General features: G+C 29.2%; 47 protein-coding genes, 6 tRNA genes, 1 rRNA gene and 1 other annotated feature (1 of these 55 running past the window's edge). Of the genes, 45 read left to right on the forward strand and 9 right to left on the reverse strand.

Annotated elements, in window-relative coordinates:
- The 13 genes from rrf to H9661_RS05700 form a co-directional block, all read left to right on the forward strand.
- A 5S ribosomal RNA gene (rrf, locus tag H9661_RS20060) occupies window positions 1-73 on the forward strand; the annotation flags it as partial.
- Between the two features lie 6 nt (window positions 74-79).
- Window positions 80-156: transfer RNA gene (locus tag H9661_RS05645), tRNA-Ile, on the forward strand.
- A 4-nt stretch (window positions 157-160) separates the two neighbouring features.
- Window positions 161-236, forward strand: a tRNA-Ala gene (locus H9661_RS05650).
- Window positions 237-446: 210 nt separating this feature from the next.
- Complete coding sequence (locus H9661_RS05655; protein WP_143317781.1) at window positions 447-944, forward strand: HD domain-containing protein; 498 nt, start codon at window positions 447-449, stop codon at window positions 942-944.
- A 23-nt stretch (window positions 945-967) separates the two neighbouring features.
- The gene (locus H9661_RS05660; RefSeq protein ID WP_143317782.1) at window positions 968-1,477 is read left to right on the forward strand and encodes a transcription repressor NadR; all 510 of its coding nucleotides are present in this window, start codon (window positions 968-970) and stop codon (window positions 1,475-1,477) included.
- Between the two features lie 30 nt (window positions 1,478-1,507).
- Window positions 1,508-2,917 (forward strand): NAD(P)/FAD-dependent oxidoreductase, encoded by a 1,410-nt coding sequence (locus H9661_RS05665; RefSeq protein ID WP_191767914.1) that lies wholly within the window; start codon window positions 1,508-1,510, stop codon window positions 2,915-2,917.
- A 24-nt stretch (window positions 2,918-2,941) separates the two neighbouring features.
- Complete coding sequence (locus tag H9661_RS05670; protein WP_143317784.1) at window positions 2,942-3,172, forward strand: DUF1667 domain-containing protein; 231 nt, start codon at window positions 2,942-2,944, stop codon at window positions 3,170-3,172.
- A 61-nt stretch (window positions 3,173-3,233) separates the two neighbouring features.
- Window positions 3,234-3,432: a binding site (T-box leader), on the forward strand.
- A 56-nt stretch (window positions 3,433-3,488) separates the two neighbouring features.
- Entirely contained in the window at window positions 3,489-4,766 is a 1,278-nt protein-coding gene (gene serS, locus H9661_RS05675) for a serine--tRNA ligase (protein ID WP_191767915.1), read from the forward strand.
- A 173-nt stretch (window positions 4,767-4,939) separates the two neighbouring features.
- Window positions 4,940-5,812, forward strand: coding sequence for a Rossmann-like and DUF2520 domain-containing protein (locus H9661_RS05680; RefSeq protein ID WP_479927596.1), 873 nt, complete (start codon window positions 4,940-4,942; stop codon window positions 5,810-5,812).
- Between the two features lie 3 nt (window positions 5,813-5,815).
- Window positions 5,816-6,643, forward strand: coding sequence for a 3-methyl-2-oxobutanoate hydroxymethyltransferase (gene panB, locus H9661_RS05685; RefSeq protein WP_143317786.1), 828 nt, complete (start codon window positions 5,816-5,818; stop codon window positions 6,641-6,643).
- Window positions 6,644-6,654: 11 nt separating this feature from the next.
- Window positions 6,655-7,500, forward strand: coding sequence for a pantoate--beta-alanine ligase (gene panC, locus H9661_RS05690; RefSeq protein WP_143317787.1), 846 nt, complete (start codon window positions 6,655-6,657; stop codon window positions 7,498-7,500).
- 14 nt (window positions 7,501-7,514) lie between these two features.
- The gene (gene panD / locus H9661_RS05695; protein WP_143317788.1) at window positions 7,515-7,904 is read left to right on the forward strand and encodes an aspartate 1-decarboxylase; all 390 of its coding nucleotides are present in this window, start codon (window positions 7,515-7,517) and stop codon (window positions 7,902-7,904) included.
- A gap of 133 nt (window positions 7,905-8,037) precedes the next feature.
- Window positions 8,038-8,128 (forward strand) — tRNA-Ser (locus tag H9661_RS05700).
- A gap of 35 nt (window positions 8,129-8,163) precedes the next feature.
- Here the strand turns inward: H9661_RS05700 and H9661_RS05705 are convergent.
- Complete coding sequence (locus H9661_RS05705) at window positions 8,164-8,970, reverse strand: HAD family hydrolase (RefSeq protein ID WP_191767916.1); 807 nt, start codon at window positions 8,968-8,970, stop codon at window positions 8,164-8,166.
- 131 nt (window positions 8,971-9,101) lie between these two features.
- On the opposite strand from H9661_RS05705, the gene H9661_RS05710 reads away from it, so the two are divergent.
- The 4 genes from H9661_RS05710 to addA all read left to right on the forward strand — a co-directional run bounded on the left by H9661_RS05710 (window position 9,102) and on the right by addA (window position 16,567).
- A tRNA-Ser gene (locus H9661_RS05710) sits at window positions 9,102-9,192 on the forward strand.
- Window positions 9,193-9,202: 10 nt separating this feature from the next.
- A tRNA-Ser gene (locus tag H9661_RS05715) sits at window positions 9,203-9,293 on the forward strand.
- 151 nt (window positions 9,294-9,444) lie between these two features.
- A complete protein-coding gene (gene addB, locus H9661_RS05720; RefSeq protein ID WP_191767917.1) occupies window positions 9,445-12,876 on the forward strand; it encodes a helicase-exonuclease AddAB subunit AddB in 3,432 nt (1,143 codons plus the stop codon).
- Window positions 12,863-16,567, forward strand: coding sequence for a helicase-exonuclease AddAB subunit AddA (addA, locus tag H9661_RS05725; protein WP_191767918.1), 3,705 nt, complete (start codon window positions 12,863-12,865; stop codon window positions 16,565-16,567). Before addB ends, addA begins: the two co-directional genes overlap by 14 nt.
- Before the next feature lie 121 nt (window positions 16,568-16,688).
- Here the strand turns inward: addA and H9661_RS05730 are convergent, their stop codons facing one another.
- Complete coding sequence (locus H9661_RS05730; protein ID WP_191767919.1) at window positions 16,689-17,846, reverse strand: L,D-transpeptidase; 1,158 nt, start codon at window positions 17,844-17,846, stop codon at window positions 16,689-16,691.
- 165 nt (window positions 17,847-18,011) lie between these two features.
- Between H9661_RS05730 and H9661_RS05735 the strand changes: the two genes are divergently transcribed.
- The 6 genes from H9661_RS05735 (at window position 18,012) to H9661_RS05760 (ending at window position 25,604) form a co-directional block, all read left to right on the forward strand.
- The gene (locus tag H9661_RS05735; protein WP_143317793.1) at window positions 18,012-18,809 is read left to right on the forward strand and encodes a DUF1189 family protein; all 798 of its coding nucleotides are present in this window, start codon (window positions 18,012-18,014) and stop codon (window positions 18,807-18,809) included.
- Between the two features lie 64 nt (window positions 18,810-18,873).
- Window positions 18,874-20,079: an exonuclease SbcCD subunit D gene (locus tag H9661_RS05740; RefSeq protein WP_191767920.1), complete on the forward strand. Its 1,206-nt coding sequence runs from the start codon at window positions 18,874-18,876 to the stop codon at window positions 20,077-20,079.
- The gene (locus tag H9661_RS05745; protein ID WP_143317795.1) at window positions 20,080-23,202 is read left to right on the forward strand and encodes an AAA family ATPase; all 3,123 of its coding nucleotides are present in this window, start codon (window positions 20,080-20,082) and stop codon (window positions 23,200-23,202) included.
- 153 nt (window positions 23,203-23,355) lie between these two features.
- Window positions 23,356-24,225: a sensor histidine kinase gene (locus tag H9661_RS05750; RefSeq protein ID WP_143317796.1), complete on the forward strand. Its 870-nt coding sequence runs from the start codon at window positions 23,356-23,358 to the stop codon at window positions 24,223-24,225.
- A gap of 73 nt (window positions 24,226-24,298) precedes the next feature.
- A tRNA-Arg gene (locus H9661_RS05755) sits at window positions 24,299-24,373 on the forward strand.
- A gap of 97 nt (window positions 24,374-24,470) precedes the next feature.
- Window positions 24,471-25,604: a Card1-like endonuclease domain-containing protein gene (locus H9661_RS05760; RefSeq protein ID WP_185966854.1), complete on the forward strand. Its 1,134-nt coding sequence runs from the start codon at window positions 24,471-24,473 to the stop codon at window positions 25,602-25,604.
- A gap of 21 nt (window positions 25,605-25,625) precedes the next feature.
- Here H9661_RS05760 and H9661_RS05765 read toward each other — a convergent pair whose 3' ends face one another.
- Window positions 25,626-26,513, reverse strand: a complete 888-nt coding sequence (locus tag H9661_RS05765; RefSeq protein WP_191767921.1) for a phosphatidylserine decarboxylase — start codon at window positions 26,511-26,513, stop codon at window positions 25,626-25,628.
- 276 nt (window positions 26,514-26,789) lie between these two features.
- Here H9661_RS05765 and H9661_RS05770 point away from each other — a divergent pair, with 276 nt between their 5' ends.
- Window positions 26,790-28,514 carry a ferredoxin hydrogenase gene (locus H9661_RS05770; RefSeq protein WP_191767922.1) on the forward strand — a complete coding sequence of 575 codons (1,725 nt, stop codon included), beginning with the start codon at window positions 26,790-26,792 and terminating at the stop codon, window positions 28,512-28,514.
- A gap of 274 nt (window positions 28,515-28,788) precedes the next feature.
- Here the strand turns inward: H9661_RS05770 and H9661_RS05775 are convergent, their stop codons facing one another.
- Window positions 28,789-30,384 (reverse strand): ABC-F family ATP-binding cassette domain-containing protein, encoded by a 1,596-nt coding sequence (locus H9661_RS05775; protein ID WP_143317800.1) that lies wholly within the window; start codon window positions 30,382-30,384, stop codon window positions 28,789-28,791.
- 200 nt (window positions 30,385-30,584) lie between these two features.
- Between H9661_RS05775 and ybaK the strand changes: the two genes are divergently transcribed.
- On the forward strand, window positions 30,585-31,055 hold the full coding sequence (ybaK, locus tag H9661_RS05780) for a Cys-tRNA(Pro) deacylase (protein ID WP_143317801.1): 471 nt from the start codon (window positions 30,585-30,587) through the stop codon (window positions 31,053-31,055).
- Between the two features lie 345 nt (window positions 31,056-31,400).
- Here ybaK and trhA read toward each other — a convergent pair whose 3' ends face one another.
- On the reverse strand, window positions 31,401-32,048 hold the full coding sequence (gene trhA / locus H9661_RS05785) for a PAQR family membrane homeostasis protein TrhA (RefSeq protein WP_143317802.1): 648 nt from the start codon (window positions 32,046-32,048) through the stop codon (window positions 31,401-31,403).
- A 256-nt stretch (window positions 32,049-32,304) separates the two neighbouring features.
- Between trhA and H9661_RS05790 the strand changes: the two genes are divergently transcribed.
- The 12 genes from H9661_RS05790 to H9661_RS05845 all read left to right on the forward strand — a co-directional run bounded on the left by H9661_RS05790 (window position 32,305) and on the right by H9661_RS05845 (window position 45,025).
- The gene (locus tag H9661_RS05790) at window positions 32,305-32,841 is read left to right on the forward strand and encodes a DUF1836 domain-containing protein (RefSeq protein WP_243129637.1); all 537 of its coding nucleotides are present in this window, start codon (window positions 32,305-32,307) and stop codon (window positions 32,839-32,841) included.
- Window positions 32,842-34,533 carry an ABC-ATPase domain-containing protein gene (locus H9661_RS05795; RefSeq protein WP_191767923.1) on the forward strand — a complete coding sequence of 564 codons (1,692 nt, stop codon included), beginning with the start codon at window positions 32,842-32,844 and terminating at the stop codon, window positions 34,531-34,533.
- 17 nt (window positions 34,534-34,550) lie between these two features.
- Window positions 34,551-35,324 carry a nitrilase-related carbon-nitrogen hydrolase gene (locus tag H9661_RS05800; protein ID WP_143317805.1) on the forward strand — a complete coding sequence of 258 codons (774 nt, stop codon included), beginning with the start codon at window positions 34,551-34,553 and terminating at the stop codon, window positions 35,322-35,324.
- Window positions 35,325-35,741: 417 nt separating this feature from the next.
- Window positions 35,742-36,605, forward strand: a complete 864-nt coding sequence (locus H9661_RS05805) for a Cof-type HAD-IIB family hydrolase (protein ID WP_143317806.1) — start codon at window positions 35,742-35,744, stop codon at window positions 36,603-36,605.
- A 272-nt stretch (window positions 36,606-36,877) separates the two neighbouring features.
- A complete protein-coding gene (locus H9661_RS05810; protein WP_143317807.1) occupies window positions 36,878-38,287 on the forward strand; it encodes a glycoside hydrolase family 1 protein in 1,410 nt (469 codons plus the stop codon).
- Window positions 38,288-38,563: 276 nt separating this feature from the next.
- Entirely contained in the window at window positions 38,564-39,643 is a 1,080-nt protein-coding gene (locus H9661_RS05815; protein WP_191767924.1) for an AI-2E family transporter, read from the forward strand.
- A 43-nt stretch (window positions 39,644-39,686) separates the two neighbouring features.
- Window positions 39,687-40,508: a glutamate 5-kinase gene (proB, locus tag H9661_RS05820; protein WP_143317809.1), complete on the forward strand. Its 822-nt coding sequence runs from the start codon at window positions 39,687-39,689 to the stop codon at window positions 40,506-40,508.
- Entirely contained in the window at window positions 40,505-41,749 is a 1,245-nt protein-coding gene (locus tag H9661_RS05825; RefSeq protein WP_143317810.1) for a glutamate-5-semialdehyde dehydrogenase, read from the forward strand. Before proB ends, H9661_RS05825 begins: the two co-directional genes overlap by 4 nt.
- Before the next feature lie 15 nt (window positions 41,750-41,764).
- Window positions 41,765-42,712, forward strand: coding sequence for an alpha/beta hydrolase (locus H9661_RS05830; RefSeq protein WP_191767925.1), 948 nt, complete (start codon window positions 41,765-41,767; stop codon window positions 42,710-42,712).
- Between the two features lie 122 nt (window positions 42,713-42,834).
- Window positions 42,835-43,620, forward strand: a complete 786-nt coding sequence (locus tag H9661_RS05835; protein WP_191767926.1) for an SDR family NAD(P)-dependent oxidoreductase — start codon at window positions 42,835-42,837, stop codon at window positions 43,618-43,620.
- A 12-nt stretch (window positions 43,621-43,632) separates the two neighbouring features.
- A complete protein-coding gene (locus H9661_RS05840) occupies window positions 43,633-44,445 on the forward strand; it encodes an HAD family hydrolase (RefSeq protein WP_191767927.1) in 813 nt (270 codons plus the stop codon).
- Between the two features lie 58 nt (window positions 44,446-44,503).
- Entirely contained in the window at window positions 44,504-45,025 is a 522-nt protein-coding gene (locus H9661_RS05845) for a putative ABC transporter permease (RefSeq protein ID WP_191767928.1), read from the forward strand.
- Window positions 45,026-45,074: 49 nt separating this feature from the next.
- On the opposite strand, the gene H9661_RS05850 is transcribed toward H9661_RS05845, so the two are convergent.
- On the reverse strand, window positions 45,075-45,803 hold the full coding sequence (locus H9661_RS05850) for a phosphatase (RefSeq protein WP_191767929.1): 729 nt from the start codon (window positions 45,801-45,803) through the stop codon (window positions 45,075-45,077).
- Between the two features lie 436 nt (window positions 45,804-46,239).
- Here H9661_RS05850 and carA point away from each other — a divergent pair, with 436 nt between their 5' ends.
- From carA to H9661_RS05865, 3 genes are all read left to right on the forward strand, one after another.
- Window positions 46,240-47,289: a glutamine-hydrolyzing carbamoyl-phosphate synthase small subunit gene (carA, locus tag H9661_RS05855; RefSeq protein WP_143317816.1), complete on the forward strand. Its 1,050-nt coding sequence runs from the start codon at window positions 46,240-46,242 to the stop codon at window positions 47,287-47,289.
- Between the two features lie 12 nt (window positions 47,290-47,301).
- A complete protein-coding gene (carB, locus tag H9661_RS05860; protein ID WP_143317817.1) occupies window positions 47,302-50,505 on the forward strand; it encodes a carbamoyl-phosphate synthase large subunit in 3,204 nt (1,067 codons plus the stop codon).
- A gap of 124 nt (window positions 50,506-50,629) precedes the next feature.
- On the forward strand, window positions 50,630-50,896 hold the full coding sequence (locus H9661_RS05865; RefSeq protein WP_191767930.1) for a hypothetical protein: 267 nt from the start codon (window positions 50,630-50,632) through the stop codon (window positions 50,894-50,896).
- On the opposite strand, the gene H9661_RS05870 is transcribed toward H9661_RS05865, so the two are convergent.
- Window positions 50,879-51,706 carry an HD-GYP domain-containing protein gene (locus tag H9661_RS05870; protein WP_191767931.1) on the reverse strand — a complete coding sequence of 276 codons (828 nt, stop codon included), beginning with the start codon at window positions 51,704-51,706 and terminating at the stop codon, window positions 50,879-50,881. The genes H9661_RS05865 and H9661_RS05870 overlap by 18 nt on opposite strands.
- A gap of 227 nt (window positions 51,707-51,933) precedes the next feature.
- Between H9661_RS05870 and murI the strand changes: the two genes are divergently transcribed.
- Window positions 51,934-52,692: a glutamate racemase gene (gene murI / locus H9661_RS05875; RefSeq protein ID WP_143317839.1), complete on the forward strand. Its 759-nt coding sequence runs from the start codon at window positions 51,934-51,936 to the stop codon at window positions 52,690-52,692.
- 136 nt (window positions 52,693-52,828) lie between these two features.
- Window positions 52,829-53,101 (forward strand): STAS-like domain-containing protein, encoded by a 273-nt coding sequence (locus tag H9661_RS05880; protein ID WP_143317820.1) that lies wholly within the window; start codon window positions 52,829-52,831, stop codon window positions 53,099-53,101.
- Window positions 53,102-54,381: 1,280 nt separating this feature from the next.
- Here H9661_RS05880 and H9661_RS05885 read toward each other — a convergent pair.
- Both H9661_RS05885 and H9661_RS05890 read right to left on the reverse strand, forming a co-directional pair.
- A complete protein-coding gene (locus H9661_RS05885; protein ID WP_143317821.1) occupies window positions 54,382-55,029 on the reverse strand; it encodes an ATP-binding cassette domain-containing protein in 648 nt (215 codons plus the stop codon).
- Between the two features lie 214 nt (window positions 55,030-55,243).
- Window positions 55,244-55,381 (reverse strand): hypothetical protein, encoded by a 138-nt coding sequence (locus H9661_RS05890; protein ID WP_185966856.1) that lies wholly within the window; start codon window positions 55,379-55,381, stop codon window positions 55,244-55,246.
- A gap of 413 nt (window positions 55,382-55,794) precedes the next feature.
- Between H9661_RS05890 and H9661_RS05895 the strand changes: the two genes are divergently transcribed.
- The 3 genes from H9661_RS05895 to H9661_RS05905 all read left to right on the forward strand — a co-directional run.
- Window positions 55,795-56,610 carry a helix-turn-helix domain-containing protein gene (locus tag H9661_RS05895; RefSeq protein WP_143317822.1) on the forward strand — a complete coding sequence of 272 codons (816 nt, stop codon included), beginning with the start codon at window positions 55,795-55,797 and terminating at the stop codon, window positions 56,608-56,610.
- 191 nt (window positions 56,611-56,801) lie between these two features.
- Window positions 56,802-57,323 carry a peptidylprolyl isomerase gene (locus H9661_RS05900; protein WP_191767932.1) on the forward strand — a complete coding sequence of 174 codons (522 nt, stop codon included), beginning with the start codon at window positions 56,802-56,804 and terminating at the stop codon, window positions 57,321-57,323.
- A 14-nt stretch (window positions 57,324-57,337) separates the two neighbouring features.
- Window positions 57,338-57,671, forward strand: partial view of a DUF3783 domain-containing protein gene (locus tag H9661_RS05905; protein ID WP_143317824.1) — the 5' portion only. Its footprint extends 32 nt past the window's final position; the window shows 334 of its 366 coding nt (coding positions 1-334); it begins with the start codon at window positions 57,338-57,340; the stop codon falls past the right edge of the window.

Below are 57,671 nucleotides of genomic sequence, written 5' to 3' on the forward strand. Positions count from 1 at the left end.
CAGGAAAGTTAAGCTCTACAGCGCTGATGGTACTGCATGGGAGACTGTGTGGGAGAGTAAGACGTTGCCAGGTAAATTCGGATCTTTAGCTCAGTTGGTTAGAGCAACCGGCTCATAACCGGTAGGTCTGGGGTTCGAGTCCCTGAAGGTCCACCATTTTGGGGGTATAGCTCAGTTGGGAGAGCACCTGCCTTGCACGCAGGGGGTCAAGAGTTCGAATCTCTTTATCTCCACCATATAAAGAAGTTATGAATGATAAATTCATAACTTCTTTTTTTAGTTTACTTAGAATGGTAGATAACTTAATGAATATAGAAACTACACTTTTAACATTGAAACTTGAATGTTAATACTAAAGTAAATTTAGCAAGTATATAAAATTGATAATATATGTTCATAATGTTATTATTAATAATAGATAATTAGTATTAGGAGAGATCATTACTATGGTTATATATAGAGTTAAACAATTTATGTGGGCAATTGCATCTAAGTTTAAACCAATAGATATAAGTGTTATTAAGAAGTATTTAAATAACGATGAAGAAAATTTGTTTAATAAATTGAGTAAATCAGAAAAACATCATTCAATAAGAGTATGTAAAGATGCCTTAAGCAAATCCATCTTAAGGGATGTAGATAAGGAAAAACTAGCTAAAATAGCTTTACTACATGATGTTGGAAAATCGTTAGGAAACTTAAATATAATAGATAAATCATTAATTGTTATTCTTGATAAGATGACCAAAGGGAGATTAAAAAGATATAATTTTAGTAAAAAAATAGATATATATTATAACCATCCAAAAAAATCAGTTGAGTTGTTAAGAAATATACATAAGTATGATGATGAATTTATAGAGGCTATTAGAAAACATCATGGGAAAGATATAGGAACAAATGTATATTTGAAGATAGTAAAAGAATGTGATGATAGTAATTAGTTAATGAGGGAAGGTAATTAATTATGAATTCGAATGATAGAAGAGAGCAAATATTAAAAAACTTAATAGAAAGTAATAAGCCAATTAAAGGGACTGAATTAGCTATAAAATATAATGTAACAAGGCAAATTATTGTTAAGGATGTAGCGATACTAAGAGCAAAAGGCAATAAAATAATAGCAACCCCGGACGGATACATAATAGGTAGAGAAGAAAATAGGGTGAAGGAAATAATAGCAGTAGTACATGATGATAGTCGATTAGCAGAAGAACTTAATATTATAATAAAATATGGAGGGATTGTCGAGGATGTTATAGTTGAACATCCATTATACGGTGAAATTAAAGGGATGTTAATGATAAAAAACTTAAATGAATTAGATAAGTTCTTGGTAAAATACAGAAGCAATGAGGCCAAATTATTATCTTTACTAACAGATGGAATTCATATTCATACTATATCAACTGATACAAAAGAGAATATGAGTAATATTTTAAAAGAACTAAAAATGAATGGTTTTATTATAGAATAGCTAAATTTGACGTTTATGTGGAGGTATATTATGGATTATGATGTATTAATTTTAGGTGGAGGAATAATAGGGTGTTCAGTGGCTTATGAAATGTCAAAGTATAATTTAAATATAGCACTCATTGAAAAGGATTATGATATAGCAGATGATATATCATTTGTAAATACATCAGTAGTCTACGATGGATCAGAAACTTCAGATCCTGTGATGGCATCATTAGAAAACATAGGGAGTAGACTAATAGAAAAAGCCTGTTCTAAATTTAAAGTGCCATATAAAAAAATAGGCGCATTAAGAGTAACTGATAGTGAAATTGCCATTAAAGGGATAGAACAGATGTATGAAAGGGCTAAGAATAGAAAAATAAGCAATGTTGAATTAGTGGATGGAAAAGAAGCATTGGAGATAGACAACAATTTAAAAATAGCTGTAAAGAAGGCATTGTATTCGGAAAATGTTGCTATAATAGCTCCATATGATTTAGCAATAGCATATGCCGAAGTTGCTGCTGAGAATGGAGTTAACTTTAGATTTGAGGAAGAAGTAATAGAAATAAGTAACATTAATAAGGGATTCAAAGTGACCACAAATAAAAATAAATTTACTTGTAGAGTAGTAGTTGATACTATAGCGAATGAAATGTATGTTGACGGAAAAAGTATAAAGAAAAATGATATTATAGATGATAAAGAAGATTCAAAAAACATGAGTTATTATTTAATAGATGATAACATGGATAATCCTTTAGATAAAGTTGTAATAAAGGTATTAGACGAGAAAACATTTGTAATTAATATACCAAACTTATCTGGAGGATCTATTATAGGAATAAAGAATCCTAGAGCAGTAAATATAGATGATGGCATAGATTATGCCAATATGATAGTTCCTGGGATGGATAAAAGTAATGTAAATAATATATTTAGTGATACGTATAAGAAAGATTCTATGGTTATAGATGATAAGCATTTAAGCAATGGATATATAAGAGTAACAGGTACTCATTATGGGAAAATAACACTTGCACCTGCAATAGCACAAAGCATAAGTATATCCATAGCATATAATTTGAAAACTACTGAAAAAAAGGATTTCATAGATAAAAGAAGAGAAATATACAGATTTAGAGATATGAATAATGAAGAAAGAAATGAGTTAATATCAGTAGATAAGAGGTATGGAAATATAGTTTGTGTATGTAATGAAATAACTGAAGGAGAGATTATTGATTCAATAAGAAGACCTCTAGGAGCTAGAACAGTTCAAGGTATTAAAAGAAGAACAGGTGCAGCATTAGGAAATTGTCATGGATCATATTGTGTGAGGAAAATAATAAATATTTTAGCTAGAGAGATGGATAAAAGGCCAACCGATATAGTGGAGGATTCAAAGGATTCTAAGGTTTGGCTTAATAGGATAAAAGAATTTGATGAAGTATAAATACTTATAATAAGGGGGATATCTATATTGAAAGAAGTATTTACTAGTTTAGTTAGAATAAAGGGAGATAGTAAACATAGAGTTGTTTCTATAAAAAGTAGCGAAGCAGTTGACAGAGAACTATTTGTTCAGTTTTCCAAGGTATTGGGTAGAATATATGTAGGCACTCCAATATATATAGGAGATGTTATATGTAGAAATATACTTAATACTGGGGTCGATATAATATCTACTAAAAATATTGAAAAACAATAAAATGCCTTAGTAAAATATTGACAAGGACTAGAAAAGTGTTATATAGTTAATATAATAAAATAGTAAACCTTTGAAAAGGCTAGTAGTAATGATTTAATTTTAAGAGAGTTAGTGTTTGGTGCAAACTAATAATTTGTTATTATGAATCCACCTTGGAGGGTCTGTGATGAGCAGAACGGGAAATCGTTAAATTAATTAAGAGGATAGGATAAATTTATTCTATCAATTAGGGTGGCAACGCGGAGTCTTTCGTCCCTTTTTTAAGGGAAGGGGCTCTTTTTTTATATTTATTTTAGTAATTTGAGGAGGAAAAAGAATGTTAGACTTAAAAAGAATTAGAACTAATCCAGAAGGAATTAAAAAGGCATTAACAAATAGAGGAGAAGATTTTGATTCTTCAGTAATAGATGAAGTAATTTCTTTAGATGAAGAAAGAAGAAAAATACTAGTAAAAGTTGAAGAATTAAAAGGAAGAAGAAATCAAGTTTCAGCTGAAATACCTAAAAGGAAAAAGGCTGGAGAAGATGTTACATCTGTAATGGAAGAAATGAGAGAATTAGGTGATGAAATTAAGGCTTTTGATATAAAAGTGGCCGAAATTGACGAAAGAATAAAATATATCATGTTAAGAATACCTAATATTCCGAATCCAGAAGTTCCAGAAGGGGAAACAGATGAAGATAATGTTGAAATAAAAACTTGGGGAGAGATAACTAAGTTTAAGTTTGAACCAAAAGCACACTGGGATATAGGAACAGAATTAAATATTTTAGATTTTGAAAGAGGGGGCAAGGTAGCTGGTTCAAGATTTACTATTTATAAGGGTCTTGGAGCTAGACTTGAAAGGTCTATAATTAGCTATTTTCTAGATAAACATACAATAGAGAATGGATATACAGAAGTACTTCCTCCTTATATGGTTAATAGAGATAGTATGACAGGGACTGGACAATTACCAAAGTTTGAGGAAGATGCATTTAAGGTTGAGAATAATGGATATTTCTTAATTCCAACTGCAGAAGTTCCAGTGACTAATATGTATAGAAATGAAGTTTTAATAGGGGATGATCTTCCAATTAAGCATGCAGCTTATTCAGCTTGTTTTAGAGCAGAAGCAGGGTCTGCTGGAAGAGATACTAGAGGATTAATAAGACAACATCAATTTAATAAAGTTGAGTTAGTTAAGTTCTGTAAGCCAGAAGATAGTTATGAAGAACTTAATAAGCTTGTAGAAGATGCTGAATCAGTACTTCAAGGATTAGGACTACCTTATAGAATAGTTAGAATATGCAAAGGGGATTTAGGATTTACAGCAGCGTTAAAGTATGATATAGAAGTATGGATGCCTAGCTATGGTAGATATGTTGAAATTTCAAGTTGTTCTAATTTTGAAGACTTCCAAGCAAGAAGGGCAAATATTAAGTACAAAGAAACTCCAAAAGATAAACCACAGTTTGTACATACTCTAAACGGGTCAGGTGTGGCCATTGGAAGAACAGTTGCAGCTATATTAGAAAACTATCAACAAGAAGATGGAAGTGTTTTAGTTCCAGAGGTGTTAAAGTCATACTTAAGATGTGATGTAATAAAATAGTAATGATTAATTAGCCAGTTTTTATTATAAAAATAAAAGCTGGTTTTTTATATTGAAATACATATATAAATATGTTAAATTCTAAGAGTGGGTGGTATTTTTATAGAAAGCTACACCAGATAATGATTTGTTATTTTAGACAGCTCATATCCATATAGGAATGGGACTAGAAAGTGTCACACTCTAGTTTTGGAGGTGATAACATAAAGATAGGGTTTATAGGAGCAGGAAAAGTAGGATTTTCCTTAGGAAAGTATTTTAGTATAAATAACTTAATGGTTGTTGGGTACTATAGCAAAAATTCAGATTCTGCAAAAGAAGCAGCAAGATTTACAAGTACTAAGTTCTTTGAAAATATGGAAGAACTTATAGAAGAATGTGATACTATTTTCATTACGACTCCAGATGGAGTTATAGAAGAAATATGGGATAGCATAGATAAGTTGTCGATTAAAAATAAAATCATTTGCCACTGTAGTGGATCATTATCTTCAGGAGTATTTTCTAATATTGAAAGCCATAACGCATTTGGCTATTCAATCCATCCAATGTTCGCAATCAGCGATAAATATAATTCTCATAAAAGATTAAAAGAAGCATTTATAACAATTGAGGGGTCGGTTAAATATATCAATTTAGTTAATGATATGTTTGTCAGGTTAGGGAATAAGACTAAAATTATTACAAATAAAGATAAAGCAAGGTATCATCTAGCTTCCGTAGTTGCAAGTAATCATTTTATAGCTCTTGTGGAAGAGGCTGTTACTCTTTTAAGTGAATATGGATTTAATGAAAAGGAGGCTATTGAAGCATTGTATCCATTAATTAATAATAATGTCTCTAACATTCGATCTAAAGGTATAATTAATAGTTTGACAGGACCTGTTGAAAGAAATGATATAGGCACAATTGAGAAGCATATAAATCATTTAAATAATGAAGATAGAGAATTATATAAATTAATGTCAAAAAAATTGTTAAAAATAGCAATGATAAAAAATCAAGATAAGTGCTATGAAAAGATAGAAAATATGATTGGAGAATAGATTATGAAGAATACTAGTATAACGTTTAAGGAATCTAAACAAAGAAATGAAAAGATAACAATGTTAACAGCTTATGATTATTCAACAGCGAAGGTAATTGATGAAGCGGGAATTAATGGGATTTTAGTTGGAGATTCATTAGGAATGGTTTGTTTAGGATATGAGGATACTCTATCTGTAACAATGGAAGATATGATACATCATTCAAGAGCTGTTGCAAAAGGGACAAAGAACGCATTAGTAGTTACAGACATGCCTTTTATGTCTTATCAAGCCTCAGTTTATGATGCAGTTATTAATGCAGGTAGATTAATAAAAGAAGGACGAGCTCAAGCAGTAAAACTTGAGGGAGGAAAAGAAGTTGCAGAAAGCGTTAGAGCAATAGTTAATGCATCAATACCTGTTATGGGACATATAGGACTTACTCCACAGTCTGTAAATGCATTTGGAGGATTTAAGGTACAAGGAAAAAGTGAAGAGACAGCTAAGAAACTTTTAGAAGATGCAAAAGCTGTAGAAGAAGCAGGGGCTTTTGCTGTAGTACTAGAATGTGTGCCAGCAAAATTAACAAAGCTTATTTCTAGTCAATTATCTATACCAACTATAGGAATAGGTGCTGGAGTTCATTGTGATGGTCAGATATTAGTTTATCAAGACATGTTAGGTTTATTTTCTGATTTTACACCGAAGTTTGTTAAAAAATACTCAAACGTAGGTGAAGTAATGAAAAATGCTTTTAAAAGTTACGATCAAGAAGTCAAAGATGGAGTTTTTCCAGCAGAAATTCATAGTTTCAAAATAGATGAAGATGTTATAGAAAAGTTGTATTAGGGGTGAGAAGTATGAAGGTAGTAAGTACTATTAAAGAAGTTAGAGATGCTGTAAGAGAGTGGAGAAAAGAAGGTTTAACTGTAGGTTTTGTGCCAACAATGGGATATTTACATGAAGGACATAAGAGCCTTATCGATAAGGCAGTAGAAGAAAATGATAGGGTTGTAGTAAGTATTTTTGTTAATCCTACTCAATTTGGACCAAATGAAGACTTAGAAAGTTATCCTAGAGATTTAGAAAGGGATAGTAGCTTATGTTCTGATTCAGGAGTAAATGTTATTTTTACACCTCAAAGAGAAGAAATGTATCCAGAAGGGTTTTGTACATCAATTAACATGACAGGACTTACTGAGAACTTATGTGGAAAAAGTAGACCAGTGCATTTTGGTGGAGTTTGTACAGTTGTAACTAAATTATTTAATATAGTAGCTCCAGATAAAGCTTATTTTGGACAAAAAGATGCACAACAATTAGCCATTATAAAGAGAATGGTTAGTGATTTAAATTTAAATATTGAAGTTGTTGGTTGTCCAATAATAAGAGAAGAGGATGGATTAGCTAAGAGTTCTAGAAATACTTATTTAAGTAAAGAAGAAAGAAGAGCCGCTGTAATATTAAGTAAGTCATTAAAGTTAGGATTAGAAGCTATAAACTCAGGAGAAAGAAATAGTAGAAATATTATAGAGTTGATAAAGGGAAATATAGAGAGTGAGAAATTAGCAAAGATAGACTATGTTCAAATAGTCGATTTATTATCAATGAAGGATGTTGAAACTATAGAAAAGCCTGTGTTGGTAGCTATTGCTGTATATATTGGAAAAACTAGATTAATAGATAACTTTATTTTTGAAATATAGTGGGGGTTATAGAAATGAACGTAACAATGTTAAAAGGGAAAATACACAGAGCAAAGGTGGTACAAGCTGAACTAGATTATGTAGGAAGTATTACTGTAGATATGGATTTATTAGATGCAGCAGGAATTTTAGAATATGAAAAAGTCCAAATAGTAGATATAGATAATGGACAAAGGTTTGAAACATATACAATAGCAGGAGAAAGAGGTAGTGGTTTAATTTGCTTAAATGGAGCTGCGGCTAGATGTGTTCAAGTTGGAGACAGAATAATTATAATGGCTTATTGTGAAATGAATAATGAAGAGGCTAAAACTCATAAGCCACATGTTGTATTTGTTGACGATGAAAATAAGATAAATAAAATATCCAGATATGAAAAGCATGGAAAGTTAGAGGATAATTAATATTCTTAAATGGATTTTTCTAAATAGTTAAGCTTTATATTAGAATTATTTAGATAAAATCCATTTTAAATTTTATGGAATAAAAATATTGACAAATAGTATAAAATATTAGTATAATAGCAAAGTAAGTTATGGAGAGATGGTCGAGTTGGTTTAAGGCACCGGTCTTGAAAACCGGCGTACCTTCGCGGGTACCCAGGGTTCGAATCCCTGTCTCTCCGCCAAAAAACCTCAACAATTAATGTTGAGGTTTTTTTTATTATAAACTATTTAAAAATTTTGCTACGGAATCATCTAAATTGCTTTCAATTACTGAAGTTGAAATATTTTTAAGTTCATCAACAGCATTATTAACAGCATAACACTCATCCGAAATTCTGAACATTGGAATATCATTTAAGTTATCTCCAAAGGATATAAGCTTGTCAAAATAGAAATAGTTCTTTAAATAGTTTATTGCATTAGCTTTTGATGCAGAGCTATGATATATTTCAAGATTCATAATTTTTTTATCGTAAGTATCTCTATATTTAACTAAAGATAAGCCAGGAATATGTTGTATTCTAGAATAAAGAGAATTAATTTTATCTTCATAGTCCATAATAGTAAAGTAAAGTATATCTAGGTTTTCAGGAGGTGCTTTTTGTACAAAAGTTTTATAAATTGTGTTTTTTCTTTCTTCATAAAATTTTATTTGATAAGGGTGCTTTAAAATATTATGATACACGAAAATATGATCATCTTTTATTGAGTATATAAAGGCATTTAAATTTTCTTCTGCAATAATATTTTGTAATGTAGAAATTAATTTTCTTTCAATAGTCAAATAATAAAAATATTTATTAGTTTTAATATCATAGATAGTAGCCCCATTCATAGTTACTATAGGAAGGGTTATATTTATACCTTTTAATATATTAACAACAGTAGCAGGTGTACGTGCGGTAGCTATTGTAAAATTAATTCCTTTATTTAGAGCCCTATTTAAAATGTTCTTGCTATTATCTGAAACTAATGCTTCAGAGTTAAGTAAGGTTCCATCTAAATCTGAAATATATAAATTCATAATTACCTCCTTAAATTACTGATACTTTATTATATAATAGAAAAGTATTGTAGATAAGAATAATTTGAAAAAATATTAATAAATGTGTTGACATAAGGTTAGAATGTTGGTACAATAGCTAAGTAAGTTATGGAGAGATGGTCGAGTTGGTTTAAGGCACCGGTCTTGAAAACCGGCGTACCTTCACGGGTACCCAGGGTTCGAATCCCTGTCTCTCCGCCATAATTTATTTGGAGAATTACTCAAGTGGCTCAAGAGGCTCCCCTGCTAAGGGAGTAGGCCGGGAAACTGGTGCGAGGGTTCGAATCCCTTGTTCTCCGCCAAAAAGCATCTATATAAATAGGTGCTTTTTATTTTTAATAATTATGTATTATAAAATAGAAAAGTAGTAAAATAGAATTATAATTAGTTTAGAGTCCTTTAATAGGACTCTTTTATTTTTAGGAAAAAGTATAAGTTTTAGGAGTTAATGCTATGGGAATAAGGTTTATCTATGGAAGAGCAGGATGTGGGAAGAGTTATTTTTGCTTAAAGGAAATTAAAAAGAAAATAGAAAGCATAGAAGAAAATAAGTTAATATATATAGTTCCTGAACAATATACATTTCAGAGAGAAACATTGCTTCTTAGAAATGTTGGAGAGAAAGCTTTACTTAGGACAGAAGTTTTAAGCTTTAAAAGAATGGCTCAAAGAATTTTTGAACAATGTGGTGGCAGAGTTAACGATAGAATGAAAGATTCAGGTCGAAGTATGCTTATTCATAAAATTCTTCAGCAGTCAGATGAAAAGTTATTATATTTTAATAGAATATCTAAGGAACAAGGTTTTACAGATATAATATCAGATACTATAAGTGAGTTTAAAAAGTATAATATTACTCCAGAGATAATTAGAGATAATTTGAAAAATGTTGAAGATAGAGAACTTCATGATAAGTTAGAAGATTTATCAGTAATTTATGAAAGTTTTAATAGAAATATAGATGAAAACTTAATTGATGGAGATGATGAGGTAACAATATTAGCAGAAAAACTTAGAAGCTGTAATGTATATGAAGGAGCCGAAATATGGATAGATGAATTTACTACATTCACTCCACAGCAGATGGAGGTAATAAAAAGGTTGGCTAGCCAATGCAAAATTGTGAACATTACTCTATGCATGGATGAGTTAAATAAGGGAAATAGCAGCGAAATTACGGATATATTTAATGTTATTAAGTCAACCGAGCTAAGAATACTAAATATGATGAAGGAAAACAATATTGGATATCTTAAGCCAATTAATCTTAATGAAGAAGAGCCTTATAGATTTAGAAATAGCAAAGAACTTAGTCATTTGGAAAGATATTTTTTTACCTATCCATTTAAGGGATATATAAGTCCTATGGAGGATATAAGGCTTTACAAAGCTAATAACTCTTATGATGAGATAGAAACTGTTTCAAAAGAGATAATTAGGTTGGTTAGAGATGAAAACTATAGATATAGAGATATTTCTTTAGTGTGCAGAAATATAGATGAATACGAGAAAATTGCTAGTGTAATATTTAATGAGTATGAAATTCCATATTTCTTAGATAAAAAAATAGATATCTTAGATAACCCAATGGTTGTAATAATGTTATCAGCATTTGAAGTATATCTAAAAAATTGGTCTTATGAAAGTGTATTTAAATATCTAAAGAGTGGATTAACTGATATAGATAGAGAAGAGATAGATATACTAGAGAATTATGTGTTGGCTAATGGAATAAAAGGATTTAAGTGGACTGGTAATTTAAATTTTCATGAAGAATCAGAAGAAAATGAAATCATTGAAATTATGGAAAGGGTTAGAAGACCTCTTATAAAGTTTCATAAAGATATGGAAAAAAGTAAGAGTATAAGAGAGGTTTGCAAATCAGTATATGAATTTTTAGTTAGTTTAGATATCTTTAATAGAATAGAATCTTGGATAAAAGATTTTGAAGATAAGGGGATAAATAATAAAGTTAAGGAATATGAACAAGTTTCTGAAATTGTTTTAGATGTTTTAAATCAAGCTGTAGAAGTAATGGGGCAAGATAATTTGAGTATAGAAGAATTTTATAAAATAATAAATTCTGGGTTTGCGAGTAAAGAGATAGGAGTTATACCAGTAGCGTTAGATCAAGTAAATATCGGAGATATAGCTAGGATTAAAGGGAGAGAAGTAAAAGCTTTATTTATCGTGGGGGTAAATGATGGAGTTTTACCTGCTGCTAATAAAGAAGAGGGAATACTCTCAGATAGAGATAGAGATATATTAAAAGACATTGGAGTAGAATTATCATCAACTACTAAGTCAAAGGTGTTTGAAGAACAATTTATGGTGTATACTGCATTAACTTTAGCTAGTAACTATTTAATGATTAGTTATCCAATGGCTGATTTTGAAGGAAAATCTTTAAGACCATCTATAATAGTTCCTAAGATGAAGAGAATTTTTACAAAGTTAATTGAAGAAAGTGATTTATATAATTTAAGAGATAAGAAAGACAAGTATGCTAATGTTGTTGCCCCCATTCCGACATTTAACAATCTTATATTAGCCTTGAGAAAAAACTATGAAATGGAAGAAATTGAGGATTATTGGGATCAGGTATATGCTTGGTATAAAGATAAAGAGGAATTTGAAAATAAGTCAGGAAATATACTTAATGGGTTGGATTATAACAATGCAGCAGAAGTTATGTCTACAAGCAAGATAAAAGATTTATATAGTACAGATAGTGGAAGACTATTATTTAGTGTCTCTAGGCTTGAAATGTATGCAGAATGCCCGTTTTCCTATTTCGTTCAATATGGTCTTAAAGCAAAGGATAGAAAGGTATATGAGTTTTCAGCTCCTGATTTAGGTTCATTTATGCATGATATACTGGATGAATTTACTAAACGTGTAAAAGGTGAGAAGATATCGTGGTCCGAGTTAAATGCAGATAAGTGTAGAATTATAGTTGGTGAACTTGTTCAAGCAAAGCTAAAGGAGAATAGTAATTCTATATTAAATAGTAGTAAAAGATATAAGTATTTTACAGACAGATTTAAGAGAGTTATCACTAAGTCTGTATCAATAATAGCAGAACAAATGAGAAAAGGGCAATTTGAGATATTTAGTAATGAATTTGTGTTTGGAAGTTTTAATGATGGAGCTCCAATTAAAATAAGTTTACCTTCAGGAGAAGATGTGTTTTTAACTGGTAGAGTTGATAGAATAGATTCTTTAGACATGAATGGAAACACTTATATAAGAATAATAGATTACAAATCCGGAGCAAAGAAATTTGATTTAAATGAATTATATTATGGATTACAAATTCAACTTTTAGTGTATTTAGATGCAATAATTAAGAATTCTAAGTATATACTGAATAAGCAGGCTATTCCAGGGGCTATATTATATTTTAGGATAGATGATCCTATTATTAAAAGCAAAGGTGATCTTGAGGAAGATCAAGTAAGAGAGCAAGTGCTTCAAAAACTTAAAATGAATGGGTTATTACTTAAAGATGCTGAATTGGTTAGATCAATGGATAATGATATGGAGACTTATTCATTGGTTATTCCTGCTACATTTAAAAAGGATGGGGATTTTTCATCAAATAGTTCAGTGATTACAGAGGAGCAGTTTAGTATATTAAGGGATTATGTAAATGAGAAAATGATAGAATTATGTGAGGATATGTTAAGTGGAGTAATAAGAATAGAGCCTTGTAAGAACTTGACAACAGCATATTGTGATTATTGTGATTATTCTGCTATATGTCAGTTTGATACAAGTATAAAAGACAATAAATATAAGTTAGTCTTGAAAAAGAATGAAGATGAAGTCTGGAATATGATAAAAAGTACAGTAGAAGGAGGCTATGGTAATGGGGGAAACTAAATGGACTAAAGAGCAGTTAGATGCAATTGAAACTAGAAATTGCAACTTATTAGTAGCTGCAGCTGCTGGATCTGGAAAAACTGCAGTTTTAGTAGAAAGAATAATACAAATTATAACAAATGAAGAGAACCCTGTGGATATAGATAGATTATTAGTCGTTACTTTTACTAGTGCAGCAGCTTCAGAGATGCGAGAGAGGATAGCAGGTGCTATAACTAAGGCCTTAGAAAGAAAACCAAACTCAAAAAATCTTCAAAAACAATTAACTTTATTAAGTAGATCTAATATAACGACAATGCATTCATTTTGTCTAGATGTTATAAAGAATAATTTTCATGTAATAGACATAGATCCTGGATTTAGAGTACTAAATGAAACAGAAGGTGTTCTTTTAAAAGGTGAAGTAATAGATGAACTTTTTGAAGATAAGTATGAAGAAGAAGATAATGAATTTTTAACATTAGTTGAAGCATATAGCGGTTCAAGGGACGATAGAAAACTTAAAGATATAATATTAGATTTATATAGATTTTCAATGAGTGGACCTTGGCCAGAAGTATGGCTTAGAGAAAAAGCAGAAGATTTTAATGTTAAAGATAAAGAAGAACTTTCTAAAAGTAATTGGGTTGAGGTTCTTAAAGAAACTCTTAAAATTGAAGTTAATGGATTAATAAGTATGGTTTATAAGTCTATTCAGATATGTAATGATACAGTAGGTTTGGAGCCGTATTTGGAAAATTTAGAATCAGATAGATTAATATTAGAAGAAATTTATGAATCTTTAGATAAGGATTTAGATACTATTTATGATAAGTTATTTAATGTAAGTTTTTCAAAGCTTAAAACAATAAAAAAAGGTGCTATTGAGGATGATAGTATAAAAGAAACTGTTAAGTTAATTAGGAATGACATAAAGAAGAAGATTGGAAAAATAAGAGAAGATATATTTTCAGCGAATCCAGATGAAATGTTAAAAAGTGTACAGAGGTCATATACTTACATGAAAGAACTTACAAACCTTGTAATTGAGTTTCAAGAGAGATTCTCTAAGGCCAAAAAGAGTAAAGGAGCATTAGATTTTAATGATCTTGAACATTTATGTTTAAGAATATTAACTAATGAAGAGGTTAATGTTAAAGAGAATTTTAAAGATCATTTTGATGAAGTTTTAGTTGATGAGTATCAAGATTCAAATAATGTTCAAGAAGCTATTATTGATTTAGTATCAAGAAAAAACAGTGATAACCCTAATGTATTTATGGTTGGTGACGTTAAGCAAAGTATTTATAGATTTAGACAGGCAAAACCAGAGTTGTTTTTAGAAAAGTATAATACTTATTCTAAGAATGAAGGTAAAAATAGAAAAATACAATTATATAAGAATTTTAGAAGTAGATTTGAAGTAATTAGTGGAGTTAATTTTGTATTTAAAGAGCTAATGTCCAAGGTTGTTGGAGAATTAGATTACACAGATGAAGAGGCACTAAATTTAGGAGCTGATTATAAGTTGTTGGAGGAGACAGGGGTTACTGGAGGAGATGTTGAACTTCATGTGTTTGATAAATCTTCTTGTATTGATGAAAGTAGCAAAGAAGAGGTTGCAAGTGAGGAACTAGAAGAAGATGTTGGGGCAATTAATATAGAAGCTAGAATTGTAGCGAAAAGAATAAAGAAATTACTGTCTAGAAAAGAAAAGGAAACTTTTAAGGTATTAGATAAAGAAACAGGAGAATATAGACCAGTTACATATAAGGATATTGTTATACTCTTAAGAGCAACTAAGAATTGGTCAGAAATATTCTTAGATGAATTAGGAGCACAAGGTATTCCTGTATATTCAGATACTGGCTCAGGATATTTTGAATCAATAGAAATAAGAACTGTTATGTCGCTTTTAAAGGTTATTGATAATCCAATGCAAGATGTGCCTTTAATTGCATCATTAAGGTCACCTATATTAAATTTTACAGTAGAAGAGTTAGCCAATATAAGATTAATTAATAAAGAAGGCTATTTCTATGAAAATATAAAGTTAATATGTACTGATGAATATAAAGAAGATATTGTATTAAAAGAAAAGTGCTTACGTTTTATTAAAAAACTTAATGAATGGAGAGATAAGTCGGTATATATGCCGATAGATGAATTGATATGGTACTTGTATATGGATACTGCTTACTATGGGTATGTAGGAGCTATGCCTAATGGAGTATTAAGACAGGCAAATCTTAGGATACTATTTCAGAGGGCGGAAGTGTATGAAAAAACAAGTTTTAAAGGATTGTTTAACTTCATTAATTTCATAAACAGGCTTAGAAAATCATCAGGAGATATGGGAAGCGCAAAAATTTTAGGGGAAAATGAAGATGTAGTTAGGATTATGAGTATTCATAAGAGTAAGGGATTAGAATTTCCTATAGTATTTTTATCTGGATCTGGAAAACAGTTTAATTTAATGGACTTGAATAAGAATATACTATATCATGAAGAACTTGGATTAGGTCCTGAATTTATTGATCTGGAAAAGAGGGTAAGTTATAGCACTTTGCCAAAAGAAGCAATAAAGCAAAGGATTAGACTTGAAACTTTATCAGAAGAAATGAGAATATTATATGTAGCATTTACAAGAGCAAAGGAAAAGCTTATAATTACAGGCTCAGCATCAGATTTAGAGAAATGGGCAAAGAAATGTTGTAATGCAGCTAATTTAGATAAAGAGGTCATACAATCTTCAGAGGTCCTTAAAGGAAAATCATACTTAGAGTGGATTGGGATGGCATTAGCTAAACATAAAGATGGAGAAGTGATTAGAGATTTAGTAGGAATTTTAGGTATAGAAATAAAAGAAAGTCTATCATCTTGGAATATTAAGTTTTGGAGTAAATCAGAATTAGTTAATGAAAATACATTAGAAATCATAGATGAAACAAGAAAAGAAAATCTTTTTATAAATTCAACTTGTGAAATGATAGATGAAGAGATTGAAAGAAGGTTAGGGTTTAGATATAAATTTAAAGAAGCGACTAATATCAGAAGTAATTTTTCTGTATCAGATTTAAAAAAGAAGAATTTTGAAGAGTTGGATACTAACGAGGGTAGTGAATTTTTTAAAGATAAAATAGACATAATTCCTAAATTTCTTAAAGAGGAAAAAGGTATTACTTCTGCTGAAAAAGGAACTGCAATTCATTTTGTTATGCAGAGGATTGACTTCAATAGGGTTAATACAGTTGATGAAATAAAAGAGCAATTAAATGAATTATTAATCAATGACCTTTTAAGTGAGGCTGAACATAAGGCAATTAATCCTACAAAGATATTTAATTTTTTTAGAAGTAACTTAGGAAAAAGATTGTTGAAAGCTTTTAAAGATGGAAGTAAGGTGTATAAAGAGCTACCTTTTTACACTGAAATAAGTCCATTAGAAATAGATAATGAACTATCAAATAATATCGAGAAAGAAAAAGTAAGACTCCAAGGTGTTATAGATTGTTTCTTTTACGAAATGGATAATATAATTTTAGTAGATTATAAGACTGATTATGTACAAGAAGGAAATGAAGAGGATATGATAAAGAAATATTCTGTACAAATAAAGTATTATAAAGAAGCTCTAAAAAAAATAACAGGAAAAACAGTTTCAGAATCCTATTTATATTTATTTTATTTAGATAAAGAGATAAGTATTTAAAAGTAAGCAATTCACAGCATTTTATTTAAAGAGTGCTATGAATTGCTTACTTCTTAGCAATTGAAATTTTTATTTCCTGAGAAATAATCTACTAAGGTTAGATACTATTAAATGAAGGTAGTTATTGAATTATTACTTTACTTCCTCTAGGAATGTTATCAAATAACCATTTTGAATCTGATTCTCCAAGACGAACACAACCATGGGAGGCAGGTTTACCTAGGGTAAAGTCAACTATCTTGCTTTTATCTTCGTTATAAGGTAGTGAGTGGAATAAATAGTCTCCATTAAATTGAACCCAGTACTTTCCACCTTGTTTATAGCTGTTAGAGAAAAACCATTTACCTTTTTCTTTTATAGTGTAAGTTCCTTTAGGAGTTTCTTCTCCATTAATTCCAGTAGAACAACAAAAAGACTTAACTAAGTTCCAAGAATTTTTTTTGCCTTTATAAATGTTAGTCTTTTGATTGCTCAAATCAACTTGGATTAAGTAAGGTGTATTACTATCCAAAGAAAGTGTATTTATATTTGATATAGTTATATTAGCAACTTTTGAAGAGGTTGGTTGAGTTGCATTAGCATTGGAGTTTGAATAACTTTGATAAGCTTTAATCTCCTCAATTTTAGATACAATAGATTCATTATCACCAACAATATAATTTACACTATCTAACAATGATAATGCCTTATCATAATCTTTCACATTAATAAGAGCAGTTGACTTTGATATTATGCCAGAAATTATATGCTCTTTACATTTTCTAATATATTCAACAGCGCTAGGATAATTATCATCAGTGTATTTTATATTTGAAAAGACATTATAAGCATAAATATATTTTCCAGAGTCAAATAAGGCAACTCCAGAGTTATAGGAATTGTCTAAGTTAGTTATAGAATTATTAGAACTATCTAGTGGAATATCATATCTCTTTATTTCATTAATTAATTCTAATATAGATTGTTCATTTATGTTTTCAACTTCAACTTCATGAGAGAGTGTATTTAACTTTTGGGAAAAGTAATTTTTCAAGTCACTTTTTAGTAGAATTGACTTAAACGGGTTAAGTGTTTCTTCTTTAAGCAATATGTTATTAGCATTGGAAAACTTCTTTTGATCAAAGTTAGATGAAAAGTCATTAAATAAAGTTTTATAATTTAAGTATTCACAAAGTGTTAGTGTGCTTACTAACATAAAAAGTAAAACAATAAATATTTTAAGTTTTAAGCTACTTTTTTTTGTGATGTTTCTACTAAAGTTAAATTGTGATTTTTTCATCTAAATAAAAACCTCCTAACAATGCAATATACATATAATATTGACATTATTTGTACAACTTAAACAATAAATCGATAAATTAGGTTGTAATAATGGAGATAGTATGGTTAAAATTATAATATATGTAACCATGATAATTTAAACAAATTAGAATAGGAGTGTAAAATGACTAAAGGAGATAATATTTTTAAAAAAATCATTAATTCGATATATAACTTAAAAGAATTTCCGAGTTACAGAAAAGAAGGAATAAAAAAAGCTATTTTATATGCCCTTATTTTAACTATTTTTATTGGTGGAATAAAAGGAATAATTAAGAGTATAGGTTTTAATAATTCTAGCAATGAAACAATTAGAATTATAAGTGATGAAAAATATAAATTTTCTATTGTTAATGGACAGTTAAATTTGGTAAATACACCTTTAAAAATCGAAGAAAATAATATGATCATTTATATGGATAAAGATATAACTATAAGTGAAAGTGCCAAGCTAAGTAATTCTACAATAGTTAATGAAGGCACATATATATTAATGCTGAATGATGGGATTGTTGTAAATTCAAATAACTCAGGAATTAGTCAAATGAAGTATAATTATAATGAATTAGGTATAATGAATGGATTTGATAATAAAACATTAATAGATATGATTCGAAATATAAAACTTCCTATCATGGTGTTAATTGCTATAGTTTATATTATACAAGAATTTATATTCTACTTGATGGTAGCATTGATGATAGGTGTTTTATCATTAATTCCAAGCAAATTATTCAAGTTAAACATGGAACTTGAGGAGCTATTCTCATTAGCAATATATACAGCAACTTTTCCAAACATTTTAATATTGATATTAACTATATTAGTTCCGAACGTTCCATTTGATACAGCTGGTATGGTTGGAACAATAATATTTACTTACATAATATTAAATGATTTAAGAAAAGAAATAAATTTATAATAAAAAGTGGCTATGCCACTTTTTATTATATTACAGATTCAGATAATAATTAGGAGGATTAATCATGAAGATAATTCATACTGGAGACTGGCATATAGGAAAGATTGTAAATGAATTTTCTATGATAGAAGATCAAAAATATGTTTTGAATAAGTTGATAGAACTAATAAAAAAAGAAAAACCAGATGTGTTAATAATTGCAGGAGATATATATGATAGATCTATTCCTCCTGTTGAAGCAGTAGAATTGTTAAATGAAACACTTAAAAGAATTTTAATTGAAAATAAAGTTAAGATAGTTGCGATTTCAGGGAATCATGACAGTGGCGAAAGACTTGCTTTTGGAAGTGAAATACTAGAAAGAGAAGGTTTATATATAGCTGGTGTACTAGAAGAAGATATAAAGGTTGTAAATTTAAAGGATAAAAATGAAGAGGTTAATTTTTATTTAATTCCGTATGTGGATCCAGCAGTGATAAGGAAAAGATATAATGATTCAAACATAAGAAGTCATAATGATGCTATGAAAGCTATAATCTCTAGAATTGAAGAGAAGTTTAATAGGGATTCTACAAATATAATTGTAGCTCATGGATATGTTACAGGAAAGAGAGAAGAAGCCATAAACAGTGAAGATGAAGATAAGTATAAGATAGCTGAGATACAGACATCAGATTCAGAAAGACCTTTATCAATTGGTGGGACGGATTTGATTGATGGAGAAGTATTTAAAAGTTTTGATTATGTTGCATTAGGACACCTACATGGAAGGCAAAAAGTGGGACGGGAAGGTATTAGATATTCAGGGTCGCTGCTAAAGTATTCCTTTTCAGAAGTAAATCATAAAAAAGGTGTAACCATAATTGAAACAAAAGAAAATAAAAAACTAATTATTAGACAAGAAGAAATAAAACCACTTAGAGAAATGAGGATAATTAAAGGACCTATAGAAGAATTGATAAAGGTTGCAAAGAATGAGGATAGTACTTGTGAAGATTATATTCAAGCTATATTAACTGATGAAGGAGAATTGTTAGATCCAATAGGAAAACTTAGATCTGTATATCCTAATATAATGTTACTTAAAAGGGAAGAGAGAAAAAGTATAGGAGAGAGTGCTACAGCAGCATCGGAAGGATATAGAAATAAATCGGAAATAGATTTATTTAAAGAATATTATGATAGTCTTGGTGATGGAGAATTTACAAAGGAAAAAGAAACTATTATAAAAGATGTTATAAATGAGGTTCTTAGGAAGGAGGAATTTTAATTGAGACCTTTGAAACTAATTATATCTGCATTTGGACCATATGCAAAAGAGGAAGTTATAGATTTTCAATTATTAAATGGAAAGAATATTTTTTTGATTACAGGTTCTACAGGAGCAGGAAAAACAACTATATTTGATGCTATAAGCTATGCTTTATTTGGAGAAGCTAGCGGGAGTGCAAGAGAAAATGATTCATTAAGAAGTGATTTTTCAGCAGCTGATAGATTAACATTTGTAGAATTAGATTTTGAGTTAAGAGGGCAAAAGTACCATATTAGAAGAATTCCTCAACAATTAAAACCTAAAGTTAAGGGAGAAGGATTTACTACTCAAAGTTCAGAGGCAGAATTAATACTACCTGATGGTAAAGTTAAGACTGGGAATAATAATGTTAGTAACAAGATAAATGAACTTTTAGGTATAAATAAAGAACAGTTTAAACAGATAGTTATGTTGCCTCAAGGGGAATTTAAAAAACTTCTTTTAGCAGATTCTAAAGAGAGAGAAATTATATTTAGAAAGATATTTGGTACATACACATATGAGAAAATTCAAACTCTCTTATATGATAGGGCTAGAATTATTTATAAGGAATTAGAAAGTTCAAAAGAAAGAGTAAAGGCATACGTTAAAAATGTTAGGTGTGAAGAGAAAATAGACGTAGGTGATTATGTAGAATTTGATGCTATAATACAAATACTTGAAAAGTTAATTAAAGAAAGTAAAGCAAAATATGATGAAACTCAGAAAAGATTAAATAGAGTTAAAAAAGAAATTGATAGATTTAGTGAAGAAAAGATCAATGGACAAAATATCAATAAATTAATAGAAGAAAAAAATAACACTAAAGCAACTTTAGAAAAAATGACAAATGAAAAAGAATTTATAAAAGAAAAAGAAATACTTTGGGATAAGTTAAATAGGGCGAGAGAAATTACCTATATTGAAGAGGAGCTATTAAAACAAATAAATAATAAAGAAATAAAAATTACTGATAATATTGAATGTAATAACGCAATTATAGATATAAAAGAGAAATTAGATGAGGCTAAAAATTCTTTAAAGGTTGAAGAGAATAGAGAAGAAGAAAGATCAAAGTTATCAGAGCAAATAAATTCACTAAGTGAAAAGAGACCCAAAATAATTGAATTTGATAATAAGATTAATAATATTAATGATTTAAGTATAAAGTTGAAAAAAAATATTGAATTAACTAAGAAAGAAAAAGAATCTATTGAATTCCTTAAAATAGAGAAAAAAGAAAAAGAAAACTTGATTAAAGAAATATCTGAGTTTGAGAAGAGAAAGATAATTTTAGAAAAGGATATAGAAGAGAATAATAAGAAAATTCAAGAAGTTAGAGATTTATATAAAGGAATTACCAAGTTTAAGGAATTGAACAAGATCCATGAAGAATTAAGTGTAAAGTTTTTATCTAAGGAACAGGTGTATATTGAGAAAAAGAAGGAGTTTGAAGAAAAAGAGGAATTATATATGAAAGAACAAGCTGGAATATTAGCTATGAAGCTTGTAGATGAATCTCCTTGTCCTGTTTGTGGATCAGTGAAACATCCAAATCCAGCTAAAAGGTTGAATAATGTACCTACAGAAGATGAGTTAGAAGCTAGCAAAAAGATCTTCGAATTTCATCAAAAAGAATATAATGAGAGTTTGTTAGAATTAACAAAGATAAGGTCGTCAGCTGATAATTTGTTGGATGAAGTAATTAATAAGAAGTTATATAATTTATCAGAAGTTATAGAGTGTAGTAAAAGTTTTAATGAATATACAGAGGAAAAGGTATTAGTATCAGGGAAAAGTATAGGAAATAAGATTAATGAACTGAAGGAAGAGGTAGAGGCAATCAATAAAGAAATATCTAAAAAAGAGTCTATAAATTTTAGGTTAGTTAAAATAGATGAAGAACTTAAAGTAAAAGAAAAATTGTTAGAAGATATAAATAGTGAGCATACAACAATTTACGGCAGCCTTAAGGGAGAAGAAGAAACTTTGAAGTCATTAGAAAGTGATTTGCCAAAAGATATAAAATCTATTACAGAATTAGATGATAGAATAAATAAACTTAAAGATAAGTTAAATAAGTATAATGAACAATTAAAATTAGCTTTGGAAAGTGTAAATAAATATAATAATGAATTAACTTCAAAAGAAACAAAAGCTAAGGGAATTGAAAAGATAATAAAAGAATTGGAAGAAGAAATACAAACTAAAAAATCTTTGCTAGAAGAAAAAATACAAACATGTGGATTTAATAATTATGAAGATTATAAAAGCATTACAAATTTAATTGGTAAGGAGGAAGTTCTTAAAAGTGAGATCAATAAGTTTAACGAGGAGTTCAAATCAATTAGGGATAAATTTATAGAGCTACAAGATAAAACGAAGGATATGGAAGTAATTGATATAAACGAAATAGAAGAAAGCATAAAGAAGCTTAGATTAATAGAGAATGATGTCTATAATGAAGAAAAAGAAATATACTCAATTACAACAAATAATTCTAATGTATTAAAGGAAATAAAGGAAATCAAATATAAATTTGAAGATAGAGAATCGAGGTACAAAACAATAGGAGAACTTGCTACTTTAGCAAGTGGAAAGAAAAGTCCTTACGTTACATTTGAAAGGTTCGTTTTAGCATCATATTTCCAAGAAATAATAGATGCTGCAAACTTGCGACTAAGTAAGATGACAGGGGATCGGTTTGCGCTAAAGAGGAAGGAGGATAAAGGAAAAGGAAGTTATCAGCAAGGATTAGAGCTTGAGGTTTATGATAACTACACAGGAAAGTGTAGGCATGTAAAAACACTATCAGGTGGTGAAAGTTTTAAAGCTTCATTATCATTGGCTCTAGGGTTATCAGATGTAGTTCAAACAAATGCTGGAGGAATATCATTAGACACTATTTTTATTGATGAAGGTTTTGGTACTTTAGACTCTGAATCATTAGACAATGCTATCAATTCATTAATTGAGTTGCAGAGAGGGGGAAGATTAGTAGGGATAATTTCACACGTTCCTGAATTAAAAGAGAGAATAGAGTCAAAATTAGAAATAACTATATCGGCTACTGGAAGTAGTGCGAACTTTAGCGTTAATTAATAAAAAGATACTCTTAAAATACTAATTAATTTATATAAAAAACCATATATTTACAAAAAAGGTTGTCTGTAAACAAAAACTGTGATATTATATAAGTATCGTATTTGAAATAAATGGAAAATATAACACATAATGGTATAGAGGGAGATTGAGATGGAATTAAATAATAGATTAGAAAAAAGCAATTTTGAAAGTATGAGCAAATTTGAGTTAGTACAGTTACTAAATGAATTGAGAGAGGCTAAAGACTTGCAAGATAAATTCCTATTAAATATTTCACATGACTTAAGAAATCCTATAAACGTAATATTAAGTGTTTTACAATGCTTAAAATATGATGATAATAATGATAAAAAGTTAGTTGATAAACGAAAAGAATATAGAGATATAATAAGAAGAAACAGTCTGAAAATAGTAAAACTTATAGATAACATAATAGATTCATCGAAATTAGAAAAAAACTATTATAATTTAAAAAGATCTAATATAGAGATAATTAGCATGTTAGAAAATACAGTTACATCTGTAGAAAAGTATGCTGAGGAAAAAGGAATAAGGATAATTTTTGATACAAATGTTGAAGAATTTATATGTGCAGTGGATCCGGAAGCAATAGATAGAATAGTAATGAATTTATTATCAAATGCTATTAAATTTTCTCCAAGTGAATCACAAATATTAGTATCAGTATTCATAGATGAGAAAGAAATAAGTATATCGGTACAAGATGAAGGTGAAGGTATATCAGAAGAAGATCAAAAGGTAATATTCAATAGATTTGTGCAAGCAACTAAACGAAAGAATAATGAGCATTCAGGAAGTGGTATAGGATTAGATTTAGTTAATTATTTAAGTGTGGCACATGGTGGAAAAGTTTCGCTTTATAGTAAGGAAGGAGAAGGATCTAGATTTGATGTGAAACTTCCTATACTTCTATTAGAAGATGAAGAGATTAATTATGAACTAGGGGGAAGAAGTAAGGTTGAGCAACTAGAAGTAGAATTTTCAGACATATATCTATAATATGGAATATATTTAACAAATATACTTGCGATATTTTTGTCTTTGTGATAAGATAAGTCTGTTATTTAGTTATGGGGTGTTAGTTAAACGGATATAACTTACCGCTACGGACGGTACATTATGGGTTCGATTCCTATACGCCCTGCCATTTTTAGACTTAGCCAGTAAGGCTAAGTCTTTTTTTGATTATTTTTAGTAGGAAGTGGTTAAATTAATATAGTAATAAATTTAAAAGGATGTTATTTATGATGTTTAATACACTTGTATGCTTATTTGATGAACATAATGAAGTAAATATATTATTAGTAGAAAAGTTTAAAATTAAAAATTTGGTTTTGCTGGTTTCAGAATATGATAAAGATTCAAAAAAGATTTATTCACAAATGTTTCCTGATTGTATAGTTGAAATAAGAAAAGTAGAAAATCAAGATATAGAAAGTATAAAGATGATACTAGAAAAATATAAAAATGTACTTGTCAATTTGACTGGAGGAGAGAAGTTGGATTCTTTAATATTATCAAGAGCTGCTTCAGAACTTAATATAGATAGTATTTATGTAGATTTAGTAAATAAAAAAAGATATATATTTACTAATGATTTTAGAATAGTTAGTGAACCTTTAAAAGATATATCTATCAAAGAAATAACTGAACTTTCAGGAGTTAAAATAATAGATGAATCATCATATCTAATAGAAAAAAGTGAAATTTTAAATATAACTAAAATAATACAGAGTAACATAGAGATATGGCATAAACATAAACAAAAACTATATGACAATAATACTTTTATACATAATTATAGGGATTCTTATAGAGTTATAATAAATAGGAGAAATTTAGAAGAAGAAGAAGTAAAACTTGTGGATACTTCACTTAAGTATTTAAGTGATATTAATGGGATAGAATATTTTGAAGAAAATGATCAAATAGTAGTTGATTTCAAAAATAATTATTTAAAGGGATTCTTGTTTAAGAGTGGAACATGGTTAGAAGTGCTTACGCACTTAATAGTTAAAGAAATAGATCAAGTAGATGAAACAAAAAGTGGAGTGATATTCTGTTGGAGTAATAATGCTAAAGAGGTAAGAAATGAACTAGATGTAATTGCAATTAGAGATTCAGTGCTCGTATGTATATCTTGTAAGGATAGTGAAAAGTATGATGAGGATGCATTAAATGAATTAAAAGTTTATAGTGATAGGTTAGGAGGAGAAGATGCAATTAAGATACTAGTAGCTACTAAAAAGCCGTCAAAAGTTACTGTTAATAATAGGGCTAAGGAAATGGGAATTAATTTGGTTATTATGGGAAAAGATATAGAAATGTTCAAGAAAAAGATAGAAAATATTATAACTGAAAAAAAATACCCTCTATAATTTTTTATAGAGGGTATTTTTTTATTTTTTGTTTCCTATTGTTTCACCCATTGAAACCTTGCATTCGAATCCTAGGGAACTTTGAATTAAAATATCATCAGATATGGATATAGTATCTTTTTTAAAGAACAATATTGTAGTAGAGCCACCAAATTTAAAATAGCCTTTTTCTTCGCCTTTTTTAACTTTTTGTCCAGGAGTATAAGTTTGAACTATTGTGCCTACACAAGTTGCTCCTACTTCTACATGAATTATATCTCCAAAGTTATCTGATTTAAATAGTGACCATTCTCGTTTGTTTTGGCAGTAAAGTTTAGGGATTCTTTCTAATGCAGTTGGATTTACTGAATAATAAGATCCATTAATAAATTTGCTTTTGCCAGGAATTCCAGAATCAACGAAGTGGAATCTATGATAATCAGTAGGGCATAATCTTAATACAATGCAAATTCCACCTTCGTACTCTTGAGCAATCTTATCATCACCTAAGAGTTCAGATAAGCTATAGGTAAGGTTTTTCACCTGAATAAGTTTATTCATAGATATATTATCATAAGCTAATAATCTACCATCACCAGGGGAAATTAAAGTTTTAATATCAGTGTTAAAAGGCCTAGCCTCATTAGTTAATTGTCTAATGAAAAAATCATTAAAAGAAGAAAATTCATCTAACTTTTTAGTTGTTATACCCATATCTATATCAAAATCATCAATAAAAGTCTTAATTTTTCTTTTGCTTAATTTAGTATCACAGTATTTCCCATACAACTTTGAAACTAATTTTTTCTTAATTAGGAGTTCTGTTAAGCTTTTTCCAATAGGAGAAGCATAACACCAAGTTATGTATTTACCTCCAGCAACTTTTTCTTCTTCGTAAGTGTTTGTTTTTCTATTATAAACTTTGATCATAATTACCTCACTTAATTAGTTCTTTAGTTTAGTATAATACTCATTTTAGGATATTACCATTAAAAAGTCTATCACATAGTTATATTCTATACAATTAGTATAAAATTATTTAGCATATTGTTAATGCTAAAGTAGAATGTAATAGTTGATTGATAAGTAATTAACAATTGTCAGAAAATTAATGTTTATCTCTAATTATATGATAAACTAGTAACTAGTAAGGATTATATCAAAAATGCAAATATTTATAGAGATAAGTTAGGGAGGATTAAAGGCGTGAAAAGTGTTATTATTAATGAACAATCATACCAAGTAGAAGAGGGAACTACTATTCTTGATGCAGCTAGACAAAATGGGATTGACATACCAACTTTATGCTATTTAAAAGAATGTGGAAATGTAGGAAAATGTGGAGTTTGTGCTGTAGAAGTAGAAGGAAAAAACAATCTATCTCTAGCTTGTTTAACTAAGGTAGAAGATGGAATGGTTATCAAAACTGATACAGAAAAAGTTCAGGAAAGAGTAAAAACAAGAGTTTCTACTTTACTTAATAAGCATGAATTTAAATGTGGTCAATGTAATAGAAAAGAAAATTGTGAATTGTTAAAATTAGTTATTAAGTCAAAAGGAAGAGCTACTACTCCTTTTGTAGTTGAAGATAAGAGTGAATATGTAGATGAAAGAAGTAAATCAATAGTTATAGATAGAACAAAATGTGTTCTTTGCGGAAGATGTCAAGCTTCGTGTAAAGAAAAGACAGCAACTGAATCAATTAAACTAGCAAACGTTGATGGAAAGAGAATGGTTACAACTACAGATCAAAAATGTTTTGATGAAACAAATTGTCTATTATGTGGTCAATGTGTAGCTGCATGTCCTGTAGCTGCGTTAAGTGAAAAGAGTCATATAGATAGAGTTAAGCAAGCCTTAGCAGATGAAGATAAGCATGTAATAGTAGCTATGGCACCATCTGTAAGAACAGCAATGGGTGAATTGTTTAAGATGGGTTATGGTCAAGATGTAACAGGAAAGATATATGCATCATTAAGAAAATTAGGTTTTGATAAAGTTTTCGATATAAATTTTGGTGCAGATATGACAATAATGGAGGAAGCTACAGAGCTTATTCAAAGAATTGAAAAGAATGGTCCATTCCCAATGTTTACATCATGTTGTCCAGGTTGGGTTAGACAAGTTGAAAACTATTATCCAGAGTTATTAGATAATTTATCATCAGCTAAGTCACCACAACAAATATTTGGAACAGCGACAAAGACATATTATCCACATATCTCGGATATAGACCCAGCAAAAGTCTTTACAGTTACTATAATGCCTTGTACAGCAAAGAAATATGAAGCTGATAGACCAGAGATGGAAATCAACGGATTAAGACAAATAGATGCAGTATTAACAACTAGAGAATTAGGAAAATTAATAAAAGATGCAAAAATTGATTTTGCTAAACTTGAAGATGAAGTTGCAGATCCAGCAATGGGTGAGTATAGTGGTGCTGGAACTATATTTGGAGCTACTGGTGGAGTTATGGAAGCTGCAATAAGAACAGCTAAGGATTTTGTAGAGAAAAAAGATTTAGATAAGGTTGATTATACTGAAGTAAGAGGTTTAGACGGAATTAAGGAAGCAACAATCAATATTGGTGGAAATGACTATAACGTTGCTGTCGTAAATGGTGCAGCAAACTTGGCTGAATTTGTAAATAGTGGTAAAATGAATAGTAAAGAATATCACTTTATTGAAGTTATGACATGTCCAGGGGGATGTGTAAATGGTGGAGGACAACCACATGTAAATAACTTAGATAGAGAAAAGATTGATATAAAGACAGTTAGAGCATCTGTTCTGTATAACCAAGATAAGAATGCTGGTATAAGAAAATCACATGAAAACTCAGCAATTAAGAAGATGTATGAAACATATATGGGTGAACCAGGACATGGAAAAGCTCATGAACTATTACACTTAAAATATACTAAGTAATTAATATAATTAAAATAAGATGGATATGTTATTTTAAAGAGTTTCTTTAAGTAACATATCCATTTTATTATTTATAAAAAGCATAGGAGGTTTTGGAATTAGACTTTGATGTGTTAATTTTGCAAAGTTGGCCCATTTATTATAGTTTTATATGAATATAAATTAAAAGAATACCTATAGATTCAATACTTATAAAAAGTATTTTGTCTATAGGTATTGCTATAAAGTAATAATTTGAGAGAATGAAAATTATTTCTCAGAATTATTTATTTCATTAATTATTGTTTTTAGCAAACTCTAAGTATTCATCATAAGTCATAGTTCTGTCAACTATAGAACCATCATCTTTAATATCAATTATTCTAGTAGCTATAGTTTCAATGAATTGGTGGTCATGAGAAGCAAATAAAACATTGCTGTTAAAGTCCTTTAATCCATTATTTACAGCTGTAATTGATTCAAGATCAAGGTGGTTAGTTGGTTGATCTAGCATTAATACATTTGCATTTGAAAGCATCATTCTAGATAACATACATCTTACCTTTTCGCCTCCAGATAAAACATTAGCTTCTTTTAAAGCCTCTTCTCCAGAGAATAACATTCTTCCTAGGAAGCCTCTTATGTAACTTTCAGATTTTTCTTCAGAGAATTGTCTAAGCCAATCTACTAAAGATAAGTTGCAATCATTGAAGTATTCAGAATTATCATTAGGGAAATAAGATGTTGTAATAGTAATTCCCCATTTATAGCTTCCGTTATCTGGTTCCATCTCACCAGCTAATATTTTAAATAATGTAGTTACTGCTATTTCGTTACCGATTAAAGCGATTTTATCACCCTTATTAACCATAAAGTTTACATTGTCTAAAACTTTAACCCCATCAATAGTCTTTGAAAGATCTTTAACAGTAAGGATATCATTACCTACTTCCCTCTCAGATTTGAATCCTACGAAAGGATATCTTCTGCTTGAAGGTTGAATATCATCTAATGTAATCTTATCTAATAACTTTTTACGAGATGTAGCTTGCTTAGATTTAGAAGCATTAGCACTGAATCTTGCAATAAAGTCTTGAAGCTCTTTGATCTTTTCTTCTTTCTTCTTGTTTTGGTCTTTAGACATTTGAAGAGCAAGTTGACTTGATTCATACCAGAAATCATAGTTACCAACATAAATCTTAATCTTACCAAAATCAACATCTGCCATTTGTGTACAAACTGCGTTTAAGAAGTGTCTATCATGGGATACAACTATAACAGTTCCTTCAAAGTTGATTAGGAATTCTTCAAGCCAATTAACAGATTTCAAATCAAGATGGTTAGTAGGTTCGTCTAGAACTAGAACTCCAGGATTACCAAATAAAGCTTGAGCTAAAAGAACTTTAACTTTTTCTCCACCAGTAAGTTCAGAAACCTTTTTGTAGTGGGATTCTGTTCCAATTCCTAAACCTTGCAATAACGAGGAGGCTTCAGATTCAGCTTCCCATCCGTTAAGATCAGCAAATTCCCCTTCTAATTCAGAAGCTTTAATACCATCTTCATCAGAAAAATCAGGTTTTGCATATAAAGCATCTTTTTCTTTCATTATTTGATATAGTCTTTCATTTCCCATAATTACTGTTTCTAAAACTTCAAAATCATCATATTTATAGTGATCTTGTTTTAAAACAGACATTCTAACATTTGGAGCTAGAGAAACTTCACCAGTATTAGGTTCAACCTCTCCAGATAAAATCTTTAAGAAAGTACTCTTACCAGCACCGTTTGCACCAATGACACCATAGCAGTTACCAGGAGTAAACTTTAAATTAACATCTTCGAATAATTTACGTCCGCCATATCTTAAACTTACATTTGATACAGTTATCAATTAATTCTACCTCATTTCATTTTTTATTCATTTCGTTATTATACCATATAACTAATAGATAAAGAACAGTCAGAGTTTTTTTAACAAGATAGATTGTTTACAAATTTGTCAATTAAGGTATAAAATAAAGGAAATCATGCTTGGAGTTTTAACAAACGTAGTAGTTGTAATTTAACTGCAAATAAAGGAGGGATAAATTAATGCAAAAAACTAATGCAATGAGATTATTAGAAAAAAGTAATATTGATTATAATATAATAACTTATGAGAATAAAGATGGAAAAATAGATGGGGTTGCTGTTGCAGCAAAGATAGGTAAAGATGTAAACTCTGTATTTAAAACATTAGTTACACAAGGACATTCGAAAGAATTATATGTATTTGTAATACCAGTTAGTGAAGAATTAGATCTAAAAAAAGCAGCTAAAGCAGCTGGTGAAAAGAATGTAGAAATGATACATGTTAAAGATATAAATAAATATACAGGATATATTAGAGGAGGATGTTCTCCATTAGCCATGAAAAAACTTTATAAAACATTTATACATAATTCAGCAAAGGACCTTAACAGTATAGTATTTAGTGCTGGAAAGATAGGACTTCAAATTGAAGCAAATCCTTTAGATATAGCTACTATAATTGGAGCAAAGTTTGAGCCTATAATAGTATAGTTTATGAAAATAGAAGTTTTTAAGAGAACATAATTTTAAATTCGGAGTAAGCTTTAGTACAAATTAATTGAATATAATTTTTTTGTACTATATTGCCTGGGCAATTATATGATAACAGGGGTTTTTATTGCAAATGTATTTAGTAATGATGATTTAGAATCTTCTAAATTAATACACTTTACTTTCTTTAGAAGAGTAGATTCAATGAATCTTTAAAATGAAGTAGAATCTAAATAAAATTAATTTATATAATATAAAAAGCAAAGGGCAATGGAGGTTGCACCTTTGCTTTTTTTAATTCATTAAAAAGAGGAAAATGTTTCTTTTTAATGAAGAGCAGGCAAATTATAATACATAATTAAATACACAAAAGAAATGACATAGAGTTCCTAGCATTATAAAAATATGAAATATTTCATGCCCACCAAAGGAACCAATTCTGATTTTTTCTGATTTTAAAGCATATATAACTCCACCTATTGTATACATTATCCCTCCTAGAACTAATAAAAATATACCAGTGGAAGCTAACACTTTTGATAAAGGATAAATTGCAAATATAGCAAACCATCCAATTCCTATATAAATAGTGCTACTAACCCATTTTGGGCAAGTAACCCAGCAAATCTTAAATACTATTCCAATAACAGCTGCAATGGCCACAGTTACAAATAGCGTGTGCCCAATAGAGTTTTGCAATGCTATCAAACAAAGTGGTGCGTATGAGCCAGCTATAAGAATGAAAATCATGGAATGATCGATTTTCTTCAAAACTTTAATAACTGAATCACTAGAAATAACAGAATGATAAGTTGCTGATGCACTATAAAGTAGTATCATACTTACACCAAAACTTACAATAGCAACATAATGAATTAGTGTTCCATTAGAAGATGCTACTTTAATAATTAGAGCAATTAGTCCTAAGAGTGATAAAATAGCACCTGTTAAATGAGTTAACCCGTTTATAGGTTCTCTTAAATGTTTTGTCATTTTTTGCACCTCCGTAAAACGATATGTAGTTTTTATAACTACATCATGTTATATTGAAATTATCATATATATGTATAAGTAAGTCAAATCCAAATTTAGCCGATTTGACAATTATATATTTATATCTTACCCAATTTTCTTGAAATATCTCGTAAATACTATTAATATTATATATATAAAACAATATATAGTTTTTAAAACTATGTTAAGGAGTGGTAATGTGAATAAAGAGAATACAATAGATTTAATTCAAAATATGAATATAGATGAGAAGATAGGATTAGATGATATACCAGAAATAGATTTATATATGGATCAGGTTATTCAATTATTCGAAAGTAAGTTATCAAAGTTAAAACGTAAAGAAGAGGATAAGGTCTTAACAAAAACTATGATAAATAATTATGCAAAGGCAAAGCTATTAATGTCTGTGAAAAATAAGAAATATTCAAAAGAGCATTTAATATTAATGAGTTTTATTTACAATTTTAAAGGAGCTATATCTATTAACGATATTAAGCTTATGTTAGAAACTATAGTTAATAAGTATGAGAATGGTGAGGAATATGATTTAAGAAGTCTATATGAAAGATATTTAAAAGTAACTACAGCAGATAGTAATGAGCTAGAAGATTCGGTTAAAAAGAAGGTAGATAAATTAAGTGATATATCAAAGGAGGATGATTTTGAAGAGAAATTTCTGCTTGTATCTTCTATGATATCGATGAGTAATATGTACAGGAGAATTGGGGAACAGTTAATTGATAAATTTTTTGGGGAGGAATCAAAATAAATGAAGAACTTCAATGATTTAAAGAAAGATATTTATAGTATAGATGGAAGGGGATATAAAGCTTATAAATCGCTAGAAGGACAATATGATTTTAATAAATATATTTTATCCATAGACCATGTTCAGGGAGATCCTTTTGCAGCTCCTTCAAAAGTTAGAATAATCATGGATCAAAGAGTTTCTAAGATACCTAAAGAATTATTTAATAAATATCATAAAAAGGTGGCTGTACAAGATTTTTTAACAAGGGCATTTTATAGAAATATAAATGCTTATACCAGAAGAGTATATGGTTCAGGGAAAAGTGGACTAATATTGATAAGTAAATGTCCACAGGAAATATTAGACAGAACAGCTATTATTATAAACGAGAAAGAGATACAGGTGAGGATAGAAGTTGGGTTCCCGGCTAGGGGAAGAAGCGTTCTTGCTAGGGAGCTAGAAAAGATATTATATGATTTTCTGCCACTAATAATTGATAACTCAATTATATATGAAAATATAGATAAGGAAAGTCTTATGAATAGAGTAAGACTTGTTGAGGATCAAGCGCATATAAGAAATGAACTTTCAAGAAAAGGATTAATATCTTTCGTAGCTAATGGCTCAATATTACCTAGGGAAAGTGGAGTATCAACAAAACCTTTGAAGGATGGTAAAAAGTTTGTATCTCCCCAAAGTCTAGAGGTAACTTTTAATCTCCCTAATAGAGGAGAAATAAAAGGAATGGGAATTCGATGTGGTGTAAGCTTAATCGTTGGTGGAGGTTACCATGGAAAGTCAACATTATTAAGGGCTTTAGAGCTTGGAGTATATAATCATATAGAAGGAGATGGAAGAGAATTTGTTATTACTGATGATACAGCACTAAAGGTAAGAGCAGAAGATGGAAGAGTAATTCATAAGGATGATATATCTTTATTTATAAATAATTTGCCAAATGGAAAAGATACAAAATCATTTTGTAGCGAAAATGCAAGTGGAAGTACATCACAAGCAGCTAATATAGTAGAAGGGATAGAAAGTGGAACAAACTTGTTTTTGATAGATGAAGATACATCTGCAACAAACTTTATGATTAGAGATGATGTAATGCAAAGTTTAGTTTCAAGAGAAAAGGAACCTATAACACCTTTTATTGAAGTAGTGAGGCCTTTGTATGAGAAGAAGGGAATATCAACTATTATAGTTGTAGGTAGCTCAGGAGACTTTTTCGATGTGGCAGATACTGTTATCCAAATGGATGCTTATGAACCTAATGATGTTACTAAAAAGGCAAAGGAATTAAGTACAGGAAAGATTCTAGCACGAGTACAAGATAAAGATGTAAAAATTAAATTTAATAGAGTAATAAGAAAGGGAAGTATTGAAAGAGGACCTAAGGGAGTAAAGATTAAGACATTAGGAATAGATGGCTTGGATATAAATAAGGAAAAGATAGAACTGAGAGCTGTAGAACAGATCGTAGATCATGAGCAAGTTACATCAATTGGGCATATTATGAAGTGGGCAGAAGAAAATATAGTGAATGGAAAGTTAGATATAGTGGAAGTAGTAGATGAAATACTAAAAACAATTAAAAGTAGAGGGCTAATTAGCTTTAGTGGAAATGGAAATTTAGCTATGCCTAGAAAACAAGAGATAATGTCAGCATTTAATAGATATAGAAAACTAAAACTTCAAGAAGTGTAAAAGGAAGGTAAGTTCATGTGAGAGTAGCGCTTTGTCAAACAGATATTATTTGGGAAGATAAGTTAGAAAATTATAAAGTAGCAAAATCTTATATTGAAGAGGCGGCATTGAAAGAATCAGATGTCATATTGTTTCCAGAAATGAGTTTCACAGGCTTTTCTATGAATATAGAAAAAATTAAAGAATCAAATTATGAAAGTATTAAGGTTTTTAAAAAATGTGCTAAAGAAAATCTGATTAATATTGGATTTGGATGGGTCAAAGGGAATGGGAGCAAGGCTGAAAATCATTATACTATTATTAATTCTAGTGGAAAAGTTATATTGGACTATATAAAAATTCATCCTTTTAGTTATGCATATGAAGATAAGTATTTTATTTCAGGAAATGAAATTAAAAAGTGTAGTATAAAGGAATTTGAATTAAGTACTTTTATTTGTTATGACTTAAGATTTCCAGAAGTATTTCAAGCTGTATCGAAAGATGTTTCAATAATTATTGTTCCAGCTAACTGGCCAGAAAAAAGGCGAGAGCACTGGAAGTGTTTGTTAAAGGCACGAGCTATTGAAAATCAAGTTTATATTTTAGGAGTAAATTGTATTGGAGAAAAGGACGGATTATATTATTCTGGAGATAGTTGTATTATTGATCCTTTAGGAAGGGTACTTCAAAGTTTATCCTATGATGAAGGGCTTCTTATACAGGATATTGAAGACGATATAAAAGATTTTAGAAGAAATTTTCCGATTAAAGTTGATCGGAAAATTGATTTATACAAGCAATTGATATGAATATTTTTTACTTAAGGGCAGTAAATAGAAAGCTATTTACTGCTTTTTGACTGGAGCTTAGCTTGAAGTTGTATGGGTACAGGTTAAAGATTTAATAATCTAGATTTTTAGAGAGATAAATTAAAATATAATTATGCAGATTAGTACGTACAGTATAAAAAAATGATTTTGAACCAATATGGCAATGATTTATTATGTTTTTTATGATAAGACAACAAGTTCCAAATAACTCTACAATATGATATTAATACGTATAATTTGACATGTTATTGAAAACAATGCTTTAATTATTTATAGAAGATGAAGTATGTGCTAGTAGGAGTTATAATAAATACTCTTTCGGTATTATTTGGAGTAGCATCAATGTCACATTTGTGGATAATACTTTTATAGTTATTTAAGAAATGGAGGAATTATATGATAAAAATTATTGCTTCTGATATGGATGGAACATTATTAAATAGTAATCATGAAATATCTAAAGAAAATTTAGAAGCTGTAAAAAAGGCACAAGAATTAGGAGTACATTTTACAATATCAACAGGAAGAGATATTGATGGAGTTTTACCAGTACTTAAGAGTTATGGATTGAAGTGTGAGTGTATATTATCTAATGGAGCTGAATATAGAGACGAGGATTTCAATATATTAGAAACAATAAATATAGAAAAAGATATAGTTAAAAAAGTTATAGAGATGATGAATAAAGTTGGTATAAAAGCTCAGTTATTCACTGATAGAGGCATTTTTACTACCGATAGCCAAGAAGAAGCTTTGAAGGGATTGGCATATATGGTTCAATCATTTCAAAAGATAGAGTCATTTGAAGAAGCTTTGGAAGTAGCTAGAAATCAAGAGCATTTTAATAATTTGAAATATATTGAGAATCTTGAAAAGTTTTTAGAAACATCAGTAGAAATCAGAAAGATATTTGCATTTTATAATGATACGAATGTAATAAGAAATATGAAATTTAGGTTAGATGAAATAGAGGAATTAGCAGTCTCTTCATCATTTAGAGATAATATAGAAATAACCAACAAAATGGCTCAAAAAGGGATTATATTGGCAAAGGTTGCTAAAAAGATGGGCGTAAAAAGAGATGAGGTTATGGTAATTGGAGATAGTTTTAATGATTATTCTATGTTTACTGAGTTTACTGAATCTTTTGCCATGGAGAATGCTATAGATGAAATAAAAAAGGTTGCTAAATATATAACTGATACTAACGATAATGCAGGGGTAGCAAAAGCTATTTATAAGGCATTAGGATTAAAATAATGTTAGAGCTTATTCTAAGTAGAAAATTTGTTTCTATTTTGAATAAACTCTATATTTTTTATAAAACTTTATTATTAAATAAATTTATAATTAAGAATGAATTAATATGTGAAAGGTTAAAATACTCATAGTAAATTATTAATTCAAGAATAAAAGATAATAGGATGGTTAATCTGTACAGGTACAATTAAGTTATTATGATATATAAAAATGTAAATATTTGTACTAATATTTAGGGTATAAATACTAAGAGATGATTAGGAGGAATAGACATGTTTCATAAAGAATTAAAGGCTTTTCCGAAAAACTTCTTATGGGGAGCTTCAACATCGGCATATCAAGTGGAAGGTGCTTACAATGAAGATGGCAAGGGATTATCAGTTCAGGATACAAAGGATGTAATTGAAGGCACACCAGACTTTAAAGTAGCAAGTGATCATTATCATCATTATAAAGAGGATATAGCATTATTTGCAGAAATGGGATTTAAAGCATATAGGTTCTCCATATCGTGGTCAAGGGTAATACCAGATGGCGATGGGGAGGTAAATTTAAAAGGAATAGAATTTTATAATAATTTAATAGATGAATTAATAGCACATGATATAGAGCCAATAGTAACTATGTATCATTTTGATTTACCATATGCACTTCAATTAAAAGGTGGTTGGTCAAATAGAGAAACAATTGATGCATTTGTTAGATATTCTAAGGTGTTATTTGAGAATTTCGGAGATAGAGTGAGGTATTGGTTAACTATTAATGAAGAAAATATGATGATACTTCATGGAGCTGCAATAGGTATAGGTGATTCTCAAAATGATAACATTCAAAAAGATTTATATCAGCAAAATCATCATATGCTATTAGCGCAAGCAAAAGCTATGCAGATATGTCATACAATTTGTATGAATGCTAAAATCGGTCCTGCACCTAATATTACTTCTATATATCCTAAAACATCTAAACCAGAAGATGTATTAGCAGCACAAACATTTTCAGCTATTAGAAATTGGTTGTATTTAGATGTAGCTGTTTATGGGAAATATAATGATATTGCATGGAGCTATATGGTTGAAAAAGGAATTGAGCCAAATATGGAAGATGGAGACTTTAGAATATTAAGGGAAGCTAAACCAGATTTTATAGCTTTCAACTATTATTGTACAGGGACTGTTGCTGAAAGTAAAATAGGTGAGACAGATTTAAAAACTGGAGGAGATCAACAAATTTCCGTCGGAGAGTATGGAGTTTATAAAGGAACACAAAATGAGAACCTTCAAAAAACTGAATTTGGTTGGGAAATTGACCCTATTGGGTTTAGAATTACGTTAAGAGAAATATATGATAGATATCATCTTCCTCTTATAGTTACGGAGAATGGATTAGGAGCATATGATAAGTTGGAGGAAGATGGAACTATAAATGATGATTATAGAATAGATTATTTAAAAAAGCATATAGAACAAGCGAGATTAGCTATAACAGATGGAGTTGATTTACTAGGATATTGTCCTTGGTCTGCTATAGATTTAATTAGCACTCATCAAGGTTTTAAGAAAAGATATGGATTTATATATGTAAATAGAGATGAGTTTGATCTTAAAGATCTAAACCGCATAAGGAAAAAGAGTTTTTATTGGTATAAAGATGTTATAGCATCTAATGGTGAAAAAATATAGAAAAGTGTGTATAGCTTTGCGAGATGACAAAGTAAAAAATTAACGCTGTAAATTTTCTTGAAGATGGTGTAAAATATAATAGTAAAATGCTAAGGAATAAACAAACCCCTAAGTAGTACCCCCCAGATACTACATTATGTAAATTTCCAAAGCAAAAACAAAGAACGAAGTCAGCTTAGAGCTAACTTCGTTTTTATTTTTTGCATAATTATATTTATAATTTAGAATTAACATCATCAATTTGGATAAACTAACCTTAGACTAAGGGGTGTTGTTATGGTAAGAAAAAAAGTTATTATAAATTTAGTTATAGCAAATTTAATTCTTATTTTTTTATTTATGTTAAAAAAATTTCAAGTAATTAATCAATTAATACAGGTAATAGTATGGGTAATATTTGCTCCTATCATTTTTGGCGTATTTCTATTTTATATTTTAAAACCTATAAATAATTTTTTTGTTAAGAAAGGTTATAAATCTTCAATGTCAGCAACCATTATAATATTAGTTTCATTTGCTATATTAGGAGGGATAGGAACGTACTTTGGAAAGTATTTAATGGAGCAAGTTATGCAATTGAAAAAAGTAATTATAATGACGATTAATAATAAGGATGTTTTAGACATAGCTCAAGATTATCTTAAGGATAGTAGTATCAAAACTTTTGTTCAGAATATTTCTTCTGAACTTATGACATATGTGAATTTTATATTTGCGAACATTAAAGACATATTCGATAAAGGCATGATGATTTTTTCTAATATATTGCTAATTATATTGGTAACATTCTTTCTACTTAGAGATGGGGCTAACTTTAAGCCTACAGTATTAAAGTATATACCTAAAAAATATAAAGAAGTATCAGATGATATATTAAGCGAGGGAGATACGGTACTATCAACTTATATAATTGGGCAGGCAACAGTAGCTTTATCTTTAGCAACAATGGTCTTTATAGGATATAAAATTATTAAAATGCCAAGTGCATTATTATTAGCATATAGTACATTTATACTAGCATTTATTCCTTTTATAGGTTTTTTTATTTCTATGATAATCCCATATATAATTGCAACAGTGGTTGGATTTGATATGCTTGTAAAATTAACTGTAATGTTTATAACCGCCCAAACACTAAAGGGAAGAGTTATTGTTCCATTAATAATGGGAAGAGCTATGAAGATACATCCTATTACAGATATATTTCTTGTTGTAGGGGCTTCTACTATAGGCGGACCTTTAGCTGCTTTTTGTATAGTACCTATATATTCGTTGTTAAAATTGGCTTATAGGAATTTAGTCAAAAAGGGGATCTTAACTGATTTTAGTAATGTTGATAAGAGAAGTAAGGTATAGTAATATAGATATTAGAATAATAGAGAAATAAGGGGCTGTAAATATGGGTTTTCATGAAAGTTTAAAGTATGCTAATAGAATAGTAGTCAAAGTAGGTACATCAACATTAACTTATGATAATGGAAATATTAATTTAGGAAGAATTGAGAAGTTAGCTAGGGTTTTATCAGATATCCAAAACTCAGGAAGAGAAGTTGTTCTTGTTTCATCAGGAGCAATTGGGGTTGGTGTGAGCAAGTTAAAACTCAGAGAGAAGCCAAAAAGTATAAGAGAAAAGCAAGCAGTTGCAGCAGTAGGACAATGTGAGCTTATGCACATATACAGTAAGTTTTTCGGGGAGTATAGTCATACCGTTGGGCAAGTTTTATTAACTAGAGATGTTGTTGAGGATGATCATGTTAGAAGTAATGTATGTAATACTTTTGAAACATTATTAGAAAATAAAATAGTCCCTATAGTAAATGAAAATGATACTGTTTCAATAGATGAGATAGAAAATATTGTGAGGTTTGGAGATAATGATAATTTATCTGCTATAGTAGCAGGATTGTGTAAAGCAGATTTATTAATAATATTATCAGATATAGATGGCTTTTATGATGGAGATCCGAGAAGCAATAAGGATGCAAAAATGTTAAGAGTAGTAGAAGAAGTAACACAAGAACTTGAAGAATGTGCTGGTGGGGCTGGTACTAATTTGGGAACTGGTGGGATGATTACAAAACTAGCTGCTGCTAAAACTGCAGCTAGTGAAGGAGTAGATATGGTTCTGGCAAATGGTAGTGAACCATCTATACTGTTAAAAATATTGGACGGAGAAGAAGTGGGAACTTTATTTTTAGGAAGAAAGGGGCAAAGTAAATGAACAAATTAATTAGTTTAGGTCAAAGAGCGAAGGAAGCATCATATGACCTTATGAATTTAAGTACTACTGAAAAAGATAAAGCATTAATTAAAATGGCGGATAAATTATTACTACACTATGAAAACATATTAAAAGAAAACAAAAAAGATTTAGAGAATGCTATTAAAAAGGGAACTTCAAAAGCAATGTTAGATAGACTTTCTTTAGATAAAGGGAGAATTGAAGATATGGCTGATGGACTTAAACAAGTAGCCTTGTTATCAGATCCAGTTGGGGAAATTACATCTATGTGGAGAAGACCTAATGGATTACAAATAGGAAAGCAAAGAGTGCCTTTGGGGGTAATTGGAATAATATATGAGGCAAGACCAAATGTTACTTGTGATGCAGCTGGACTTTGCTTAAAAACCGGTAATGCAGTTATTTTAAGAGGCGGTAGTGAAGCAATCAATTCAAATAAAGCTATAGTTGAAGCTTTATCAGAAGGTATAAAAGAAGCTGGGTTGCCTGAAAGATCTGTTCAACTTGTTGAAGATACTAGTAGGGAAGTTGTAACTGAAATGATGAAATTGAATAATTATATAGATGTTCTTATTCCTAGAGGTGGGGCAGGACTTATACAATCTGTAGTGAAGAATGCAACTGTACCAGTGATAGAGACTGGAACCGGAAATTGTCATGTATACGTAGATGATGAATCAGATTTAGAGATGGCAAGAGATATTGTAATAAATGCTAAAACAAGTAGACCATCTGTTTGTAATGCAGAAGAGAAACTTTTAGTGCATGAAAAAATAGCAAATAAGTTTTTGCCGGTGATAATTTCAGCATTAAAAAATGAGAATGTTGAGGTTAGAGGAGATGAAAGGACTATGAAAATAGTTGATAACATCAATGAAGCTACAGAAGAAGATTGGGGAAAGGAATATAATGATTATATTATAAGTGTAAAAATTGTAAGTAGTATTGATGAAGCTATAGTACATATAAATAAATATGGAACAGGTCATTCAGAGGCTATAGTAACTAATAACTATGAAAATTCCCAAAAGTTTTTACAACGAATTGATGCAGCAGCTGTATATGTTAACGCATCTACGAGGTTTACTGATGGATATGAGTTTGGGTTCGGGGCTGAAATAGGAATTAGTACTCAAAAGCTTCATGCAAGAGGACCTATGGGACTTAATGAATTAACTACTACAAAATATATAATTTATGGAAATGGACAAATAAGATAAGGGAAAAGAATATATATGAGCAAAGTGAAGAAAGTTTTATTAATTATAATAAGTGTTGTTTTGGTGTTAGCTTTAGCTACTATAGGTGTGGCAGGAAATTATTTTTATAATTTAGCTTTAAACCCTAAAACTTCAAAGGAGAAAGTATTTGGAACTAAAGATAAGTCTGTTGAGGCTAGTAATGTTGCAGTTAGTAATTGGATAACTGATAAGTCGGGGTATAAGGATGCGTTTATAGATTCAATAGATGATTTGCAACTTCACGGATATGAAATAATAAATACAAATCCATCTAAAACTTGGGTTATAACTGTACATGGTTACATGGGACAAGGCAAGGAGATGGAAGGGTATGCAAATGCATTTTATAATATGGGATATAATGTGTTGGTTCCAGATTTAAGAGGACATGGAAAAAGTGAAGGTAAATATATAGGAATGGGATGGGATGATAGGAAAGACATCTTAAGTTGGATTGACTATATATTGCAAAAAGACAGTGATGCTAACATTGTACTGCATGGAGTTTCTATGGGTGGTGGAACTGTAATGATGACATCAGGAGAAGATTTGCCAGGCAATGTAAAAGCTATAATAGAAGATTGTGGATATACATCAGTTTGGGACGAGTTCTCATATCAACTTGATTCTTTGTTTGGGTTACCAGAATTTCCTGTGCTACAATCTGCAAGTCTAGTTAGCAAAATACGAGCGGGATATTGGCTTCAAGATGCATCAGCAATAGAACAACTTGCTAAATCAAAAACACCAATGTTATTTATTCATGGTGATAAGGATACATTTGTTCCCTACTCTATGTTAGATAAGGTTTATAATTCAGCAAATGTGGAAAAGGAAAAGTTAGTAGTTGAAGGTGCAGCTCATGCACAAGCATCAAAAACTAATCCGCAACTTTATTGGGGTACTATTAGTAAGTTTATAAAGAATTATATAGCAAATTAATTAAGAAAATTACTGTAAAGAAACACGCATTAGATTTGAGCAATGCGTGTTTCTTTATAGTAATGATACATGTATTAATGAAAACAATATAATAAGTAAAATAGAATATAAGGAATGATAGTATGAGTGAGAATAACAGGTATACATTAATAACAGGTGGTACTGAAGGAATCGGGTTAGAACTATCCAGGTTATTTGCTAAAGATAAACATAATTTAATAATTGTCGCAAGAAATAAGGAGAGGCTAGAAAAGGTTAAGAAGGAAGTTGAAAAAGAATTCAATATAGTAGCTAGAATTTTATCAATAGACTTATCTGTGAATAACTCCTGTGAAGAAATTTATAGATTTGTGGAAAAAAATAATTTCGTTGTGGATAACTTAATAAATAATGCTGGTATTGGGAGTTTTGGTTCTTTTCATGAGCTAGATATGGAAAAGGAGGAAAAACTAATTGAAATAAATATAAGATCTTTGACCAAGTTAACCAATTATTTTTTAAAGAAAATGATTGATGAAAAAACTGGTGGAATTTTAAATGTGGCATCAACTGCTGCATTTTTAGCTGGGCCTAAAATGAATATATATTATGCATCAAAGGCATATGTGTTATCATTAACAGAGGCTATACATGAAGAAGTTAAGGACTATGGAATTAGAGTAAGTTGCTTATGTCCTGGAGCCGTACAAACTGCCTTTCAAAACAAGGCTGGCATAATGAAGAATGACAAAACTAAAGGGCTAATGATGAGTCCTAAAGAAGTTGCTAGAATTGCATATAGAGATTTTAAAAAGGGAAAAGTCATTATAATTCCTGGATTCAAAAATAAGTTATTGGTATTGGGAAATAAGTTGGCATCAAGAAGTTTAGGAAGAAAAATAGTGATGCATTCAAACAAAAGCAAATAGGGGGAACTTAAGTTGGAGAAGATTTTTGAAGGATATTTATTAGTTTCAGATATGGATGGGACATTACTGAATAGCAAAAAGCAAATATCAAAGGAAAATAAGGAAGCTATAAAATACTTTGTTGAAAGAGGAGGAAAATTCACTGTAGCTACAGGAAGAATGCTTTCATCAGTAGAAGAATTTATAGATGAATTAAGTATTGATATGCCTGCAATATTACATAATGGAGCAAAGATATATGACTATAGAGAAGAAAAAGTAATATCAGAACATTCTATAGAATCTTATAGAAAAGAAGCAATAAAAAGGATTTATGAAGATTACCCTCATATTGGAATAGAAGTATTTTCAGATGAGATTGTATATATTTATAGAAGTTGTTACTTAACAGAGAGATATAAGAAGCATGACTTTAAGGTAGTATATAGTTTGCCAGATGAAATATGGGAAAAGGATTGGACAAAGGTACTACTAATAGGTAATGAAGAAGAATTAGATGCTTTAGAAGAAGAGTATAGAATGAAATATGATAAGGGAAATGCTTTTAGAAGCGGGCCAAGTTATTTTGATATAGTAGCAAATGGAATAACTAAAGGAAGGGCAGTAGAAGAACTAGTACAAATAGAAAAAATTGATCCCCAAAATGTTATAGCTGTAGGGGATAATATGAATGATATAGAAATGTTAGAGGTAGCTAGCTATGGATTTTGTATAAAAACTGGAGCAAAGAGAGCATTAGAAAAGGCAAAATATATTGCACCATCTAATGATGATCATCCTATAGCTTATGTTATTAGTTATGTAGAAGAAAAAATAAAAAAATAGAGAATTTATAAGGCTAATTTTACTAATACTAAGTTTAAATATATTAAGGAGTGTTAGTATGGATTGGCTTTTATATTTTACATTTGTTTTTGAGGTTTATTGTTTTTTAGGATGGTGCTTAGAGGAAGGATATAGTTATTACATAATGGGGCATTTTAAAAAAGATGGTTTTCTAAAAGGTCCATTTAAACCTATGTACGGGTTTGCTATATGTATTTTAATTTATTTCTATTATGTGAGAGAAGTTAGCTATATATCGTTAGCTATATTATTTATAGTAGTTCCAACGTTAATAGAATATATAAGTGGACACTTGTTAAAAAAATGTTTTGGAAAAGTGTATTGGGATTATAGCAAGATTAAATACAATTTTCAGGGAGTAATATGTGCAAGGTTTTCAATATGTTGGGCAATTTTAGTGTTTTTTACGCTAATTATATTAAATCCATTAATAGATCACATATATTTTGATTTTCTTGGTGTATTAAGCAAAGTTGTACCAGCAATAGGTATATATATGATTATAGATACTTACTTTACAGTTATACAAATATCTTATAGTAAAATTAATGCGTCCTAGAATAGAAAAGTATACTCTAATTAAGATAATTAATTAGAGTATACTTTTTTTATAAATCTAAAAGTTTTCCCTTGCTTTTTAAATGAGAAATTAATTTATTTGGGTCATTCATAATTAATTCATTTGGAAAGTTAATAGAATTAAGAAGTTCTATTGCACCATCAAAATTTCCTATACTAAAGTTTATGTGTGCATCAGAACTTAAAATTATTTTAGTTCCATGCTTCATACATAATTCAGCTATTCTTTTACAATTAACAGAACTACCTTTTCTAGAACTACCTGCGATTGAAGAATTATTCATTTCAATCATTATATTCTTTTCTCTAGCCTTTATTACTAGAGCTTCATAATCTAGTTCATAGGAAGGGTTTCCGAGATGCCCCATTATTTCAATTAATGGATTTTTATCTATTGCATTAATCATTGCTTTTGTATTTTCTTCTAAAGACATTGGGGTAAATACAGGTTCATGAAAGGATGCAATCATATAGTCTAAGAATCTTGAAGCTTCAGAAGGTAAGTCAATGTTTCCATCTACATCTGTTATGTTTGCCTCGCAGCCCTTTAATATAGTAACTCCATTTATTATTCTAGGAACGACTTTCAAGTTGCCAAAATACCAAGCATGTGGAGCGCCAGGCATTGATGGAGCATGTTCAGATGTTCCAAGAATTTTTATTCCTTTTTCAGCACAGTAATTTACGTTTTCTAAAAGAGTGGTATATGCATGACCGCTTACAATTGAATGTGTATGTAAATCTGATAAGTAATTCATATTATCCTCCTTTGATTGTTGTATACATATTTAGTATAAATCAATTGAAAATAATAATCCAATATTTAAAGAGTTCAATACTATATATAATATGTTGGAAGAACATAAACAAATTGGTCTTAATTAATTTAGCATTTACCTTGACAGTAAATAAGTAATAAACTAAAATAATAAATAGGATAAAATTAAATAAGAGGTAAAGATACACTTTAACTTGGTCCCGTGAGGCCAGAAAGGAGTCTGCAACTATGAATAGTTTTAAAAGAAATTTCATAGCTTTGTCTTTAAAGGCATTGAAAAATAATATATATAAGTATAATGGGATAGTGATGAGACCAGACTTTCTGTAGTCTCTTTATTATCCTTTTCTTTATATTCAAAAAACAATGTCGTTTAAAGTGTATTTTCCTTAAACATAATATAAGGAGGGCTAGGCATGAAAGCAAAGCTAGTTTTAGAAAATGGAATGATTTTTGAAGGTAAAGCCTTTGGATACCTAAAAGATAGCGTTGGGGAAGTAGTATTTACAACAGGTATGACAGGCTATCAAGAAATATTAACAGATCCTTCATACTATGGTCAAATAGTAACAATGACATATCCGCTAATAGGAAACTATGGAATAAACCTTGAAGATATGGAGTCGAATGGTCCAAAGGTTAAGGGATTTATAGTAAGAGAAAAATGTAATTTGCCTAATAACTTTAGATGTGAATTGGAATTAGATGACTTCTTGAAGCAAAATAAAATTGTTGGACTTGAAGGGATAGACACTAGAGCTCTTACTAAGGTTCTTAGAAATAACGGAACTATGCGAGGAATTATTGTAGTTGATGAAATAGATAGTGAAGATTTAGATAAGAAAATAAAAGAGTTCTCAACTGTAGATGCAGTTAAGAATGTTACAACAAAGAGTAACTATACAATTGATGGAGATGGAAAACATGTTGCTATAATGGATTTTGGTATAAAGCAAAATATAATAAGATGTTTTCAAAAGAGAGGATGTAAGATTACTGTTTTCAGTGCTAGTACGACAGCAGAAGAAGTTCTAGCAGTTAAACCTGATTTGGTTTTCTTATCAAATGGACCTGGAGATCCAGAAGATTTACCAGATGTTATAGAAAATATAAAAAAATTAGCTGACAAAAAGCCTTTAGTAGGAATATGTTTAGGACATCAACTTCTAGCATTAGCTTTAGGTGGAAAAACAGTGAAGTTGAAATTTGGGCATAGAGGATGTAACCATCCAGTCAAGGATTTAGAAACAAATAAGGTAACGATAACTTCGCAAAATCATGGGTATGTTGTAGAAACTTTACCAGAAGAAGTAGTAGCTACGCATATGAATATTAATGATGGGACAATTGAAGGAATGAAGCACAAGAAATTGCCAATATTCTCAGTTCAATTCCATCCAGAAGCATCAGCTGGACCTAAGGACAGTGAATATATATTTGATAAATTCATGAAATATGCATTATAGGAGGTTTTTCATATGCCATTAAATAAAGAAATAAAAAAGGTTTTAGTTATAGGGTCAGGTCCAATCATAATAGGGCAGGCGGCAGAATTCGATTATTCTGGAACGCAAGCATGTCAAGCACTTAAAGAAGAAGGAATTGAAGTTGTTCTAGTTAATTCCAATCCAGCTACTATAATGACAGATAGTGAGGTAGCAGATAAAGTTTACTTAGAACCTCTAACTATAGAATTCGTAGAAAAAGTAATAGCTAAGGAGAAACCAGATAGTTTGCTAGCTGGAATGGGTGGTCAGACAGGGCTAAATTTAGCAGTTGAATTACATGATAATGGAATTTTAGATAAATATAATGTTAAAGTAATTGGTACTTCAATAGATTCAATTAAGGAAGGTGAAGATAGAGAATTATTTAGAAATATGATGAACAGGATAGAAGAACCTGTAATCAAATCAGAAATAGTTACTGATATGCAAGCGGGGTTAGACTTTGCTGCAAAAATAGGTTATCCAGTCATAGTTAGGCCAGCATATACACTAGGAGGAACTGGTGGTGGAATTGCTGAAACTAAGGAAGAATTAGAAGAGATTTTAGAATCAGGATTACAATTAAGTACAATAGGGCAAGTACTTCTTGAAAAGTCTGTTAAGGGTTGGAAAGAAGTTGAGTATGAAGTTATGAGAGATTCTTACGGAAACTGTATTACTGTATGTAATATGGAGAATATAGATCCAGTAGGAATACATACAGGAGATAGTATAGTTGTAGCGCCATCACAAACTTTATCAGATAAGGAATATCAAATGCTTAGAACTGCATCAATAAATATAATAAATGCAGTTCAAATAGAAGGTGGTTGTAACGTTCAATTCGCTTTAAATCCAAATTCCTTTGAATATGCTGTAATTGAAATTAATCCTAGAGTATCTAGAAGTTCAGCTTTAGCATCAAAGGCAACAGGTTATCCAATAGCTAAGCTTGCAGCTAAAATAGCTTTAGGATATGGATTAGATGAAATAAAGAATGCAGTAACGCAAAAGACTTATGCATGCTTTGAGCCAGCTTTAGATTATGTAGTATGTAAGATTCCAAAGTGGCCATTTGATAAATTTTTTGGAGCAGATAGAGCACTAGGAACAAAGATGATGGCAACTGGGGAAGTGATGGCTATAGGGTCTAACTTAGAGCAGGCACTACTTAAAGGTATAAGAAGTTTAGAAATTGGGAAGTATTCTTTAGAACATAAAAAGTTTAGAGAACTTAGCATGCAAAAGTTGAAAGAAAGAGTAGTAACGCCAGATGATGAAAGAATATTTGCTTTAGCAGAGATGCTTAGAAGAGATTATAGAGTGGATAAGATATCTAAAATAACAGGAATAGATATATTCTTTATTGAAAAATTCAAGTGGATAGTTGAGGAAGAACAAAGATTAAAACTTTCTAATATAGAAGATTTAGATAAAGAATGGTTACTAAAATTAAAGAAAAAAGGTTTTTCAGATAAAGCAATTGCAGATATGTTAAAAGTAAGTCCTGAAGATGTGTACAGATTAAGAGATATATGGAACATAAAACCTTCATATAAAATGGTTGATACATGCGCAGGGGAGTTTGAAGCTTTATCACCATACTATTATTCTACTTATGATGAATATGATGAAGTAGAAGTTTCAGATAAGAAGAAGGTTATGGTAATAGGTTCAGGGCCGATTAGAATAGGGCAAGGTATAGAATTTGATTATGCATCGGTTCACTGTGTATTAGCTTTAAAGAAGATGGGAATAGAAACTGTAATAGTTAATAATAACCCTGAAACTGTAAGTACAGATTTTAATATATCAGATAAATTATATTTTGAACCATTAACGGAAGAAGATGTGTTTAATATAATAGAAAAAGAAAATCCAGATGGGGTTATTCTTCAATTTGGTGGTCAAACAGCTATTAAGCTTGCAAATTTTATGAAAGAAAAGGGAATTCCAACGCTTGGAACAACTGCAGATCAAATAGATATGGCTGAGGACAGAGAAAAGTTCGATGAATTACTTGAAAAACTTCATATTGCTAGACCTAAGGGTAAAGGTATTTGGTCAGTAGAAGAAGGGTTAGAAGAAGCTAGAAGGTTAAGGTTCCCAGTACTTGTTAGACCTTCATATGTAATTGGGGGGCAAGGTATGGAGATAACCCATGATGAAGAAGAATTAACTTATTACTTAGAAAATGCTTTTGAGAAAGATTCAAAAAATCCAATACTGATAGACAAGTATTTAATGGGAAGAGAGATAGAAGTTGATGCTATTTCAGATGGGGAAAATGTATTGATTCCAGGCATAATGGAACATTTAGAAAGAGCTGGAGTTCATTCAGGGGATAGCGTAACCATGTATCCAAGTCAAAATATCAGTGGTGATATAAAAGATAAAATATTAGAATATACTAAAAAGTTAGCTTTAGCAATTGGGATAAAAGGTATGATAAATATTCAATTCATAGAGTTTGAGGGAGAACTTTATGTAATAGAAGTTAATCCAAGAGCATCAAGAACTGTGCCATATATTAGTAAGGTAAGTAAGGTTCCAATAGTGGATCTTGCAACCAAGGTAATGCTTGGATCAAAGCTTTTAGACTTGGGATATGGAGTAGATGTGTATAAAGAACCAGAACTTGTATCAGTTAAGGTTCCAGTATTCTCGACTCAGAAGTTGCCAAATGTAGAAGTTTCATTAGGACCAGAAATGAAGTCTACAGGGGAAGTTTTAGGGGTAGGAAGAAATATTAAAGAGGCATTATATAAAGGATTTATAGCAGCGGGAATGTTACCAGGAAAAGGAGATATTCTTACAACTATAAATAAACATAATAAAGCCGAATTTTTACCAATGGCAATGGAGCTTGCTAAGCTTGGATACAAGTTTGTAGCAACAGAAGGTACATGTAATTTGCTTAAGGAAGCTGGAATAGATGCAAAAGTAGTTAGAAAACTTGATGAAAAAAGCCCTAATATACTTGATGTAATAAAAAATCAAGAGGTTGATTTAGTTGTTAATACTCCAACTAAGGGAAATGACTCAAAGAGAGATGGGTTCCTTATTAGACGAGCTGCTGTTGAAAGAAATATTGGAGTTATAACAGCATTAGATACTTTAAGAGCTATAGTTGAAGTAAAGTCAGAGGGATTAGAAAGTAATAAAGATTTAGAAGTATTTAATATAGCTGAATAAGCATTGAGCATAAAGTAATTAAAAGTTTAGGAATAAAAAATTCCTAAACTTTTTTTATTGACATGCGAACAAAGGTTCGAATATAATGAACATATAGAACAAATGTTTGGAAAGAGGCGTTTATATGAATAAAAGTGATGTTTTTGTAAAATTAAGTTTAAAAAATATCGGTGAGGTTAGAAGCCTTATTGTAGATAAAGACGGTATTGAAGGTGGTCAAAGCGGCAAATATATGATGTGTGCGGGGAAGTATGATAAAAATGGTTGGACTATAGTTTTCAAGGCCAAGGATTATAAAGAAGCTGAATATATAATTGATCACACACCATTAAATAAAAAAGAGATATACTCTAAAGAAATTATGACAATTCCTTTAAATGTGGTATGCTAACTCAACAAATAAGGGTATAAGTTTATCATCAAACATTATCCCTGAATTATTTGATATATAAGTTAATACATCATTTGTACATAAAGCAACTTTATATGGACGTGTTGAATTTAGAGCATCATAAACGTCTGCTATAGATACAATTTTAGAAAGATAATAAATTTCAGCAGAATTAAGATTATATGGGTATCCTTTTCCATCGATTCTTTCATGGTGCTGAAGGATTATAAGTGTATATTGGGAATCTATCTTTAAGTTTTTCTTCAAATAATTATATCCTATTATGGGATGCTTTTTTATGAATTGAAATTCTTCTGAAGTGAGAGAGGAGGATTTGTTTATAATATGCTTAGGAATAAATAGTTTACCAATGTCGTGAAGCAATGCTCCAATAAATAAGTCTTTTAAGTTTATCTCATCTAGACCTAGTTTTATTCCAATAATAAGAGAAATAACAGCAACATTTATACAATGCTTATAAGTGTAATTGTCCATGTTTTTAATATCTAGTAGATTATTTATCAATAGTTCATCATTTACAACATAATTTAATAAGTTTTGTGAAACTATATCAAAAAAGTTAAAGCTTTCAAACTTTCTTTCAAGTGTAGATTTAATCATATATTGGATTTCTTTTTTGCAATAAGGTTCTATTATATAAAGTGATGAAATGTTTGAGTCTTTTATTCTATTTAAAATATCGCTATTCAATAACATACCTTCCTTGAAGAGCAATCTACCATTATTATCAAAGATTGTTTTTCCTAAGAGAGAACCATTAGGTACAGATTTTACTGGAACAATTCGCATACAAACACCTCAATACTAATTAATATAGAGGATTATATCATATATTTTACAATTTTTCTATTGAGATACATAAAATGATTATATTATAGCGGGAAATGAATTCGCCTTTAATACATAATATGATTTATGATTAATAAATTAGTATATTATATAGATTTATTAATCATAAAGTAATAAAATGATTATAGAAAAAGTAATTGGAGTGATATACCTTGAATAGAAATAATATGCCAATAGGTTTTTTTGACTCAGGAGTAGGTGGACTTAGTGTATTAAGAGAAGCCATAAAACTTCTACCAAATGAGCATTTTATATATTTTGGAGATTCGAAAAATGCTCCATATGGTGTAAAAAAGGTAGAAGAGGTAAGAGAACTTACACATAAAGCAGTCGAATTTTTAATTGATAAAGGCGCTAAAGCTATTGTAATTGCATGTAATACAGCTACAAGTGCAGCAATTTCCACATTAAGAGAAACTTATACGTCAATGCCTGTAATAGGAATTGAACCAGCATTAAAACCAGCTGTAAAGTTACACAGAGATGGAGCAGTAGTTATAATGGCGACACCAGTAACATTACAAGAAAAGAAGTTTATTAATCTTATGGAGAAGTATAAAGATGAATCCGAAATAGTATCTATGCCATGTCCGGGATTAGTGGAATTTATAGAAAAGGGAAATATAGATGGAGAAGAAGTAAGACAGTATTTAGAAGAAAAGTTTAAGATATATAAAAATATTGAGATAGGATCTATAGTTTTAGGGTGTACTCATTATCCTTTTGTTAAGAATTTAATAAAAGATATATTAGGTTATGATGTACCTATAATAGATGGTGGATTTGGAACCTCTAAGGAATTAAAAAGGAAGTTAGAGGAGTTAAAGGTGTTAAGTGGTTCGGAAGAAAAAGGTGATGTGAAAATTTACAATTCGCTTGAGGGAGATAACATAATAAAAATAAGTAACAAACTATTATATAGTTAATAAAAGCATAGGGTATTTTGATAAATAAATTTTTCAAAAAAACTTTGTTAAAATGTTGACAAATAATTCTGGAGTTGCTATTATAATAGTAGAGAGAATTATCAGAATATTTAGAAATGTTTAGGGGTGAAGTTTAATGGAAATTAAGGTTAAAGAATATCTTGGAGAAAGTTTTAGCATAGAAGATGCAATATTGTTAAGAGAAACGATTATGAAAAATGAAGGGAAGAATATCACTTTAGACTTTGCAGGAATAAATTCAGTTCCTTCTACTTTTTTTAATTGCTTATTTGGAGAGCTTCTTTACAAAAGGCAAAGGAGAGAAATTTTTGACAGAATTGATGTTAAAAATTTATCAAATCCTAGCGATTATTCTAGAGTTGTTTTAGGAACTGCATTTGTAAGTTAAGATATAAATTGAGGATAGTTAGGTTGAAAAATTTAATAAAAATATAAAAATCACTATTTAGCAGGGTTAAATAGTGATTTTTTAATCTATAGAAATTAATGTGTAAAAGGTTTTAAATTATAAAATTAGATATGATTGAGCTAACAGTTATAGATCCTAAAATGGCTAGTAGCAATATAATTAATATTTCTTTATTGCTAATTGTTTTCTTAAAATTAAGTGTTTTTTCTAGGTTTGTTTTTATTATGATAGTTGATATTAAGAATAAACTAATTGATATAATGTAACTTGGCAATATTATTTTAATTGGAATTAAGATAATTAAAGGCAACAGTACGATTAAAAATATAATAAGTGATATACATATTGTATTTTTTATTTTTTCAATTCTAAACTTTTTAAAATCTTTAGGTCCATAAAAAAATATAACTTTTGATTCATCATTTTTTAATAAGTTCATATAAATCATTATAAATGAGCAAGTAAAAGATAATATGCAACTTAATAGTAAATCACTACTAGAGTTAAATGTATTTTTTACTGATACATTAGTTAATAAAATGACTAATATAGGGTCTAATAAAAGGTTTTTTCTTATTATAAATAACAAATCTTTATCATTAAATAAGAACAACATTTTTTTTGATAGTCCCATGAAATAGACAGAGTTTCCCTTAATATCATTTGGGTTTATATGTTTGAAATTTTTAAAAGTTAAATATATTGAGATAACTATAAAAATAATTATACTATACTGGTTCAAAATTTTTTCAAATGGTATTGTAATAAAGTTTTTCATATATAGGATTGTAAAGATAAGGCAACCTATATTCATACAGTTTACTAATGATAAATATTTGTTTTTATTTAATTTATTTTTAAATAAAATTATTATAAATATCAATATATTCATAACAGCTAAATAGAATGTAAATATTCCTAAATCTTGTATGGAGGTAGGAAAGATAACATATGTAACAGCAACATAAAAAGTTATTAAGTTTTTATACATATAGTAATTTTCTATATCTTTAACATTTAGCAAGGTAAAATATGTTCTATGTCTTTGAACATTTCTATCAAAATTAGATGGAATTACATGTTTTCCGCAAGCGACATATATGAAGTTTATTAAAAACAAAGTAATTTCTTTATAGTATCCAAATTTATGTTCAAGAAATTTTATTCCAAATAGTAATCCTAAGAGTACAAAGCACAAACTAATAATGTTAAAAAGGCCATATATAGAAAATCTTTTCCTTATTAGTTCTATATTTAATTTAAATACTTCTATCAAATATTTCACGCTCCATACTTGCAATATTTCTATCATTTACAATAGATTTTTTTATACTTCCTTTTTCAATTAATATAAATTTGTCGCAGATATCTACTAAGGTATCTAAAATGTGTGAAGAGATTAAAATAGTTGTTGATGATTTAATTAAACATAAATATTTTTTTAGTTTATAAATATAATTCATATCTATGCTATTAAATGGTTCATCCAATATTACAAAATCATATTTTTTTATAAACATAGGGACAAGTGTAAGTTTCTTTCTCATTCCTTGTGATAATTCTTCAATTAATGTATCTTTTTTATCTGTTAAGTCTAATTGTTCTAATATATCATTTATAGAGGTGTCGGTTTTGGAGTATTTATGTACAAAAAAAATAAATTCTTCTACAGTAAGATACTCATATATATCAATTTCCGATGGAATAAATAATATGTCCTTGGATTGCCAGTCATCTATTTGAAATGCTTCATTAGCTTTCATATAGCCAGAAAATAAGTTCATTAATGTACTCTTGCCAGCACCATTTTCTCCTACGAGGCCAATTATTGTATTTTCCTTGATTTCGATGTTTTCAATGCTTAAATGAAAATTTTCATAGTTGTGCTCTATTTTATTGATTACCATATATATACCTCCTGAATATTAGAATACCTATATTTTGTGGAAAGTTACCACAAATGGTTTAATTTTGAATTTATAGTTATATTATATAAAAAAATAAAACTATAAGTATATACCTATAATTTTATTTTTTTATATAATGATTAAATCACAATAATTCTTAATAAATTAATATATGAAATTTTTGTGATTTAATCAATATTTAATATGTTTTGAACTAATTGTTACCTAATGCTTGTTGAATTATTTGGTAAGCAGCAGCACCAGCAGAAATTAATTCTCCTTTATGCTTCCAAGCCCATTTTATTCCTCTAATACCCCATTTTCCAGCGAATTTAAGAATACTTGCCCACATAATAGCACCTCCTATTAAATATAAATAATAAAATTTGTTAACGCGTTTACAAGAGTAAGTATAATTCAATAATTGTAAAAAATATAATTATTTTCATAATATTTTTTATAATTAAAATATTTAATTATTTGTTCGTTAAAACTTAATAATGTATATAAATGAAAGGAGAAAATAGAGAATACACCTCTTTGAATTAGTTATTATTTTAAATGAACATATTTTAAAGATAAGTATTAAATAGTGAAAGTAAAAAATATTATTATAATAATATTTGCCATAGTATATTTTGATTTGACTGTACAATGAACATACACATTTCGTCTTATATTCTATGATTGTTACAATAATTAACAAAAAAGTAATGACATAAATTTGTCTTTTTGTTATTATATTGCTATAAAGGGGGCGGCATAATGGATAGTGTTGGGGGCAAGATAAGAAAAGTACGAAAAGTCAGAGGGTATAGCCAACAAAGTTTATCAGATGGAATTTGTTCACAAAGTGAGTTAAGTAAAATTGAAAATAATCAATTACTACCAAGCGCTGATTTATGCTACAAAATAGCAAATAAGTTGGATATAAATATAAGCGAATTATTAGATGATAATTTACAGGGAATAGAGATATATAAATTTAAAAATTTAACGGAATTATATTATATGAGAAAATTTGAAGAATGTTTAAATATTATAGAAACATTGGATAAAGAAAGTCTTTTAAAATACGAGCAACTGGTGAGTTATTTAAAAGGGGGATGTTACTATCATCTTAAGAAAGATTTAAAAGAAGCAACAAAATTACTAGAAAATGGGTTATTTATGACTTACACGGAATTTAAGCTAAATCCAATGCCAATAGAAATACATTTTATAAATTTGCTTGGTGTTCTATATGCGGAGAATAATAATAACATGGCAGATACTTATTTAAGCAAATGTCTAATATTAATACAAAAAAATTTGTATCAAGATATCCATTATATCAATTTTTCTAAGTGTTATTATAACATCGCAAAATATCATCTAATAAAAAAAAGATTAATAGAGGCAGAGAATGCAGCATCTAAAGGAATTGAATGGTGCTTAAAAAATCAAACACTATATAATTTGTTAGATTTATATAATTTGTTTATTGAAATATATAATAAAAGTGACAAACAGAAGTTATCTAGTAAAATGCAAAGATTAGCTAGAGCTTTAACGTCAATATATAAAATATACAAAATATAATTATACTAGTCTTTAGAATTAAATTATCTTCAATTTTATGTAATCACTAGAAAATCAAATTAGCTTAGCAAAAAATCTTCCTTATTGTGCATTGAAAATAAGCAGTTATATATATATAATAAGTATAATGAATTTATAAGGATAAATATGATAATACTAGTTATTATCAGAATTGAAGGGAGAAAAGTATTATGAAAAAACCAATAGTTACTATAAGTATGGAGAATGGTGGAATTGTTAAAGCAGAGCTTTATCCAGAAATAGCTCCAAATACAGTAAATAATTTTATAGATTTAATTAAAAGAGGATTTTATGATGGGGTAATATTCCACAGGGTGATTCCAGGTTTTATGATTCAAGGGGGTTGTCCAGAAGGAACAGGAATGGGAGGCCCTGGATATAGTATAAAAGGGGAATTTTCACGTAATGGGTTCAAAAATGAATTAAAGCATTCAAGAGGTGTTTTATCAATGGCTAGAACAATGGATCCAAATTCAGCAGGAAGTCAATTTTTTATTATGGTTAAAGATGCTCCACATTTAGATGATCAATATGCTTCATTTGGTAAAGTGATTGAGGGTATGGAAGTAGCAGATGAAATAGTAAATACAAAAAGAGATTATAATGATAAGCCATATGAAGATCAAGTTATAAAATCTATGACAGTTGAGACTTTTGGAGAAGAATATAAAGAACCAGAAATAATTGAATAGTTGAGGTGAAAGGTGTGCTAGAAAATAGTAAGTGTATTTTAGTTTATGGACTTAGTAATGAAGAACTAGAAAAACTTAAGATGGCAAACCTGAAATTTATTAATGTAACACCAGATATGGCAGATATGAAGGTTAAGGATATAATTAGTGGGATTAAGATAATAAATTATAATGAAAGTATATCTAAAGAAAGATTAATTTTATTTAATAATTGTGAATCAAAGGAATTATCCGTATTAATACCATATGCCAGGAAGATTGTTGTTGGAGTTATATTAGCTGTAGTAACACCATTAACAGAGAATTGGACATTTAAATATCTCTTAGAACATTTAATAGGAGAAAGAG

Origin of the sequence: Clostridium cibarium (genome assembly GCF_014836335.1) — a bacterium.
GTDB lineage: Bacteria > Bacillota > Clostridia > Clostridiales > Clostridiaceae > Clostridium > Clostridium cibarium.

Excerpts from the sequence above, each read along its gene's own strand:
- H9661_RS05765 (WP_191767921.1), bottom strand. The coding sequence starts at position 26,513 with ATGATCAAAGTTTATAATAGAAAAACAAACACTTACGAAGAAGAAAAA.
- carA (WP_143317816.1), top strand. The coding sequence starts at position 46,240 with ATGAAAGCAAAGCTAGTTTTAGAAAATGGAATGATTTTTGAAGGTAAA.
- panC (WP_143317787.1), top strand. The coding sequence starts at position 6,655 with ATGAAGGTAGTAAGTACTATTAAAGAAGTTAGAGATGCTGTAAGAGAG.
- H9661_RS05665 (WP_191767914.1), top strand. The coding sequence starts at position 1,508 with ATGGATTATGATGTATTAATTTTAGGTGGAGGAATAATAGGGTGTTCA.
- H9661_RS05895 (WP_143317822.1), top strand. The coding sequence starts at position 55,795 with ATGGATAGTGTTGGGGGCAAGATAAGAAAAGTACGAAAAGTCAGAGGG.
- addB (WP_191767917.1), top strand. The coding sequence starts at position 9,445 with ATGGGAATAAGGTTTATCTATGGAAGAGCAGGATGTGGGAAGAGTTAT.
- H9661_RS05870 (WP_191767931.1), bottom strand. The coding sequence starts at position 51,706 with ATGCGAATTGTTCCAGTAAAATCTGTACCTAATGGTTCTCTCTTAGGA.
- H9661_RS05865 (WP_191767930.1), top strand. The coding sequence starts at position 50,630 with ATGAATAAAAGTGATGTTTTTGTAAAATTAAGTTTAAAAAATATCGGT.
- H9661_RS05660 (WP_143317782.1), top strand. The coding sequence starts at position 968 with ATGAATTCGAATGATAGAAGAGAGCAAATATTAAAAAACTTAATAGAA.
- H9661_RS05805 (WP_143317806.1), top strand. The coding sequence starts at position 35,742 with ATGATAAAAATTATTGCTTCTGATATGGATGGAACATTATTAAATAGT.
- trhA (WP_143317802.1), bottom strand. The coding sequence starts at position 32,048 with ATGACAAAACATTTAAGAGAACCTATAAACGGGTTAACTCATTTAACA.
- H9661_RS05795 (WP_191767923.1), top strand. The coding sequence starts at position 32,842 with ATGAAGAACTTCAATGATTTAAAGAAAGATATTTATAGTATAGATGGA.
- H9661_RS05705 (WP_191767916.1), bottom strand. The coding sequence starts at position 8,970 with ATGAATTTATATATTTCAGATTTAGATGGAACCTTACTTAACTCTGAA.
- H9661_RS05845 (WP_191767928.1), top strand. The coding sequence starts at position 44,504 with ATGGATTGGCTTTTATATTTTACATTTGTTTTTGAGGTTTATTGTTTT.
- panD (WP_143317788.1), top strand. The coding sequence starts at position 7,515 with ATGAACGTAACAATGTTAAAAGGGAAAATACACAGAGCAAAGGTGGTA.
- H9661_RS05655 (WP_143317781.1), top strand. The coding sequence starts at position 447 with ATGGTTATATATAGAGTTAAACAATTTATGTGGGCAATTGCATCTAAG.
- H9661_RS05735 (WP_143317793.1), top strand. The coding sequence starts at position 18,012 with ATGACTAAAGGAGATAATATTTTTAAAAAAATCATTAATTCGATATAT.
- H9661_RS05810 (WP_143317807.1), top strand. The coding sequence starts at position 36,878 with ATGTTTCATAAAGAATTAAAGGCTTTTCCGAAAAACTTCTTATGGGGA.
- H9661_RS05740 (WP_191767920.1), top strand. The coding sequence starts at position 18,874 with ATGAAGATAATTCATACTGGAGACTGGCATATAGGAAAGATTGTAAAT.
- proB (WP_143317809.1), top strand. The coding sequence starts at position 39,687 with ATGGGTTTTCATGAAAGTTTAAAGTATGCTAATAGAATAGTAGTCAAA.
- H9661_RS05760 (WP_185966854.1), top strand. The coding sequence starts at position 24,471 with ATGATGTTTAATACACTTGTATGCTTATTTGATGAACATAATGAAGTA.
- H9661_RS05790 (WP_243129637.1), top strand. The coding sequence starts at position 32,305 with ATGAATATAGATGAGAAGATAGGATTAGATGATATACCAGAAATAGAT.
- H9661_RS05815 (WP_191767924.1), top strand. The coding sequence starts at position 38,564 with ATGGTAAGAAAAAAAGTTATTATAAATTTAGTTATAGCAAATTTAATT.
- ybaK (WP_143317801.1), top strand. The coding sequence starts at position 30,585 with ATGCAAAAAACTAATGCAATGAGATTATTAGAAAAAAGTAATATTGAT.
- H9661_RS05750 (WP_143317796.1), top strand. The coding sequence starts at position 23,356 with ATGGAATTAAATAATAGATTAGAAAAAAGCAATTTTGAAAGTATGAGC.
- carB (WP_143317817.1), top strand. The coding sequence starts at position 47,302 with ATGCCATTAAATAAAGAAATAAAAAAGGTTTTAGTTATAGGGTCAGGT.
- H9661_RS05825 (WP_143317810.1), top strand. The coding sequence starts at position 40,505 with ATGAACAAATTAATTAGTTTAGGTCAAAGAGCGAAGGAAGCATCATAT.
- H9661_RS05900 (WP_191767932.1), top strand. The coding sequence starts at position 56,802 with ATGAAAAAACCAATAGTTACTATAAGTATGGAGAATGGTGGAATTGTT.
- H9661_RS05850 (WP_191767929.1), bottom strand. The coding sequence starts at position 45,803 with ATGAATTACTTATCAGATTTACATACACATTCAATTGTAAGCGGTCAT.
- panB (WP_143317786.1), top strand. The coding sequence starts at position 5,816 with ATGAAGAATACTAGTATAACGTTTAAGGAATCTAAACAAAGAAATGAA.
- H9661_RS05885 (WP_143317821.1), bottom strand. The coding sequence starts at position 55,029 with ATGGTAATCAATAAAATAGAGCACAACTATGAAAATTTTCATTTAAGC.
- H9661_RS05880 (WP_143317820.1), top strand. The coding sequence starts at position 52,829 with ATGGAAATTAAGGTTAAAGAATATCTTGGAGAAAGTTTTAGCATAGAA.
- serS (WP_191767915.1), top strand. The coding sequence starts at position 3,489 with ATGTTAGACTTAAAAAGAATTAGAACTAATCCAGAAGGAATTAAAAAG.
- H9661_RS05890 (WP_185966856.1), bottom strand. The coding sequence starts at position 55,381 with ATGTGGGCAAGTATTCTTAAATTCGCTGGAAAATGGGGTATTAGAGGA.
- addA (WP_191767918.1), top strand. The coding sequence starts at position 12,863 with ATGGGGGAAACTAAATGGACTAAAGAGCAGTTAGATGCAATTGAAACT.
- H9661_RS05835 (WP_191767926.1), top strand. The coding sequence starts at position 42,835 with ATGAGTGAGAATAACAGGTATACATTAATAACAGGTGGTACTGAAGGA.
- murI (WP_143317839.1), top strand. The coding sequence starts at position 51,934 with ATGCCAATAGGTTTTTTTGACTCAGGAGTAGGTGGACTTAGTGTATTA.
- H9661_RS05730 (WP_191767919.1), bottom strand. The coding sequence starts at position 17,846 with ATGAAAAAATCACAATTTAACTTTAGTAGAAACATCACAAAAAAAAGT.
- H9661_RS05830 (WP_191767925.1), top strand. The coding sequence starts at position 41,765 with ATGAGCAAAGTGAAGAAAGTTTTATTAATTATAATAAGTGTTGTTTTG.